The sequence below is a fragment of the Mycoavidus cysteinexigens genome (assembly GCF_003966915.1).
In the GTDB taxonomy this organism is placed as follows: domain Bacteria; phylum Pseudomonadota; class Gammaproteobacteria; order Burkholderiales; family Burkholderiaceae; genus Mycoavidus; species Mycoavidus cysteinexigens.
This window is the reverse complement of sequence record NZ_AP018150.1, coordinates 922,745-980,415: the sequence shown is the minus strand read 5'-3', so window position 1 is coordinate 980,415 and position 57,671 is coordinate 922,745. Positions and strand designations below refer to the sequence as shown.

The 57,671-nt window shown below is 48.1% G+C and carries 32 protein-coding genes, 1 tRNA gene, 1 other RNA gene and 4 pseudogenes (1 of these 38 cut by a window edge); 15 read left to right on the top strand and 23 right to left on the bottom strand.

The features are described from left to right. The 3 genes from MCB1EB_RS04220 to MCB1EB_RS04210 form a co-directional block, all read right to left on the bottom strand. Window positions 1-2,482 carry the 5' portion of a WD40 domain-containing protein gene (locus MCB1EB_RS04220; RefSeq protein ID WP_052393727.1) on the bottom strand. Its footprint begins 3,194 nt before the window's first position, so the window shows 2,482 of its 5,676 coding nt (coding positions 1-2,482); the start codon lies at window positions 2,480-2,482; its stop codon lies off the left edge, out of view. 714 nt (window positions 2,483-3,196) lie between these two features. Next, the gene (locus tag MCB1EB_RS04215; protein ID WP_045362750.1) at window positions 3,197-4,366 is read right to left on the bottom strand and encodes a Fic family protein; all 1,170 of its coding nucleotides are present in this window, start codon (window positions 4,364-4,366) and stop codon (window positions 3,197-3,199) included. Window positions 4,367-4,843: 477 nt separating this feature from the next. Further along, window positions 4,844-4,928, bottom strand: a tRNA-Leu gene (locus tag MCB1EB_RS04210). Between the two features lie 114 nt (window positions 4,929-5,042). Between MCB1EB_RS04210 and mltB the strand changes: the two genes are divergently transcribed. Beyond that, window positions 5,043-6,215 (top strand): lytic murein transglycosylase B, encoded by a 1,173-nt coding sequence (gene mltB, locus MCB1EB_RS04205; RefSeq protein ID WP_126353880.1) that lies wholly within the window; start codon window positions 5,043-5,045, stop codon window positions 6,213-6,215. Between the two features lie 39 nt (window positions 6,216-6,254). On the opposite strand, the gene MCB1EB_RS04200 is transcribed toward mltB, so the two are convergent. Continuing rightward, the gene (locus MCB1EB_RS04200) at window positions 6,255-7,241 is read right to left on the bottom strand and encodes an RpnC/YadD family protein (RefSeq protein ID WP_126353879.1); all 987 of its coding nucleotides are present in this window, start codon (window positions 7,239-7,241) and stop codon (window positions 6,255-6,257) included. Window positions 7,242-7,709: 468 nt separating this feature from the next. Between MCB1EB_RS04200 and MCB1EB_RS04195 the strand changes: the two genes are divergently transcribed. Then, a complete protein-coding gene (locus MCB1EB_RS04195) occupies window positions 7,710-8,441 on the top strand; it encodes a transporter (protein WP_045362752.1) in 732 nt (243 codons plus the stop codon). An 83-nt stretch (window positions 8,442-8,524) separates the two neighbouring features. Here the strand turns inward: MCB1EB_RS04195 and recD are convergent, their stop codons facing one another. From recD to MCB1EB_RS04175, 4 genes are all read right to left on the bottom strand, one after another. Next, window positions 8,525-10,276, bottom strand: a complete 1,752-nt coding sequence (gene recD, locus MCB1EB_RS04190; protein WP_052393729.1) for an exodeoxyribonuclease V subunit alpha — start codon at window positions 10,274-10,276, stop codon at window positions 8,525-8,527. Further along, window positions 10,273-14,043, bottom strand: a complete 3,771-nt coding sequence (locus MCB1EB_RS04185; RefSeq protein WP_045365732.1) for a UvrD-helicase domain-containing protein — start codon at window positions 14,041-14,043, stop codon at window positions 10,273-10,275. The genes recD and MCB1EB_RS04185 overlap by 4 nt, the downstream gene beginning before the upstream one ends. 163 nt (window positions 14,044-14,206) lie before the next feature. Then, complete coding sequence (gene recC / locus MCB1EB_RS04180; RefSeq protein ID WP_045362754.1) at window positions 14,207-17,701, bottom strand: exodeoxyribonuclease V subunit gamma; 3,495 nt, start codon at window positions 17,699-17,701, stop codon at window positions 14,207-14,209. Further along, window positions 17,694-17,939 (bottom strand): ChaB family protein, encoded by a 246-nt coding sequence (locus tag MCB1EB_RS04175; protein ID WP_026920815.1) that lies wholly within the window; start codon window positions 17,937-17,939, stop codon window positions 17,694-17,696. Before MCB1EB_RS04175 ends, recC begins: the two co-directional genes overlap by 8 nt. A gap of 105 nt (window positions 17,940-18,044) precedes the next feature. Here MCB1EB_RS04175 and MCB1EB_RS04170 point away from each other — a divergent pair, with 105 nt between their 5' ends. Further along, window positions 18,045-20,273, top strand: a complete 2,229-nt coding sequence (locus MCB1EB_RS04170) for an FUSC family protein (protein ID WP_045362756.1) — start codon at window positions 18,045-18,047, stop codon at window positions 20,271-20,273. A gap of 30 nt (window positions 20,274-20,303) precedes the next feature. On the opposite strand, the gene MCB1EB_RS04165 is transcribed toward MCB1EB_RS04170, so the two are convergent. The 3 genes and pseudogenes from MCB1EB_RS04165 to MCB1EB_RS12510 form a co-directional block, all read right to left on the bottom strand. Next, window positions 20,304-20,528 carry an Rpn/YhgA-type helix-turn-helix domain-containing protein gene (locus MCB1EB_RS04165; protein ID WP_126353878.1) on the bottom strand — a complete coding sequence of 75 codons (225 nt, stop codon included), beginning with the start codon at window positions 20,526-20,528 and terminating at the stop codon, window positions 20,304-20,306. Between the two features lie 33 nt (window positions 20,529-20,561). After that, window positions 20,562-21,071, bottom strand: a pseudogene (locus MCB1EB_RS04160) (Rpn family recombination-promoting nuclease/putative transposase). A 457-nt stretch (window positions 21,072-21,528) separates the two neighbouring features. After that, window positions 21,529-22,137, bottom strand: coding sequence for an ankyrin repeat domain-containing protein (locus MCB1EB_RS12510; protein ID WP_045362762.1), 609 nt, complete (start codon window positions 22,135-22,137; stop codon window positions 21,529-21,531). A 428-nt stretch (window positions 22,138-22,565) separates the two neighbouring features. Between MCB1EB_RS12510 and pepN the strand changes: the two genes are divergently transcribed. After that, on the top strand, window positions 22,566-25,265 hold the full coding sequence (gene pepN, locus MCB1EB_RS04145; RefSeq protein ID WP_045362764.1) for an aminopeptidase N: 2,700 nt from the start codon (window positions 22,566-22,568) through the stop codon (window positions 25,263-25,265). Here the strand turns inward: pepN and MCB1EB_RS04140 are convergent. The 3 genes from MCB1EB_RS04140 to metE form a co-directional block, all read right to left on the bottom strand. Further along, the gene (locus MCB1EB_RS04140) at window positions 25,228-26,433 is read right to left on the bottom strand and encodes a type II toxin-antitoxin system HipA family toxin (RefSeq protein WP_045362765.1); all 1,206 of its coding nucleotides are present in this window, start codon (window positions 26,431-26,433) and stop codon (window positions 25,228-25,230) included. The two genes, pepN and MCB1EB_RS04140, sit on opposite strands and share 38 nt — an antisense overlap. Beyond that, the gene (locus MCB1EB_RS04135) at window positions 26,430-26,756 is read right to left on the bottom strand and encodes a helix-turn-helix domain-containing protein (RefSeq protein ID WP_045362766.1); all 327 of its coding nucleotides are present in this window, start codon (window positions 26,754-26,756) and stop codon (window positions 26,430-26,432) included. Before MCB1EB_RS04135 ends, MCB1EB_RS04140 begins: the two co-directional genes overlap by 4 nt. 82 nt (window positions 26,757-26,838) lie before the next feature. Then, complete coding sequence (gene metE, locus MCB1EB_RS04130; protein WP_045362767.1) at window positions 26,839-29,151, bottom strand: 5-methyltetrahydropteroyltriglutamate--homocysteine S-methyltransferase; 2,313 nt, start codon at window positions 29,149-29,151, stop codon at window positions 26,839-26,841. 242 nt (window positions 29,152-29,393) lie between these two features. Here metE and MCB1EB_RS04125 point away from each other — a divergent pair, with 242 nt between their 5' ends. The 5 genes from MCB1EB_RS04125 (at window position 29,394) to MCB1EB_RS04105 (ending at window position 34,882) form a co-directional block, all read left to right on the top strand. Further along, window positions 29,394-30,326 (top strand): LysR family transcriptional regulator, encoded by a 933-nt coding sequence (locus tag MCB1EB_RS04125; protein WP_026920822.1) that lies wholly within the window; start codon window positions 29,394-29,396, stop codon window positions 30,324-30,326. A gap of 20 nt (window positions 30,327-30,346) precedes the next feature. Next, a complete protein-coding gene (locus tag MCB1EB_RS04120; protein WP_045362768.1) occupies window positions 30,347-31,720 on the top strand; it encodes an amidase in 1,374 nt (457 codons plus the stop codon). 2 nt (window positions 31,721-31,722) lie between these two features. Beyond that, complete coding sequence (crcB, locus tag MCB1EB_RS04115; protein WP_045365735.1) at window positions 31,723-32,106, top strand: fluoride efflux transporter CrcB; 384 nt, start codon at window positions 31,723-31,725, stop codon at window positions 32,104-32,106. 720 nt (window positions 32,107-32,826) lie between these two features. After that, window positions 32,827-33,699 (top strand): hypothetical protein, encoded by an 873-nt coding sequence (locus MCB1EB_RS04110; RefSeq protein ID WP_126353877.1) that lies wholly within the window; start codon window positions 32,827-32,829, stop codon window positions 33,697-33,699. Between the two features lie 298 nt (window positions 33,700-33,997). Beyond that, window positions 33,998-34,882 (top strand): hypothetical protein, encoded by an 885-nt coding sequence (locus MCB1EB_RS04105; RefSeq protein WP_045362770.1) that lies wholly within the window; start codon window positions 33,998-34,000, stop codon window positions 34,880-34,882. 96 nt (window positions 34,883-34,978) lie between these two features. On the opposite strand, the gene MCB1EB_RS04100 is transcribed toward MCB1EB_RS04105, so the two are convergent. After that, window positions 34,979-36,229 carry a hypothetical protein gene (locus MCB1EB_RS04100; RefSeq protein WP_126353876.1) on the bottom strand — a complete coding sequence of 417 codons (1,251 nt, stop codon included), beginning with the start codon at window positions 36,227-36,229 and terminating at the stop codon, window positions 34,979-34,981. 333 nt (window positions 36,230-36,562) lie between these two features. Between MCB1EB_RS04100 and MCB1EB_RS04095 the strand changes: the two are divergent. Continuing rightward, window positions 36,563-37,158: pseudogene (locus tag MCB1EB_RS04095) on the top strand (helix-turn-helix domain-containing protein); the annotation flags it as partial. Between the two features lie 37 nt (window positions 37,159-37,195). On the opposite strand, the gene MCB1EB_RS04090 reads toward MCB1EB_RS04095, so the two are convergent. From MCB1EB_RS04090 to MCB1EB_RS04080, 3 genes are all read right to left on the bottom strand, one after another. Then, complete coding sequence (locus tag MCB1EB_RS04090) at window positions 37,196-37,813, bottom strand: hypothetical protein (RefSeq protein ID WP_045362773.1); 618 nt, start codon at window positions 37,811-37,813, stop codon at window positions 37,196-37,198. A 41-nt stretch (window positions 37,814-37,854) separates the two neighbouring features. Further along, window positions 37,855-38,094, bottom strand: a complete 240-nt coding sequence (locus tag MCB1EB_RS04085; protein ID WP_045362774.1) for a hypothetical protein — start codon at window positions 38,092-38,094, stop codon at window positions 37,855-37,857. Between the two features lie 90 nt (window positions 38,095-38,184). Continuing rightward, entirely contained in the window at window positions 38,185-38,868 is a 684-nt protein-coding gene (locus MCB1EB_RS04080) for a hypothetical protein (protein WP_126353874.1), read from the bottom strand. A gap of 23 nt (window positions 38,869-38,891) precedes the next feature. Between MCB1EB_RS04080 and MCB1EB_RS12565 the strand changes: the two genes are divergently transcribed. The 3 genes and pseudogenes from MCB1EB_RS12565 to MCB1EB_RS12315 form a co-directional block, all read left to right on the top strand. Then, on the top strand, window positions 38,892-39,266 hold the full coding sequence (locus tag MCB1EB_RS12565) for an IS110 family transposase (protein WP_313790317.1): 375 nt from the start codon (window positions 38,892-38,894) through the stop codon (window positions 39,264-39,266). A gap of 80 nt (window positions 39,267-39,346) precedes the next feature. Beyond that, window positions 39,347-39,569: pseudogene (locus tag MCB1EB_RS04070) on the top strand (transposase); the annotation flags it as partial. Beyond that, a pseudogene (locus MCB1EB_RS12315) lies at window positions 39,562-39,759 on the top strand (IS481 family transposase); the annotation flags it as partial. The pseudogenes MCB1EB_RS04070 and MCB1EB_RS12315, both read left to right, overlap by 8 nt. A 73-nt stretch (window positions 39,760-39,832) precedes the next feature. Here the strand turns inward: MCB1EB_RS12315 and MCB1EB_RS04060 are convergent. The 3 genes from MCB1EB_RS04060 to ssrA all read right to left on the bottom strand — a co-directional run bounded on the left by MCB1EB_RS04060 (window position 39,833) and on the right by ssrA (window position 42,360). Then, window positions 39,833-41,269 carry a hypothetical protein gene (locus MCB1EB_RS04060; RefSeq protein ID WP_045362778.1) on the bottom strand — a complete coding sequence of 479 codons (1,437 nt, stop codon included), beginning with the start codon at window positions 41,267-41,269 and terminating at the stop codon, window positions 39,833-39,835. A 354-nt stretch (window positions 41,270-41,623) separates the two neighbouring features. Beyond that, entirely contained in the window at window positions 41,624-41,824 is a 201-nt protein-coding gene (locus MCB1EB_RS12620; protein WP_081953485.1) for an Arm DNA-binding domain-containing protein, read from the bottom strand. A gap of 177 nt (window positions 41,825-42,001) precedes the next feature. Then, window positions 42,002-42,360: a transfer-messenger RNA gene (gene ssrA, locus MCB1EB_RS04050) on the bottom strand. Window positions 42,361-42,399: 39 nt separating this feature from the next. Here ssrA and map point away from each other — a divergent pair. Together map and MCB1EB_RS04040 are read left to right on the top strand one after the other, a co-directional pair. Further along, window positions 42,400-43,338 carry a type I methionyl aminopeptidase gene (gene map, locus MCB1EB_RS04045; protein ID WP_081953486.1) on the top strand — a complete coding sequence of 313 codons (939 nt, stop codon included), beginning with the start codon at window positions 42,400-42,402 and terminating at the stop codon, window positions 43,336-43,338. 40 nt (window positions 43,339-43,378) lie between these two features. After that, complete coding sequence (locus MCB1EB_RS04040) at window positions 43,379-46,006, top strand: [protein-PII] uridylyltransferase (protein ID WP_045362782.1); 2,628 nt, start codon at window positions 43,379-43,381, stop codon at window positions 46,004-46,006. A 21-nt stretch (window positions 46,007-46,027) separates the two neighbouring features. Here MCB1EB_RS04040 and ligA read toward each other — a convergent pair whose 3' ends face one another. After that, a complete protein-coding gene (gene ligA / locus MCB1EB_RS04035; protein WP_045362784.1) occupies window positions 46,028-48,082 on the bottom strand; it encodes an NAD-dependent DNA ligase LigA in 2,055 nt (684 codons plus the stop codon). Between the two features lie 516 nt (window positions 48,083-48,598). Then, the gene (locus MCB1EB_RS04030) at window positions 48,599-49,276 is read right to left on the bottom strand and encodes a response regulator (protein WP_045362787.1); all 678 of its coding nucleotides are present in this window, start codon (window positions 49,274-49,276) and stop codon (window positions 48,599-48,601) included. Window positions 49,277-57,671 lie beyond the last annotated feature (8,395 nt).

The window sequence follows — 57,671 nt, the reverse complement described above, 5'->3', positions numbered from 1 at the left end:
GTTTGTTATCCGTATAAAATGCCTGAGCGTGATCCTTGATTTCATCAAACCCATCTAAAATAAAGATACACCGATTTTCTTTTCGAAGTACCTCAATTGCATTTTCCGAAAACCCTTGTTCGAGCAAATAACTCTCAATCAAATCCTCGCGAGAAGGTTTATGTTCGGCAAGTGCAATAAAAAGAGGAATAGGAGCATCAGGGAATTGTTGATATTTGTCCCAAAGCGTACGCGTTAAATGTCGATTAAAGGTAGTTTTACCCGCACCCGCCTCACCCAGCAGTAAAAGTACTTTTTTGTCGGACGATAAAAAATCGTATACCTTATCTATTAAAATAAAGGAGGTCTGTGCATACGCAGTTTCCTGCCCTTGAGCAGGAATATAAAAAGTGAGAGCATCTCTCACCGCATCCAATTCTTCCAGCGTATTCAAGTATCCAGCCCTTAATTCTTCAATATGCTTACCTAATTGCGCTAAAGGCTTATAACGTGCAGTCTCTGCATGGGCGTTTAATTTACCCAAGCCTTTTTCTAATTCGCTAACGCCTGTGACCAGTTCCTGGACATGGGCTTGAACCTGCACAAGCCCTCTCCCCATGGTTTGCGCGACACTTGAATGCTCCATGAAACCTGTTTCTACGGTTTGAACCAGATTTGCATAAGATTGATTCATCTCTTGCCTAAAATCCTTGATTTGAGGAAGGAATGTTCTGGCATAAGCACCGTGTTGAATCGTTTCTTGAACTTCCTTAAGAATCAAGCTGCTGGGCTTATCTTGCCAAAAAGGATGCCAGGCTGGGGGCGCGTAATCAAGGCGATCCATCGCTTCAAGCGTAAGAGGCGTCCATAGATTACCGATACGATCCAAGGTTTGTGCTGCGTATTGCTTCACGGCCTCATGGCGACCCCATCTTTCCCCACCCTGCTTTAAGCTCATCAAAAAACGTAACGCACTGTCTTTAGTCTCTTTATCATGATTTCTACACGCTATCCGCTCCAGGCGATCACACAAGCCTTGCAAGAAATATTGATCCTTTGCATAGTTCCCTTGACTTAAAAATTGATCTATACCTCTCAACCAACCTTTCTCTATCAAGAGATCGATATAGCACAATGCAATGTACCAATCTGTACCCGAGCGATGGAAACCGTATTTTTCTAAAATTAATCGAATACCTTTCTGAAATCGTTCGAACCCTTCCCAGAATTTATCGGGATCCAAGGTTTGAATCGCCCCCGCGAAGTAAGCTGCACTGCCTCCAAACTGAAGAGCCGCTTGTATGGCCACCTCTTTCCATTCTTGTTGGTTTTCTAACCGTTTCAAAGCTTGGCGGGCGTACCGCGCCTGAAACGCTAAGCAGACATCCTGGTGGCTATTCTTCTCTTTTTCATCCTGTAACTGCTTAAGCAGCGAATTCATTGATGTTTTCAGCGACTCATCACCTAACTTACCGATTTGAGCTTCGTACATCGTGTCAAGAAGCAACGTTAGGGCTTGCAGTAGCGAGGTGAGCTGAAGCTTGTTATTTTTGCGGTGGGCCAGATTTAGCAAACGCCCTAACTGTCCAAACAACCTCACACAGTCAGCAGCTAAGTGCTCATCTTGCGACAAATGCGAGCGATTTAAGATCATAAAAGCCAGACCTTGCAACGCGGCCACGTTAATAAAATTTTCAAGTTCGCTTTCGAGCCTATTTATAATCGTGCGATGATGTCCGACATGGTCCAGTGGGCTCAGTGCTACGACCTCTTGGACAATAGCTAAATTACAGAAATGACTATTGGCAAACCGGCGTATGACTTCATTAGCACCGTCTCTAAGCTCATACATCTCTAGATTGTGCCTCGGACCTTCTTGCAAACACCAAGCCAAGTGACGAGTTTCTTTAATCTCTTCGAGTTTGCTCATTAAAATATAAGGCTGACTCAACAGAGTTGGCACCAGGTCTTGACTAAAAAAAGAGGCAGTGGAAGAAAGTGGCATCGGATGCAAGGAAAGCCTTTCTAGCTCACGGGTAAAATCTATAGGCAATGGAACCTGGGCAGGTCGTTCGGTAGGAGCCGTATAGTTTTTTTTATTTAAGTGGACGCCACTTGACCCACGCTCGACCTCTCGCTTTCTCGAAGAAGTGCTACTGGCGGTATATCGTTCAAAAAGACTCCGCTCCTTTTGCTCCAGTATTTTGGCTTCTGCAGTCCGTCCTAGCGTCCTTAGTAACGCACTGTATTCTGAATAAATCGATCCAAACATTTTGACCGTTTGAAGATCAATAAAAATTTTTTCTAGTACTTCTTCCAGCAATTTTTGAGCTGCTTTATAGTGATTTTCTGCCTCAACGACTTGACCTTCTCTTTTATACCAATCCGCCGTATCTTTATCCAGTCGCACTTGCTCAAGCATCTGCTGAGGTGTTTGAAGAGCATGCTGACTTTGTGCAGCAGGATTGGATCTTGAAAACAGGCCACTGACAGGTGTAAACATTGCGTTCCTTGTACGGGTATTTTCTAATTCTCGTTCGGTTCAATGAACGAGTCGTGTAGAAAAGTCCAATTTCTTAAAACTTTTAACAATAGATGAAGTCTAAAAATAGGGAGTACGCCGCATATTTTGCGCGCTGAGCTCAAAGACCCTATCGTCCATATAGACAATTGGGCTGAATTGTAACGATAGACAAATGATTTTTGCAAAAAATTATGGCGTATGGGTCGACTGCCTATTTTGTGGGACGCACAAGGCCACCCTTTATCCATCGAGCGTACCGCGACAGCTAATTGAGCGGGAGTAAAAACCCGTTCAATGGACTTAGTTTATTTAACAAGGCAGCTCCCTGCTGATGGGCTGAAATTAAAAGAGCGAGATGTACGCCCATCATTAGGCAAAACAAAACCTGAGCACAAATTCGCATTGAAATTATCGGAGAACTTGCGATTACTCTAGAGAGCGTTAGATGCAGCAAACAAAAACTTCAGATGGTAGCAATGCGCTTTTTGGTTGATGAGAACGGTCAGCCATTAAACATCTACACTTTGGTACGAACTGAAAAGTCGTTTGAATTTCTGTCTTAAAGGAGACGGATAACCAGATAATTGCTCGGCGAACGCTCTGCGCACCGGCTGCCGCAACGCTTAGTGCATGCGGTTGCAGCAGGTATATTTGCAGTGCCTGGGGTGATGGCGTTGCTTAATTTTTAGCGCGTCATTTTTCCAATGGCCCTATGCCTCGATCTACTATTTTTATATACCTTGCATAACTGAACAGGCGGTTTCGCTTCTGGGAGGTGAGTGCTTGTACGATACCTAGTTTTTCCATGTGAGCCAATGCCTTATTGACAGTGGTTGGTGTTAGACCTGTTTTCTCTACTAACCGACCCGAAGTGGTAACAGGACGCTCTATGAGTACTCGGTGGATTTGCAAAGTAGAAGGTGCCGCTCTGCCCAGCCGATTCATTTTTTCTCGATCCTGAGCGAGCAATTCGAGAAGTTGTTGCGCCGTTTCTACTGCCTGGGTAGCGGTAACAGTAATGGCTTCAGTAAAAAAATCGAGCCAGGCTTCCCAGTCACCAGTCAAGCGGACATTATTGAGCAGCTCATAATAGTATTGGCGATGAGTTTTGAAATAGAGGCTTAGATAGAGCATGGGTTCTCGTAACACCTTCTGTTCATATAAGAGCAACGTGATCAGGAGGCGGCCCAAGCGACCATTACCATCGAGAAATGGGTGGATCGTTTCAAACTGCACATGCGCTAACGCTGCTTTAAGCAAGACTGGCGTTGGCTCTGGCTGATCATGGAGAAATAGCTCGAGCTTGCTCATACATGCTAGCACTTCCTCCGCAGGAGGTGGAACAAAAGCCGCATTGCCTGGCCGTGTACCCCCAATCCAGTTTTGGCTGCGTCGAAATTCCCCTGGTGTTAGCTTACAACCACGGCCCTCTGCTAACAAAACGCTGTGCACTTCTCGAATCAGCCGCAACGACAATGGTAGCCCTTCTTTGAGCAGGCGCAAACCATGTTCGAGTGCTGCGACATAATGACTCACTTCACGTACATCATCTAATGGGACGCCCGGCATTTGATCTAGCTCGAACATCAACAAATCGGAGAGTGAAGATTGCGTTCCTTCGATCATGGACGAGAGCACCGCCTCCTTACGAACATACATGTAGAGAAAAAGCGAGGTGTCAGGTAGCAACGTTGATACGCTATCCAACTGTCCTAGCGCAAGTAACGCTTGGTCGAATTTTCTGCGCAATTCAGCAGTCCAAGCGATAGGTGGGCAAGGCGGAAGCGGCGCAGGTACGAAGGCCCGCGCTTTTTCGCCCGTTGTCGATATCGTGACATAGCGGCCTTGGAGCGTTCGTTTCATTGAGCGTAACCTAAAATAAGAAAGTCTATTATTTTACGATATCAATCAAAGATAAAATATGTTTTTGTCAAGGCAAAGAGTTGCTCTTATGAAAAGTTCGGTAATTCACCTTGAGCTTCGGGGGGAACCTCTCGCTATTGCGCCAAATAACCGATTAGTCCGAACTGAAGTTAACCCGCTCTGCATGCTGGATAGGTGCTTTTAAGCGATCCTCACCGTGCGCCTATTTTTTATTTCCAGTTGGATTCTAGCAAGAGTTTAATAGATGGTCCCCTCACTGTCTAAACTGCTAAGCCAGCTACAGTGAATTGTGCCAAATTTTGTAATGCATTGAGTAAGTTCGCGCTGCTGCAAATTGCCTAAAGTCAATTCATCGATAACCAAAAGGGTGAATTAGCGCCTACTGGCCTAACCCAGGATTTTTAAGGAAAAGTCAAAAAATATTCGTTTATATTCTAATTCTATCGAAAAGCTGGATGGTGCCCAGGGCCGGAATCGAACCGGCACGCCTTGCGGCGGGGGATTTTGAGTCCCCTGCGTCTACCTATTTCACCACCTGGGCTATCTGCTGTTAAAGCTAGGCGTTTCTTAGCGCCTATGCTTAGCAAGAAGCGGATTATAGCGAAAACCGCGCGTTCGTGCTATATATTGATGCAATTGATTACTTTATTTATTCATGATGACTGCGATGCGCATCTTAGCTCTTCTCGCTAACCGCTATGTATTTTTCCCTGGCATGTTTCTAAGCGGGATGTTTGTGGCGGGCAGCGCGCTCATAGCGGGCTGTACGCCAGCCCAATCTCAAGCTGAAACATCCGCGCAACAAACTCCCGCAGCAAAACGCTATCAAAACAATCCGGCAGTCGAGGCTTTTATCAGTGATCTGGCAGCACGCCATCAGTTTGAGCCGAGCGCGCTGCGCGCGCTTTTTGAGCAGGCTAAATATTCAGACGCGGTGATCAAACTTGAACAGCCCTCGCCCACCCCAGCACCGCGTAACTGGCATGCCTATCAGTCACGCTTTCTTAACGCAGAGCGCATCAATGCTGGCGTGCACTTCTGGCGTACTCATCAAGCCGCTTTGCAACGCGCGTACCAAGAATTTGGGGTGCCGCCTGAAATTATTGTGGGGATTATTGGCGTTGAGACTTTCTATGGCCGCAATATGGGCAATTACCCTGTATTGGATGTTTTAACAACTCTGACTTTTGACTATCCAGCGCGGCCAAATCAGTTAGAGCGCGGAGCCCTATTTCGTAAAAATTTAGAGGCTTTTTTACTTTGGACACGCGCGGCAGGCCTTGACCCGACTCGAATTTTAGGCTCTTACAATGGAGCGGTAGGAATTGCGCAATTTATGCCCAGCAGTGTTATGCAATATGCAATTGATTATGATGGCGACCAGAAGGTGGATTTATATACGAGTGTCGTTGATGCCATTGGCAGCATTGCTAATTACTTGCGCCAACACGGCTGGGAAGCCGGTCGGCCCGTGATCTGGGAAATTGCCTCTGATAACGGTAGTCTAGGCATTGCGCAGGCAGGCGCGGATGGAAAAATTGAACCCCGCCGGAAGCTACGCGAATTAATTAAAGCAGGCCTATTATTGAATGAAAAAATCGATATAGAAGCTGAATCAGACACTTTGGTCAATATTATTGATCTGCCCATTCCTCAGCAGCCAACCGAATATAAGCTCGGCCTACGTAATTTTGCCGTGATCACTAACTATAATCGCAGCTTTTTTTATGCCCTAAGCGTTTACCAGCTTGGTCAGCAAGTTAAGCAGCGTTTACAAATGAACGAAACCTCTCGTGCTATGGCGATCTTTCCTCCGCTTGCTCTTTAGATAAAGAGCCAGAGCCCCACAGACAATGCTGAACCAGTTTTAAAAAACCTCATCAAGTGTTTGCGCCATAAAAATCCGTTCGCCCCATTGACGCAAAGTATCTACATCGGCTTCATTCAATTTCTGCAGATAAGGTTCGGCTAAGTTTTTAAACTTACACTGTAGTTGGGCTATCAACAAATTACTCAATATCTGCCTGTTTTCTTGTCGGCCTTTTTCAAGTCCTTCTTTAACCCCTTCTTTAAGTCCTTGCTCCATACCAATACGCTCAGCACTCGTAATATATTCATATTCCATTTCAGACTCCTTCTCAAGTTGTTTAATTGAACTATTATAGATAATTTCAAACTCTTTGGGCAAGGTTAAGACGGCGTCAATAAACCGATAAAGGTTGAGTATGCTTTCGCGCGCCATGCCTTTTTCGTAAAGAAAGCGCGTTAACCGATATTTATGCCGGTAACGCGCGTTCGGGTCAGTCCGCGTTTGCAACGCAGCAAGGTGCGCTGCAACCATCATGCCAAAAGGATTTGCCTGCGCTAACAACCCTTTTTCTTGACCGCGATAATCGAGTAGCTTGCTCGTCAGAAACTGAAAGCGGTTCACTTGATAGCCGCACGCTTGGATCGAAAAATCCTGAGGTCGCCATCCAGTGCGATCATCGGCCAAAATCACCAGTGTCAATGCCCACTGACCATAACGTTCATGCAGACGATAAAAGTACTCAAATAATCTTTGCGCAAAGCCTGTTTCATAATTGCCTTGCACTTCAATATGCAGCAGCAAATAACACTCCACGCCATTTTTTAAACGTACTTTGATCAGTTTATCGACCAGCCGTTTGCCGATTTGGCTCTTTTCAGTGAAGCGTTGTAATTCTTGGTCGAGCATTTCGTATTTCGCTTCCCAAGCAATTTTTTGCGCCAGTTCTTGATAGAAAAATTGCATAAATTCTGGGAAATACGCATTTAGTGCATTCTTCCATGCTGCATCCGCATGAAAGGGTGGATTAGCAAGTTGGGCCGTCATGGCAATCCTTTAAATTGAAATTGACTTACGTATAAATTCGCAAAAACATAGAGAGCTTCATTCGTCATTTAGCGATTTTTAGATCGGCGTTAACCCTTTTTGCATAAGGTCTCAGCCCTTATATTTCACTTATTCTTATACTCTTGAGATTGCATTGATGTTCTGTACTATATGCGGTTTGCGTTGAATTTAATATATGTCAAAAGGTATAGCGCGCAGCAAAGTTTCCCTATAAAAAATGCCCTTGCAGCCACACCTTGCCTCCTTTTTCGGTTTATCACGCCCCGGTTCGCAAATCAAAGAAATAGATTTTTCTTGGGCGCTTATCGTTGCCATACCACTTCTTTTAGATTAGGACGTGTCCTTTGTTCAATTTAACCCTTTCTCCAGTGTCGGTTTGCAAAAATAGGTTGCCAGCAACCGTTAAGCACCCCGTTCGTTCGCTCTGGAATCTTTTTTAATTTAACTATGATTAAAGCACTTTCCTTCTTTGGATTACTTTTGCCTACTGTTTGTTTTGCCGCCCATCCATTGACCACGGATGACACGGGTACGCAAGGCACAGGTCAATGGCAATATGAATTTAATTCAGAATTTGCAACGCTAGATACGGCCCGCGAGCAAACTTGGAACTCTCAACTGACCTATGGTTTGCGAGATACGCTTGATGTTTTTATCAGTACGCCCTATCAACGGTTGCGTTCTGATCTACCCGATTCATCCGCACGTGGCTTTAATGATCCGACGATTGGCCTCAAATGGCGACTTTATGAGAGCAATGGCTTGTCATTCGGGCTGCTGCCGTCAGTGTCATTGCCGCTGGCCAATGATCGCAACGGACTGGGCAATGGCCGCGCCACCTACAGTACACGAGGCTTGATGCAATATACAGTCGGCTCATTCACTTGGTTGACGAATGTCGGATATACGCGCAATAACAACGTCTATGGCGACCGCCGGAATCTATTTAGCGCCTCGACCGCAGGACTCTACCGCCTCAATGAAAAAATCACCTTACTGGCTGATTATGGCTATAGCAGCAATGAAGATCCCGACACGAGCAAGCCAGAGGGCTTTGCGCTGGTAGGCGCAATCTATAGCTTGAATAAAAAAGTCGATCTTGATTTTGGCTATAAACGTGGGCTCAACCAACAGGCGCTTAACCATTCTTGGATGGCCGGCGCCACGCTACGTTGGTGATCGCTGATCCAGGTATCTGGAGCTCCAGGATATGCAATTCAACTTTTGTTTATCGCTAAAGTGGATACATTAATATAAAGGGTTCAATCTCGTTGCAGCAAAACCGCTTCCTCTAGACGTGCAGACAATCCCGCTGCACGTCTAGTTGGCGTTAAAATGGCTTGCTCAAATACACTGGGACTCCCCAAGATTGCCAAAGTTTGCCGCGCACGCGTGATCGCGGTATAGACTAGCTCACGCGTCAATCCGCTATGAGCCGTAGCAGGTAAGACAAAAGCAAGCTGGTTAAATTCCGAGCCCTGGGCTTTATGCACGGTCAACGCAAACGCCGTTTCATGAGGCGGCAATACCGCCGGAGATACCGCGCGCCAGCCCCCATCTGTGGTTGGAAAGACAACCCGGAATTTATTTCCCGCCGCGGGCAAAGCAATCCCCGTATCGCCATTAAAAAGACCCAGCGCATAATCGTTGCGTGTAATCATAACGGGCCGGCCGGCAAACCATACTGCCCCCTGCGCCACGGTTATATTCGCCATCGCGCAGATACGGGCCGCTAACACCGCATTGAGCGCTTCAATTCCGCGCCGCCCGGCGCGCACAGCACTTAATACTCGGTAGTGGTTTAATGCCTCAAATAGGGCTCCTAGGTCACATTTCGCCTGCGGCTTAGCCAGTCCATGCAATAAATCTTTGAGTGCTGTGGCATAAGGGCCAAAACCCTGCGCCACACAATCCAATGAACGCGCGGTCAACGCCTCGCTGTCATCGTCGATTAATACGGCAGCGGCGCTGCTGGAGCCTAAGCTAAACGGTACATGCGCAGGTGATTCAAGGATTAACGATGCTAATGCCTCGCTTGGCGAGCCAGCGCGAATCGCTAGCGATAACCGTCCGATGGCTGATTCAAGCCCAAAACGATAATTATGCTCGAGTCGACTCACGCAATCGGTCAATGCTTTGCTAACACTAAGCTCAGCAAATACTGCCCCGGCTTCAACTGCCGCGAGCTGATCTTTGTCGCCTAACAAAATCAGCCGACTATGCGAAGCCAGCGCATCGACCAGTTGAGCCGCCAGCGCAACATCAATCATTGATGCCTCATCCACCACGATTACGTCATAGGGCAACGCAGCAGTAGACTGGGCGTTAGGTTGCCGGTTAGCACCAAGCAATCGATGCAAGGTGAACGACTGCTCAGGTAAATGCTGCTTAATCGCTGCGGGGAGATGGCTAGCGCGCTCGCTAAGTGCCGCCAGCATACGCTGGGCGGCTTTGCCCGTAGGCGCAGCCAGCACAATCCGCAGCGCGGAGTTGGTCTCGAGGAGGCTCACCAGTTGACTCACCATTGCCGTTGTCTTACCAGTGCCTGGTCCGCCACTCACTACCGTAAGCCGGCCCGCACTGGCGAGCGCCGCCAGCACGTGTGCAATGCGCCGCTCGTAAGCATAGTAACGCGCCAGATATAGTCGCCCCCCACTATCCAGCACGAGCGGCAGCAATTCAATATCGGCGACTTGGCCGGCGCTGACCAAGCCACTTGAGAACAACCACCGCTGCACAGCAGACGGGGGTTCGCCTAAGCGTTCAGCGAGCGCATCGAGTGCAATGCAAACATGTCCATGCGCATTCGCACGGCTTATTTCAGCCGCCGCCAGCGCCGTGACGCGTGCCGCCTGAGCACTGGCCCCAAGCTGCTGCGCCAACAGCTTGATGCGTTGCGCAAAACCCTCCGCTAACAATTGCACCGCCTCAAGCGGCGCGGGCTCTAAGACAACCGTATCAGCCACCTGATTGGGCTCGCCTAACAGGTCAGGGATTAGCTCAACCGATGTCATGCGCGCTCTCCATGCATCAAACGATCAAGTGCATCAATCACTTCTAATGGCGGTTTATGATGGTGCACACCTGCCGCCTGCCCTTCTGTTTGCCAGTCTGGACGCACCCCTCGTACAAATAAATATGCATACCCGCCATAATGCGTTGCATAGTCATAAGCAGGCTGTTTAATGCGTAAGTAACGATGCACCGCAAGCGAATAGAGAAGCGCCTGCAAATGATAGCCATGGACGCTCATCGCAGCATGCAATGAGGCCTGATTATAGTGTGCCGGGGTAGCGCCTAAATAGTTTGATTTCCAGTCTACGATCCAAAACTGGCCTGCATGCTCAAAGACAAAATCGATCGCGCCCTTTATATAGCCGGTGAGCGCTTTTACTTCAAATGTAACGTCCAGATAACCATGCTTTTTGAGGAGTTCGCGCACCGCGGATAAATCAAGGGCGTCAGCGCTAAAGGTAAATTCTAATTCACGAAAAACCCGCTTTGAATTTACCATAATAAGCTTCAAACCAGGCGTCAGTTCCGTGTTCGCCAAATTGTTTAATAAACCTGTCAACATACTGCGCAATACAGGGGGTTCACCTCCTGCCGGCAGCGGACGCTCCTGCAACACGCGTTCAACCGCGGCAGGCCAACTCGCTGGTTGAGTGAAATCCGTCAGTTCAAATAACCGATGCAGGTACTCGCCTGCGACGATGCCGCGCGGAAAATGCAGAATGTCGTCAGCCCGATAAGCTAGACTAGTATCTGAGGATTCTATCGGCGCCGCAAAACCGGTGTGGCTAAAAAGCGAGCTAAAACTTGCGAAGCGCCAGCTTGCAAACAAGGATCGTTGCCCAACGCGTGCGCGTAAAAGCGCCTGCTGCTTTAGCAGCAAGGGCGCTTGCAAAGGCTGAGTTGGCCTAGGCAAGGGTTCTATCGTAATTAACTCCCGCTGCATAAGTGCTTGCGGATGTATCGCCTCCAGTACGATAGGGGCGAGTTCAGGAGGCGGCTTAGCCAGCGCCTGCCAGCCAGCGAAGATCTCTTCATCCGTGGGTGTTTTGGCCAACCAGCTTGAAAAATCGTAACCCGCTCCCGCCACCAGCCAGTTCAGCATACTTTGCCGGGCTTGCTTAGTCGACCGTTGCGGCCCACTTAAATACGATCCCGCCACTAAATAGCAGCGATAAATTGCGCGTGTCAACGCGACATAGATTAAGCGTACGCGTTCAGCCGCTTGCTCATAGCGCGCAGCTTCCTTGGCTCGCTCTGCGTCAGCTTGCTCGGCGCCATAATGGATAACCGCATGCCCCTGCTCGTCATGGTACTCACACACGCCAGGCAATGCGCCGGAAGGTGCTGTACGGGTTGCGCCATCATGCAAAAATGGACAAAACACAACTGCATATTCCAACCCTTTCGCCTTATGCACCGTCACAATTTGCACCAGATCTCGATCGGATTCGAGCCGAAGCTGGGCTTCATCGCCGCCGCCCCACTCGGCGCGCTGAATGGCAAGCCAGCGCAGCACCGGCTCAATGCCCGGTTGTTTAGCAGCATAAGCTTGCGCCAGTTCCGCCAAGTGGCCTAAATCCGTTAAACGCCGCTCGCCGTCGGATTGCACCGCAAGTCGTTGAGCAATCCGCAAATTACGCAATAGCGTACGCCACATAAAGGCAAAACCCCGTTCATGCCATAACCTGCGGTAATCCACAAAGCGCTCAATCCAGTCCGCCCAGCCCTCACTTTGCGCTGGCTCTAAACCCAAGCTAGGCGCCAGCAACGCCTGCTCATTCGCATCCATTGCATGCAGCACGCGCGCCTCGATGCCAATCCAATCGGTGGCCAGCGCCGCGCGCAAACGACGTAAATCACCCGGTGCATCAATCGCCAGCAGTATATGCTCAAAATGAGCCGCGTCCTGAGTCTCAAACACGGATATTTGCGCGAGCTCAACGCTGCCGATGCCCCACTCGGCCAGCACCTGCTTCATTAAACTTCCTTGCCGGTGGGTTTGTACTAATACGGCGATTTGGCCCGCGCTCAACGGAATCGCGCCGATCTGGGCCGCCGCTTCTGAGCTTGGCGCTGCCGTGCCAATCGCCAGCAGACGCGCAATCTCAGCCGCGCATGCCTGGGCCGCCGCCCGCAGCGCTTGCGGTTTAGTCAATACCGCGTCACCCTGCGGCAGTAACCAAACCCGGCAATCTGCTGCCTTTGCCTCAGTCTCTTGCTGATACGCTGCAGCGGAAACTGGCCTTGACCCTGAGGGTTCAATCAAAGGCGCGCGCGCACGCGGGGATGCATGTACCTGCCGGTACTCAAGCCCAGGCAATACAAAAGCCGCCGCATTCGCACTAAAAAGCCGATTGCCCGCGGCAATTAAAGAGGCACTTGAACGTTGATTTACAGTCAATGTATAACGTGCATACGCTTGTTTACGCGCCATTAGATAGGTGTGCAGATCAGCCGCCCGAAAACTATAAATCGCTTGCTTAGGATCGCCAACCAGAAAAAGGGGACCGTGTGGCGCAAAAATCCGACTTAGAATATCGAATTGCAAGGGATCGGTATCTTGAAATTCATCGATTAGCGCCGCTGCATAACGTTGCCTAAGCGCACCTGCAAGTGCTTGATGTTGCTTGAGCGCAGTATGTAAATGCATCAACAAATCATTAAAGGACATCTGACGTTGCGCGCGTTTTTTCTCGCGTAAAGCACCTTTGGCCCAGTTTAACCAGGTCGCCAACAAGGATAACCAATGCGCACGGTTAATCGCATCAACGGCGCTTAATGCGTTAACGAGTTCATTCGCTAACTCAAAAAATGCATGGTGCGGCACCTCGCAGCCTTTTTTAGTGCGCTTTTCGAGTATGGCAGTGGTGAGGAGCTCAGCTTTTTCGCCTAGCGCAATCAATGGATTGCCCACCGCGAAATAGTGCTCCCAGGCGTCTAAAGCCACAGCGATCGTAGCCGGTTTGTAGGTATTTGCATTCAGTGCTGGTAACGCCTCAGCCAACTGGTGCGCAATCTCACTTTGGTGCATTTGCCATACGCTGCGCGCAGCTTCAAATAAAGCCGCGAGCGGCGGCGGATGCGCTTGATCTATTGGGTCAAGCTGATTTGCGCCAAAGATAAGCCGCGCGAGCGGTTTTTGGGCGTAACGCGCAAATTCTTGAGACAGCGTTGCGGGCGCGGCTCCATGCTCAACCAGCCAGGCAGCAAAATACGGATGAGCGGCAGCAGTAGGCTCAACTTGGGTTCGCCAAAATTCAATGGCGAGTTCTAAACGCGTTGCGGCATCATCCGTTTGTAGCTCGCATTCAAATGGCATGCCAGCGGCAAACGGCGCTTCTTGAAGCGCCCGCTGACAAAATGCATGGACGGTATAAATTGCCGCTTGGTCAAAACCATGCAACGCCGATTCAAGCCGCAGTTTTGCTTGGGCGCGCGTTACCTTAAGCTGTTCTAGCAAAGCCAGGAGGCCAACGATAAAAGGATCATCAACCGCCTCTGCGCTGGCCAATGCATGGACCAGCTCCGCCAAACGAGCGCGAATCCGCTCATGCAATTCTGCCGTCGCTGCTTTAGTAAACGTAACGACAAGAATTTGTTCAACCTTAAGCGCTTTCTCAACTAATAGGCGCACATATAAGGCACAGATATTCCAAGTTTTACCGGTGCCAGCCGAAGCTTCAATCAGACTCACGCCCTCAAGCGGACATTGAAACGGAGCGAATTCGCTATCCGCGCTCTGCTCGAGCTTTTCTATACTGCTCACCGTATTGGCTCCAACCTGCCTGCTCTCAAACGCATTGCTGTCCACTGCCCTGCCGTCTCTCGTACATATGTCCGTTCCAAAACGATTTTAAAATATCCGCGCATTTCCTCAAAAAAATCCGCGCTCGATGCTATCTACTTAAGAAAATTCGAAGGGTTATTTATTATGGGCTGCGCGTCAGCTCAAGATGCTCGAGCAATGGCGCGAACACGGTTTGTGCCAGCGCTCTAAAACGCGCATCTAACATCTGTTCAAGCGGTTCGCCGCGCAGCATAAGTTGAAACCATGCATCCTCCATCTCAGCCAGGCTGTGCGATGCGGTTGGTTGATTGCCGACCCATGTTCTACGCGCAGCTTCCTCTCCCTCATTCATCAAAGCCCAGGCGCTTTTAGGGAAAAAATGCAGGGGTGCACAACGACCCGCGCGATACAGCGCGATTAATTCGTTTAGATACCGGCGCGCATCTTGGACCCGAATTAAAGTAAAGTTAGTGGCGTCGCCTAGCCATACTGTACGCAGCTTAACGCCCTCTGGCGCCAACTCGCATAAAACCAAATGACGCAGCCATGCGCTCAGGTAGTCGCGCGCGTTGGGTCGCCCATGACGGTACAGCAGTAATCCTTCCTGACTGACGTTCTCTAATACACCGGCAAACTGAATCCGCGCGCCGAGAGCCGCCAGCGCCGTGAGCTCGCTGAATATAGGTGGCGCGTCCGGCCATTTTGGCTCCAATTCAAATGTGAATGGATAACTTGCCACGCCCGCCGCGCGGGCCATCCGAATGCGCGCAGCAAGTGCTGCTAGGGCCTTCAATTCGCGCGTCCCCTCAAATACGCCAGTCGCCCCATCCGGCAGCTCAGGACTGGCAAGCGCAATACGGCTGGCGCGTTCAAATAAACTCTTCGGTACGCCCAGAGTTTGATTCGCCTGGCCGTCTTCAGCTTGCGCATCCCCCGCCAACAATCCTGGCAACAAACGTTTCGCCAGCGCATCCCGCCCAGCATATTCAAGTGCAAACGGCGCAAAGTCGGATAGCTCACGCTGCGCGCGGGCCAGCTCAATACCTAACCTATCGCGCAATAACGCCCGCCCAGGATGTTGCCAAAACCGCTCAAAATCATCCAAGAAAATTTCCCGGCTTTCCTCTAGCGGCAACGGCACACTAAAAAACGGCGCCGCGTTATCTTCAACCGAAGACGGATTCGAACGCAGCGCGCTGGCAATCTCAGCGCGCTCTGGGTCATACGTAAACAGCGGACCCTCATGACTTAAATATTCAGCCGCGAAGGCTTGCAACGGATGCTCAATCACCAACCGCGCGCGCGCCGCCGCCATTTCGGTTTGGGTAGCATTCGGCCCAGCCAACGCCTGGCTTAAATAATCCAATAATTCACTGACCACAGCAGCGCTGGGCAGTGGCGTGTTGTCACGAATACTGCGGCCAGTATAGGCAAGCAATAGATAATTACGCGCAGCAAGCACTAGGTCAAGAAACACCGCGCGCTCATCATCGCGCCTTTGGCGGTCTCCTATCTGGCTAAAAGCCGCCATTAAGTCAAATTCGTCAGTGCGCGCCTTACCGGGTAATACGCCATCCCCAACCTCTAAGACGCATACCACACGGTAGGGCAAACCCCGCAAGCTCGTCAGCGCAGAAAATGTCACACCGCCGGTTGGCACCCCTCCCCGCGCGGGTTCATTCAGGACACGCCCAAATGCCATACGTAGTACGGCTGCCGGTATCGCTTGCTGGGTTGCATCGCCGGCTGCGATGACGTCCGTGAGCTCGATAATCATCTCGCGTAGTTCAGCGATTGGCTGCGCTGATTCAGCATCGGTTGCAAAAAAGCGTTCAAGCGCATTCAGCAAAATTGCGCGCCAGGCGGGTGCTGAGTGCGCCCGCTCACATTCATCCGCAAATTCAGCCAAATCATCGATAAAGCGGGACAAAGAACCTAACAGACTAGCTTGAGCACCGCTTAGAGATAACATGGGTAGATACTCTGCTAGCGGCAGCGCCCCGGCCGGCAATGCATAGCCAAGATAAAGACGCATTAGTGCGTCCGCAAAAGTATGACGCTCCGGCGCACTCAAGTTTTCGGGCGCCGTCAAAACCTCATGCGCTGACGCAAGACCACGCCGCGCTAGCGCGCTGGCAAGCCAGAGCCGGATTGTTTCAAAAACGGCGTCACCTCCCCCCTTTTGGCGCTGCGTAGAGGCAGCGGCGGCGTCCATTTGAGTCTGATCCTCAGCGCGAATTGCGTAACGCGCAGCTAATGCGTCGGTGCGTAGCCATTCGATTAAAGCCACCACGCCAATGCTACGGGCAGGTAACTCAAGCATTTCATATAAAACACGCGCAATCGGATTGGTCTGCAAGCGCGGCAATCCGGTGATGCTATAAGGAATATGGCGCTTGCTATCGGTCGCGCCAAACACTGCATCAATCAATGGAGCGGCTGCCGCCAAGTTAGGTAAAACCACTAATACATCGGCTGGGGTCCAAGCCGGATTTGCATCAAATAACGCCAGCAGCCGATCATGCAACACCTCAAGTTGACGCATGAGGCTATGGCACACATGCACTTCGACTCCGGTCTCAGCATCTTTGCCTGTTGCTGGCGGCACCGGCCAGCGCTGCAAATTGAGGATGGCATTTTGCAGTGCCGCTAGCCACGTCGGCGCCTCATTCTCAATATACAGCGCGGTCTCGGTACTGAGCGCGCTGTCACTCAACTCTTGCAGTAAATGCAACTGCGCTTGGGTTTGCTTGCCCCATTCAGCTAACAACAGATTGCCAGTTTCATGATAATCAACCTTATTGTCTAACGCCAAGGCGCTCACTCGGGCCGCATCAACAATGTCATGCCAGTATTCACGGCAAGGGTTCATCAGATATACGCGCACCTCGATCCAGCGCGCAAGTTCACGCAATAGCGCTAAATGCAATGGCGGTATTGCAGGTAAAGCAAAGACCCGCACGCATTTAGGCCAAGCTGCGCGCGCCACCGTCTCTGATTTTAACGTAGCTGCTTCAGTTAAAAAGCGATAGGCAGCAGGCGCAGTCTCGCCTGGCGCCGCAAGCTCAGCAAACAGCAAGCGCCATAATTGGGCTTGCCAAGCCTCATCACTGCGCCAGGCTGCATGGGTGCCGATATCGTTTAACATTGGGCTTGGCGCCGTAATGTGCAGCGCGCTAGGTGAATGCCCAGCATACCAAGCATTAAGCCAGTCCGGGCGATAGGTTAAATATTGCTCAAAGAGTAACGCAACCCGCTGGGCCAATTCATACCGCATGGTAGCGTCAGCCGCCTGCAAATAGGCGCTGAGTCGCGCGTTATGCTGAGCCGGCCAGGTACGCGCGTCCAACCAACGGTAACAATGCCATACCAACTGTTCTGACGCAAAAGGGGAATGCTTGGGAACCTCATATATGCGGCCAAGCTGAGTCCATAGCCACTGCGCCAAGTACGCAAAATCAATATTCATGCATACGCCAAAGCGGGTTGCAATATCCAATTCAAGCCGGCGACGTAGGGCCACGCTTGGCACAATAATCGAGGGGGTAGACCAAGGATCCGGTTGATCCGCGGCCAGATCATCCAGCAAAGCATCCGCTAGCGCTTCATAGCGATTTGAATAAAACAGCTTAAACATCCGATTTTTTCTTCAGCACCCAGTTACCGCTGTGGCTTTCTTTTTGATATACATGTTTAACCGCCGCCCACGCTACCTTGTGCGCAGTTTCCTCTTGCGAGGCGTCATCTCTGCGTGCTTGTTTATCACGGTATTCGTCCCACGCATGATTGAATGCTGCTTTATAAATTTCCTGCGCGTGCTGCGGAAGATGTGCTCGTACTTTCTCAGGTAAATCCTTGATGTCTGTATAAGGCATGGCGCTCTCCAAACAATAAGCTGAATCACAGAATACCACTTTCGCAAAAATACGCTAGACTCTTACCCACCGCCTGATGGAAGCGGGTCTGCTTTTTTATCTCCCATGCGCTACTCAATACAAATTAAAAAGTTTTTATATAGCCAATATTTTTATGGAGGGCTACGCATCGCATTCGGCGTTTCGTTGCCAGCGGTGTTAATGCTTGCGCTGTTTCACGATCGGGCCTTGGGTTTTACGATCGCAACCGGTGCGCTGGGCGTGTGCGCCGTAGATAAACCCGGACCGCTTAAGCATAAACATAACGATATGCTGGCCTGCTCGTTAATTGGTTTTTTAGCGGCCTTCGCTACCGGCGTCGCCACCAGCGCTCCGTTCCCGTTGTGGGTCACGATTGCGCCGTTAAGCTTTGCCCTATCCATGTTAGTCGTTTACGGAGATAAATGGCTACAAATCAGTTTTGCGACGCTCTTTATGATGATTGCCACCCTCGGCAATCATTTCACTGTCTTAGAAGCTTTGATTAATGCCGCCTGGTTGCTGCTTGGCGGGCTTTGGTACACCTATTGGAGTACTTTAGTGAGCCGCTGGCAAGCAGAGCGCATCGAGCAGCAAGCCATCGCCGAAAGCATGTTTGCGACCGCTGAATATTTACGCGCCCGCGCAGATTTCTATAAATTAGAGAATGACCTTGACGAATGCCATCGGCAACTCGTGCTGAAACAAATCACCGCCATCGATAAACATGACGTCGCGCGCGGCATTGTGCTGCGCAATTTGCCGGTCCTGCGCGCCGGACATCTCGATGTACGACGCACAGTGCTGTTTAATCTTTTCATCAATATTGTTGATTTGCATGAAACCGTGGTTGCCGCCCATATGGATTACACTTTAATGCGCACGGTGTTTGCTGAGTCAGATGTGCTGATTTTTTTCCACGATTTTTTGCGCAAAAGCGCCCGCGACCTGGAAAATATTGGACTTGCCGTCTTGCAAAACAGTGCTTCACAGCAACTTGTCACACTCAAAACGGAACTACGCGCCCTTGAGTTTGAAATTGAAGTTAAGCGCAAAAAAGCCTTCCCCGCGCAAGAGCCAGAGGCATATGCGATGCTCGTGGCGGCTTTTCGGCGCGTCTGGAGCGTCTCCAGGTCACTCAATAAAATGCATCGCAATACGCGCAGCGATACGCCTCAGCCCACAACTGAATTACAACTTGATAAAGCCTTACAACATTTTTTGCAGCGCCAGCATGTTCCGCTCCGGCAAATTTTTTCAAATTTTAAAATCGCCTCCCCCAGCTTTAGACATGCGCTACGCCTAAGTATTGCGGTGGCGCTCGGGCTGTGGATCGGCACACTATTACCGCTAACCAATGCTTATTGGATTGCTCTAACCATCGTAATTATTTTGAAACCGGGGTTTTCGCTTACCAAACAACGCAATATGCAACGGTTAATCGGCACAACGATTGGCTGTGCGGCGAGTGTAGCTCTGATTTTGCTAGTCAAATCTCCAATCACACTATTGCTTGTGATGTTCGCATGCATGGTCATGAGCTATAGCCTGCTGCTTTTTAATTATACTGCTAGCGTAGTTTTTACCTCTTCTTACGTCTTGATTTTGTACCACCTACTTGCGCCCGAAGGCATGCGGCTAATTGGCGAACGCGCACTCGATACAGCCATCGGCGGCGGGATTGCACTTGGCGTAAGCCACCTTTTTCCCTACTGGGAATATCGTGTGATGAAACCGCTCGTCAAAGAAATGATTACTTCAATGCGGCAATATTTCGACGCCATCTGCGCGGCTGCCGGAAAAACCGTAGCGGCTAGCGCTTCACCCACCATCAGCCATGACTTCCACTGCCGTTTAGCACGTAAAAACACCCAGATCGCCTTTGCCAATTTAGGGAATGCATTTTCTCGCATGATGTTAGAACCCAAGGCGCAACAAAAATTCGTCGCCGAATTAAATGACTTATTGATCCAAAGTCATACCCTTGCTTCACAAATGACCGCGGCGACACCCATGTTAGCGGCAGACAGCGCTACGGATGAACCTGCGCTAACCCGTGCCCTTAGCGCCATCCGCGAAAACCTGATGCAAGCGGAAGCAGGCACACAGGTAGAAAGCGATTTTGCGCAGATTAGAAAAGAGCTAACACGCAAATTGGATGCAATGGTTATCGCAGCCGAGCAAGCGAATACCGAGTCGAATGAAGCCACGCAAGAATTAAAATTGCTTGCGCTTCAATGCAAACAGATGATCACAGTATCGCAATTAATTTGCAAAGATGCAGGTGCAATCCAATTACCTGTTGCAGCAAATTAAAAAGCGCAAACAGAAAGTCTAACAATTTGATTACTTTAATTCTGAGGTTGCGATTTTCTCATCGGAAAGCCGGGTCACTTGCTTAATAAAATTTAAAGCAACACCCGCTTCCAACATATTTTTCGCAATCGTGAGCGCCATTTGACGCTCACCTTTTTGCGCCCCTTCTTGCAAACCTTTTTGCCGTCCCTCTTCAATTAAATCTTGCGCAGCAGACATAATATCTTCCTGATAGTGTGGTGCGATGTTAAGCATAAATTGGACAAACTCTTCGTCCAAGCCTTGGCCCTATTTTGCAAGATAATATAGTAAAAATTTCCTCTTTTCAATGTCTAGAGAATACCGCTCAAAAAGCTCAAACACCTTAGGCGCGAGATGCGTCAAATCCCAGCTGAATGTATTTTGTGCTAGTTCTAATAAAGCATAACGCTTATGTATCAGCAAAATATCATCTGACAAAGCAGATAATGCAATCAGTTGAACCGGTTTAATTAATGCAAACATTTCTTGTGTAAACCCATGATCTCGGAGACACGCCAAAAAACTCAGAGGGCCTCGGTAAGGACTCGTATCTTGATAAAAAAGTAGTGACAAGACAACGGGCAAGAGAATGTGGCCCTGATTAAGGTGCTATTTCATGTTGGCGCTTTGGTAGCGCCATAGCTTAAAAGGAGTCAGCCTGCCAGCAACGCTTTCATGCTCAAGCAAAATATAGGCTGCGCCTTGCCCTTTCAGCACACGAATTGAATAAACGATGCCGCAATAATGCTGGCTTAAATCAACCTCGACAAAGGCCACCGAAGCAAAGATTTATCTGACGACGCCCCTTACTTTGCCTAACTTAACTCAGTCAAGGTGAGCTAAATGCATCGCATACGGTACGAAAGCAACTGGAGTATATAAGTCTTACGGTGACAAAGCATTATGTACGTAACCGCCGATATGAGAAAACGATAAAGCCGCCAATAAGGGAAAGTCAACTTTTTATGCAGCTGGGAAAACTCTGCATAACCCCACTACAATAGCGATTTTGAATGAAGCATCAGATACATTGTTTGACACGCTTACTAAGTTAAGTGAGTTATCTAATTTCACCTTAAAAAACCCCGAAATTTGCTTGCAAAAAAGTGGGGGGATGTGCGTACCGGGTACAAATAAAGTATTGAAAAATGGCACAGTGCTTTTGTTTTTTTATATAAAATTAACTCACGCCATTAAATTTTTTAGTGCATTAACGGAATTAGTCTTCAAAATTTCAGTTATTATTTCCTCTATAAAAGTCTTTTTCTCCGGTAACGTGCGGCTCGTAGATTGCTTGCATATCAATTAAGCGGTTATCGTAATCAGGGGAAAGGTCATCATCGTTTGAGCGACTATTGTTAGGCCTATAAATTGGCAGTTGCATTTCAGTAAATGCCTCTGGATTGGCTCTTACTACGGCGGTTAGCAAACTAGGAAATGTACCGTTCATATGTGCTAGAACTTCAGAGCTTGTACCCCTTATATCAGCAATAGTCGAATCTGCATGATGTTCAGTTATTAATAGCGCGGCCATCTCCGTATTTCGGGTTCGGATGGCGACATGTAAAGCCGTATTCCAATTTACTCTACTCCTAAGATTTGGGTTGGCCCCGTTTGCTAATAGTTGCCTGGCACGGTCGTTCTCCCCATTCCTTAGTGCTTTGCGTAATGCTCGGCTTTTTAGCACCTCGCCGGGTTTGAAAGCGTCTGTTAGCGTGCTCAATCCATTCTGTACCAATCTTCTGACATTTGTCCAACGTGAGGGAGTCTCTATCGTATTTTCTTGAGAGCCGCGTCCAGATGCAGGGAGGCTTGAAGAACGGGGGGGAAAATTAACTGGCATAAATTTGCTCTTAATGCATCAATCGTGCTTATTCTGCTTATAAATTTATATAAAGTGCCCTCAATATATGAAAAGTTGATCATAAATTTTCTGGCGCAGCGAAAGATATGAGCGCTAGGCGAATATATAGGGAGGGTTGCCGAGTAGGAGAAATTTGATTGAGATGGTCAGGATACCGACACACACCAGGGCAAAATGTGCGGCGAGCAAACACCTATTCAAACTTTAATTTAGGGAAAAAGCATCGCCAGATAAAATTTCGATATTGAAAAGCTGAATTTGAACTGACAACTTCTTCTCGTCAAATCGAAGGGCTGCCAGATTGGATCGGGACTAGTACCACCTCATTGATTTATAGTGTATCCAACCGCCAGGCTTTTGTACAATCATGAGCCAACCCACTTTTTGCTAAGCTCACTTCAACAACCATGCCAAATCTCGCCGCCGCCAACACCATCTATCGCACTGACTACACTTCACCGCCCTTTTTGATCGATACGATCGAATTGGATTTTGAACTGGAGCCTCAACGCACAACTGTCATCAACAAGATGCAAGTGCGCCGCAATCCAGAGGCCAAATATAGCCCTAAATTTCAATTGGACGGCGAGGTGCTGCAACTCATCAGCCTTCATTTAGATGGCATGCCTTATAAAAATGTGCAAATAGATGAGACTGGGCTCACCCTTTACGAGGTTCCTGACGCGTTTGAGCTCACCATCACGAGTGCTTGCGAACCGGCCAACAATACATCACTGATGGGCTTATACTTATCGAACGGCCATTTTTTTACTCAATGCGAGGCGCAAGGGTTCCGAAAAATCACTTATTTCCTTGACCGTCCAGATGTGATGGCGCGTTATACCGTCACTTTGCGCGCCAATAAAACGGCTTATCCTATCTTGTTATCCAATGGCAATTTAATTGAGTCGGGTGACCTAGCTGACGGCAAACATTATGCAAAATGGCACGACCCGTTTGCTAAACCGAGCTATTTATTCGCGCTCGTTGCCGCGCAATTAGTGGCGCTTGAAGAGCGCATCACAACCCGCTCAGGCGCTCAGAAGCTGCTGCAAGTTTGGGTCGAAGCGCATGACCTTGATAAAACCCGCCATGCGATGGATTCCCTCATACATGCGATTCAATGGGATGAGGCGCGCTTTGGCCTGGAGCTTGATCTTGAACGATTTATGCTGGTTGCGGTAAGCGACTTCAATATGGGGGCGATGGAAAACAAAGGGCTGAATATTTTCAATACTCAATACGTATTGGCGAACCCTCAAACAGCGACGGATATAGATTACACGAATATCGAGGCGGTTGTGGGCCACGAATATTTTCATAATTGGACGGGTAACCGCGTAACTTGCCGTGATTGGTTCCAACTCAGCTTAAAAGAAGGGCTTACGGTCTTTCGTGATCAAGAGTTCTCCGCGGATATGGCGGCGGCAGATGCAGTCAATGCCGCCGCTGCGCGCGCCAATCAACGCATCGAGAACGTGCGTATTTTGCAGCAAACGCAATTTACAGAGGATGCAGGCCCTATGGCACATCCTGTGCGTCCAGAAAGTTACGTTGAAATCAATAATTTTTATACGGCTACAGTCTATGAGAAAGGGGCCGAAGTTGTCCGTATGTATCAAACACTTCTCGGACGCGAGGGTTTTCGTCAGGGCATGGATTTGTACTTTCAGCGCCATGATGGACAGGCAGTAACCTGCGATGATTTTCGCCAAGCAATGGCCGACGCTAATCAGCGCGATCTGACGCAATTTGAAGGTTGGTATAGTCAGCTTGGCACGCCTTATGTCTCAGTGCGGACCCGCTATGACGAAGCCGCACAAACTTATGCCGTCACGCTCGCCCAGCACCATAAACCTGCGCCGAATGCGCTTCAAGTAGTCCGCGCGCCACTCCTGATTCCATTCGCGCTTGGGCTAGTTGATACAAATGGGCAAGATCTTGCCTTACAACTTGATAACGAAAACGCGCCAGGCGCTGCAACGCGCATGCTTGAATTGAGCGCGGCTGAACAAACCTTTTGCTTTATCAATGTGCGCCGCCGCCCTGTGCCCTCGCTGCTGCGCGATTTTTCTGCGCCCGTGATTGTTGAATATGATTACACTGATGATGAATTGATTTTTTTACTGGCGCATGACAGCGATCCGTTTAATCGCTGGGCGGCTGGCCAACAGCTTGCAACCCGCACTTTGCTGACGCATGCGCGCCAAGCCGAGAATACTCAGCTCAACACGCATGAGACTAACCCTGCGCTTATCGAAGCCTTTGGCAGTGTCTTGCGCAACCCCACCTTGACGCCGGCCTTTCGAGCGCAAGTGCTGACCCTACCGACTGAAGCCTACCTAGCCGAGCACATGGACGAAGCAAACCCAGCGGCAGTTCATGCTGCACGACAAAACCTGCGCGTCCAGCTCGCCAACGCCCTCAGTGACGACTGGTTTGCCATTTATGCGCAACACCAAACCCCTGGCCCGTACCAGCCCACTCCTGCCGCGATGGGACAGCGCGCTTTAAAAAACTTAGCGCTGAGCTATTTAACCGATAGCGAGCATACCGAGCGCACACTCCATCTAGCGCAAACGCAGTACGATACGGCCAATAATATGAGCGATCGTGGCGCTGCACTCAGCGCTCTTATCCACCTAGGCGGCGAACTTGCGCAGGCGGCGCTGACTGATTTTTATCAACGTTTTGAAAACGAGCCGCTGGCGATTGATAAGTGGTTTGCATTCCAGGCCAGGCAAACCCGCGCCGAAATGGATGTTATCAATGTGGTGCGCACTTTGCTGCGCCACCCTGCATTTACCTCAAAAAACCCAAACCGGGTGCGCGCACTGATTTTTAGTTTTATCAGCGGCAATCCCGCGCAATTTCATGCGCCACACGGCGCAGGCTATACGCTCTGGGCTGAACAGGTGCTTGCGCTAGATACCCTTAACCCGCAACTTGCGGCACGCCTAGCGCGCCTACTTGAACGCTGGCGTAAATTTATCCCACCCTTGCGTGAGCAAATGCATAAGGCGCTTGAAACCGTGCTGGCTTCGGCACAATCAAAAGACGTGCGCGAAATCATTCACAAAGCGCTGCTATCTGCTCCGCAAGAATGAAACGCTGACACAGCTCAATCTGGTTTTCCGGTACATGATAGCGAGCAAAAACTTGTGGCCAGCACGCTAACTTAGCCGCTAACTGTTTAAGCGCCGCGCTGGCTTCAGCCGGCGTGAGCATAAAGCGGCCGCAATCCGCCATTAAATTAGAAAGCGTGGGTTCATGGCTGCCTGCGCCAACGATTAACTGCTGATACCTCACTGCTTGCAACTGAGGCTGAAGATCGTACGCTGGCGCAAGCGACCAATGCCCATCTTGGTACAAAAAGGCATGATTTTTTTCATGGTCATCCGTGTTTTCCATGAACACATTAAAAGCCATTCTAAGAAAAATCTGCAAGCAATCCGCTTGGGGGCGAACTGAAAACCGACGCGCTACTTCAGCTATATCGGCATATGCCATTTGTCCTTCTTTAATGCCTTGCGCTAATAGCAAAGTACGCGCACTCGCAAAGTGATAACGACTGCCATCACTGGCCCGGTCAAAACGCTCCACTAATAAAACGTTCTTGCCATTAACGGAAATGAGTTTTGCCGCTGGTACTGCAATCCCGCAGCCAGCGGCTAGCTGCAACGAAGCATATTCAAGCGCGCACACATCGCATTCATCTCCATTTGCTGGGAACTTAGCTAACCACTTTCTTCCCCCTTCTTGCAAAATGGCTTTGGGACGAGCGCCACCGGCACTTGCGCCAGGCTGTAAGAGTTGGCGTAAGTGCGCACTCAATGGCAACTGACACTCAACCGCATATGCAGCTTGCAATAACTCAGCCAGATCAGCACACCCCCAAACCTGCTGCTGACTAACTTGGTATACCGCCTCTGACTGCGAAAAGCCAAGCGCACCAATTCGGTCCTCGCCCGCCAGCGCCAGATAATCTATCGGTGAGCGCCGCTGTGGCTGAAAAATTTTTTCAATAATTTGACGGCCCCAACGATCTGGACCTGCATCCTCAAAAATTGGATGCAAATCCTGCCCCGCAGAAGGCTCTAGCCAACCCCGCCGTAATGGCAAATCGGGCGCCAGCGCAAACGCATTCGATCTAGCTAAATAAGCGGGCAGGTACTGAAACAAACAGCGACGTCCACCCAGCAATTCCAGTTCACCGCACGGTATCGGAGTGCGCGCGCCCGCAGCGTATAGCCAGACAAAGAGTTGATTATTCATCGCAGATTTCGCGTAGCTTTAGGGTCTAATCTACGCAACTCAAGCAATAAAGCTGTTTCATCATTAAATGGATCAGCAATTTCACTCAGAAAGGCAAGTCGCCCAATCAGCCATAGCGCCATTGCGTAAATTGCGATAGAAACGCTTGGGTCACCTTGCTCCATTTTGCGCAAGGTTGGGATTGACACCTGCATTCTCTCGGCAAACGAAGCCAGCGTCTCTTTACGACGTTTGCGCGCGACACGCAAATTTTGGCCCAATTCACTCAGACTGCGTGCAACCGGCGCAGGAAGCATGGAAGAAGCGGTAGATCGTCTAGACATGAAACAATAGTTACTTTTTTTTTAAGAAAAAGCAACTATTGTTTATTTAATGAGCCAATCAACGACTGGCTCGTCAGTACGCCTACGCCGCGCGCGCCAAAGCGCCGCGCACCTGCTGCGCCGCCTTCACCATGCGCGTTAAAGCCTCGTCCACCTGCGTCCAATCACGCGTTTTCAGCCCACAATCCGGATTCACCCATAAGCGCTCAGCAGGAATATGCTCAAGCGCAAGCTGAATTAACCTGGCCATTTCCTCACTCGTGGGCACACGCGGCGAATGAATATCATAAACGCCTGGCCCAATCTCATTCGGATAAGCAAAAGCTGCAAACGAGGTTAATAACTCCATATTTGAACGAGTGGTCTCAATCGACAATACATCTGCATCCAACGCAGCAATCGCCGGCAAAATATCGCCAAATTCTGAATAACACATATGCGTATGGATTTGCGTATGATTGGCGACACCGCTAGAGGCCACCTTAAAGGCCTGGATCGCCCAGGCCAGATAGGTGGCGTGATCATCCACTTTTAACGGTAGCCCTTCGCGTAACGCCGGCTCATCGATTTGAATCATGCCAATACCCGCTTCTTCGAGCGCACAGACTTCATCGCGCAAAGCCAGCGCAATCTGTAAAGCTGTGGTTGCTCGGGGTTGGTCATCCCGCACAAACGCCCATTGCAACATCGTCACCGGCCCAGTCAACATGCCTTTGACAGGCTTATCTGTTTGCTGCTGCGCATAGGTGGTCCACCCTACCGTCATTGGCTCAGGAGCATATACATCGCCATAGATCAGCGGCGGCTTCACGCAACGCGAGCCATAGCTTTGCACCCAACCATGGGTTGTGATTGCGAATCCGGCGAGCAGTTCACCAAAATACTCAACCATATCATTGCGCTCCGCTTCACCGTGCACCAGTACATCTAGACCATATTCGTTTTGCCGCGCAAGCGCATCTCGAATATGCGCGCGCATCGCTTCTAGATAGGCTAAATGACCAATCCGACCTTGCTTAAAATCGGCGCGCGCCTGCCGAATTTCGGGTGTCTGAGGAAACGAGCCAATCGTAGTTGTAGGCAAGAGTGGCAATTTAAAGCGCTCACGTTGCAACCACGCGCGTTGCTCGTAGGGCGCATTGCGCTGTGCATCGCCTTCAGTCAATTCAGCCAGACGCCGCGCCACAAAGGCATGGTGGATGCGCGTGGAGGTACGACGCGTGGAGCAAGCTTGAGCGGCAGCATCAAATACCTTAGACACCTTGTGCCGGCCTGCAACTAAAGCGCAGCGTAAAGCCACAATCTCATCGAGCTTTTGCGTTGCAAATGCAAGCCAACTGCGCAATTCAGGATCGAGCGCGGCGGGCGCGGACCGAGTATTTTCTAATTCACTCTGCAGATCGACCGGCACATGCAACAAGGAGCAACTTGACGCCACCCATAAACGATCTCCTAATCTAGAGTGGGCTTTTTGTAGATGAGTCAAAGATGCATCCAGATCATGCCGCCAAACATTGCGGCCATCAACCATACCGGCAGACAGAATTTTATCTTCCGGCCAGTCTTCTATAAACGCTTCAAGTTGCTCCGGCGCACGCGCCAGATCCAAATGTAAACCCGCCACCGGAAGCGCTTTCAGCAACGCCATATGTTCTGTAACTGCACCAAAATATGTCGTTAGCAGCAATTGGGGCGCAACCAGCGCAAGTTGCTCATAAGTTGAGTGCGCCACGGCGCGCCACGCATGAGGTAAATCCAAGGCAAAAATCGGCTCATCAAGCTGCACCCAGTCCACCCCTGCTGCGCGTAGCTTAGCCAGCAGTTGACAATATACCGGCAATAAACGCGGGAGCAAGGTGAGCCGATCTTGTAGGCCATCCCGCTCCTTGCCCAGCCATAACAGCGTCAGTGGACCAAGCAACACTGGCTTGGCACGGTGCCCCGCCGCCTGTGCTTCAGTCAGTGCATCAAACAACCCAGTCACACCCGCGCCAAACTGTGTATCAGGCGTATATTCCGGTACGATATAATGATAATTAGTATCAAACCACTTGGTCATTTCCATCGCCGGCTGCGTAGCATGGCCGCGGGCCATCTGAAAATATTGTGCCAACGTAAGAGTCTGCGCATCAAACCCAAAGCGCGCCGGCACAGCCCCCACATGTGCCAGTGTGTCTAATACGTGGTCATACCCAGCAAAATCACCCACCGTCACATAATCTAAGCCAGCATCACGCTGCAAGGCCCAATGCCGAGCGCGCAATGTGCGCGCAACCTGATGCAAGGCCGCTTCATCCTCCGGAGTCTGAGCGCTGCGCCAAAAATCTTCTAACGCAAATTTCCATTCGCGGCGCGCACCGATGCGGGGAAATCCTAAAATATGAGCAACTGACATGAAATTCTCCTAGGGCAGATAAAAAAGCTGCCACAAAACTTCTGCATGCTCACCAGATGACGCCTAAAATCTTTATTGATCGTAAAGACAGATTTTTATGCGTCAATTTTCCCCGCCCGGCGCCCGCTTATACGGTTTTGCCACAGCCTTGAATATGATGAAGATTGTCGACGATCTGAATCTATTAATAAAACGAATTTTTTTAATAATTAACTTTAATTTATTTCATATAAGATGCCGCTATGATCCGTACCCCGCTTGAATTTCGCCATCTGCAAACCCTGCTCGCATTGCGCGATACCGGCAATCTATCGCGTGCTGCACAGTGGCTTTATTTAACCCAATCCGCCCTCTCGCACCAGCTTAAAGCGCTCGAAAACCATTTTGAGGCGCCGCTTTTTATTCGCAAATCATCACCTTTGACCTTCACCGCAGCAGGCAAACGCCTGCTCAAACTGGCTGAGACCATTGTGCCCGCGGTTGAGGAAGCGCACCGGGATCTCACCCGGCTCGCGGCTGGAACCGGCGGCAGCTTACGGATCGCGGTTGAATGCCACACTTGTTTCGATTGGCTCATGCCAGCGATGGATATATTCAGGCAACACTGGCCCGAAGTTGAGCTGGATATTGTGTCCGGCTTTCACACTGACCCGATTGGCCTGCTGCACCAAGATCGCGCAGATCTGGCGATTGTGGCTGAAGCGGACCCGACAGAGGCCATGCATTATTCACCTCTGTTTCGCTTTCAGATTGTTGGTTTGCTCGCCAACCACCACCCTCTGACTGAACGCAATGTGCTTGAAGCTAATGATTTTCGGGATGAAACTTTAATCAGCTACCCTGTGCCAGACGATATGCTTGATATCGTAAGGCAGGTCCTAAAACCAGCCGGCATTGCACCTAAACGGCGTACTTCGGAATTGACCGTTGCTATCTTGCAACTGGTTGCTAGCCGCCGTGGCATTGCTGCGCTACCCTGGTGGGCAGTAGCCGCTTATCTTGAAAGGCGCTACGTTAGCGCGCGGCCAATCGTCGCCCAGCAAGGGACTTTTTTGGCTGGGGAGCTGTATGCTGCAGTGTCGCCCACACTCTCAACGCAGCCTTATATGCGTGAATTTGTGTCGATCATGCGCGAAACCAGCCTGGTTCATTTACCTGCGATTGAATTGCTTTAATTTACGGTTAAACTGTATAAATGAAGACCGTTCGGGGTATGGCGCTGGCCTTGCAAAACCAGCAGATAACAAGCGTACGCCTGATCGAGGAAGCACTCGCACGCATCGACGCTCATCGTCGCGCAGGCGGCTGCGCCTGGATCAGCGTTGACGCAGAACATGCGTTAGTCGCCGCGCATGCTTCCGATGTTGCGCGGGCTGCTGGTTATGCGCCTTCGCTCTTGGCCGGACTACCGATTTCGATTAAAGATTTGTTCGATATAGCTGGGCAAGTGACCCGCGCCGGTTCGCGCATTTTAGCGAATGCGCCGCCAGCAACCACCGATGCCCTAGCAGTGGCGCGCCTACGCGCGGCAGGCGCGATTCTGCTAGGCCGTACAAATATGAGCGAATTTGCTTATACTGGGCTTGGCCTTAATCCACATTACGGCAACCCCTGCACTCCGCTGGACCCTAGCCGGGTGGCGGGAGGATCAAGCTCCGGCGCCGCCGTTTCAGTAGCGGGTGAAATGGCCATTGCCGCACTCGGCACGGATACCGGCGGCTCAATTCGAGTACCCGCAGCGTTCTGCGGATTAACAGGCTTTAAGCCAACCGCCAAGCGCGTCCCTCTGACCGGCGCGATCCCCCTGTCGGCTTCGCTTGACTCGGCTGGACCGCTCGCCCCTTCAGTTGACTGCTGCGCCATCTTAGATGCGGTACTAGTCGGCCAATCCCCCTCTTCGATTGAAACCAGCGCAGCCAATATTAAAGGCTTGCGCCTTTATGTCACGCACGATTACGTAGGCGCAGAGCTGGACCGAACAGTACACTCAGCTTTTGAGGCGGCACTCGAGGCGCTAAGCCGAGCAGGTGCGCACATCGTCCATTTTTCTTTCCCTGAATTATTTGAACTTAACTCAATCAATCAGCAAGGCGGTCTGGTTGCCGCCGAAGCCTGGACTTGGCACCGATCACTTATACAGCGCGCTGGCGCAAATTATGACCCTCACGTCGTCGCTAACCTTCGCAAGGGCGCAACCCTCACCGCCGCTGATTATCTGGATATACTAGCCGGACACAAACGCCTACAAGCCTACGCCCGCCAGCGCTTATATGATGCGGATGCGTGGCTCATGCCCACTGCAGCCATTACGCCGCCACCACTTGCGCCTCTGATCCGCGACGATGCTTTATTTGTTTCAACCAATAAACTGGCCTTGCGCAATGCGCGCATCACGAATATTTTGAATGGCTGCGCGCTCACGCTACCTTGCCAATTGCCCGGTGAACTACCGGTCGGATTATCGATTTGCGGTTTTGCCTATAGCGATGCGCGCATCATCCGCATCGCGCGCGCGATCGAAGCCGTACTGGCCACCCGCCAGCACTCAACTCACCTTAGCACGCATTGATGATGTGGAAAGCAGTTGCCGCGCTTGCCCTTGGCTCTACGCTTGGCGCACTCCTACGCTGGGGCCTTGGGCTTAAGCTCAATAGTATCCTCCCCACCTTACCGTTGGGTACGCTCTCAGCTAATTGGATCGCAGGCTATGTCGTTGGCATAGCGCTGGCCTACTTCGCCCAAGCGCCAAACCTTGCGCCTGAATGGCGGTTATTGATTATCACTGGATTCTGCGGCGGTCTTTCCACTTTCTCAACCTTCTCCGCTGAAGTCGTCACGCTACTGCAACAAGGGCGACTAGGATGGGCCATTAGTTCCATTGGCGTTCATGTTGCGGGATCCCTCATCATGACGCTAGCAGGGATTGCGTCATGGCATTGGGTTAAATCATATTGAGGGAGAGTAACTATGAATCACGCGGCGCGCAGAAATGAATGCTTAATATTGCAAGATAGTGGTTAAATCCACCTGGGGCAGCGCAGTTGAAAAGCGACCAGAACCCTGGTCTTAATTAAAGGATAGGATCAACTTCATGCAGCCACTACAATATTTACTATTCATATATTTCCAGTAGAATACCCAAAATATCCACATTGCCTGCTCTATATCTCGTCAAAAAAAATTTGAACTAAAAAACCTACTTATAAGTCGATGTGAAGAAATCTCTCTATATTTTTTCCAAGCTCAGTGCCAAGTGTGGGGACTGATGATAAAGAGTTATTTATGTACGAAGACAATCATTTATTGACCGACAAAACGGTATCTCTAGTACTATTTTTTTCCGAATCCTGCCTCTGCCCCTATAAGCGCAAAACCGTGGGATGTTCCCAGGTGCCTTTAGGCCCTGGCTATTGCAGTACTGTAAGCTAAATATGGGTTACCATCTAGCTTAATCAACTCGGTCACAATCCAATAGATGCTCGAGTGATATTGAATAATTTTTTTGTAGCTTTGGGCGCTAGCTCTTTTTCCCATCCGTGGGACATTTCTGCGGTTTTGTGCTTACAACCAACCCTATAAAGAAATAAAAGAGAAAAAATATTTGGCTGCGCAGTATTATTGGGCTCAATAATGAGATTTATATTTTAATTTTTATTATCGTTCGGAGAGAATCTAATGCCAGCAAAAAATGTAAACCTTGCATATTGCCGAAAGCTCGCCTCGGAAAAACAAGTTGAGTTTTCTATACCCATTCTACAACATCTCAAGTTAGATAAAAATAATTTGGTAGCGGATATGCTAAGAGAGACTGGTGGCGGTGTTTGCTATGCGGTTTCCACAACTTGGCTCTCGAAGGAAATATACCAAATGAAGGAATACAATAAAATATGGGAATTATATACACAGGAACTTTCTGACGATAAGGAGGATAGCTGGGGGCCAACAATGAATCTTTTTTTATTAGAAAATGGCTCATATATAGCTAGATCTGATAACTGTGAACAAGAGCAAAAAGCATACTCAGAAGAAATGGAAAAATTAAAAAATTCATTAAAAACAAAAGAAAAAGAATCTGGTTTTTTAGATTCTTTTTCTAATTTATTTAATCTTAAGGGATCCGCAGATATAGATAATATATGGAATAAATTAAATGAATTAAAAAATAAACATTATTTAGCATATAAAAATTCTCAAATTTTATCCGTCAAGGGAGCTAATCAGGTATGTTTTGATAATTATTTATTTAGGTCAGTCCTTAGTCAAAATCAAACTGAAAATTATTATGAACAAGTACAATTTTTTGATTTTATAAAATCTATAAAACCTGAAAAACCCTGCTTAGTCAAAATAAGCTTTGCTAATGGTGGGGGACACGCAATTGCGTGTCTTAATAAGGGTGAAGAGAATAGCTCTTTTCTAGTGGATGCAAATACTGGTGTGTGGAAGGGTAAGTGGATAAATTTAGCTGAAGTCATTGAAATTTATTGGTACGAACTTTACGGAGCAGACAGAGAATTGAAAAGATGTGAGTTTGTCTATTACACTTGAATAAACGAACGTTTTTGTTACATACAGCTTGCACGATTGATGCCTTTCTTAAAAAAGAACTCTAAGTCAGTGTACATAAATAACTCTTTACCATCAGTCCCCATACTTGGCACTGAGCCTGAAGAAAAATATAGAGAAATTTCTTCGTACCGACTTACCACTATCGTGAAACCCCGATTTTAGATAGATTGATTTTGGTAGTCTCTACACACGAAACATATAAACATTATAAATCCAGCCCTGATACAATCAATACCATCAGATTACTCCATGACCTTAAAATGCATAGCGATACAACATGAAAAAGGAAATTTTAATTGTCTTATTAATCGTGAAGAGCTGGGTCACTGGGTGCGGTGGTGGTAGCAGTAGCGAAAGTACAACTAAATGTGAGACTTTTCATCCCCTATCATGCAATGAATCACAATTTGATCATGCAGACCTACTTTCTAGGTTTAAAAATTTTCCAACAGAAGAAAAAATACCTTCTTTTACTCTTGGAAATGGGCAAGCCATAATCGGCTTCCGCAAAGACGATGCAGAAATTAAAGATATATTAATTTTACCTATCTCATACTCCTCTAAAGAAGCCGTTCAATACATAAAATCTCACTCCAACTGGTTAGGCGAAAATTTAATAGAAATTAAAATATTAGATAACAAAACTAGGGACAATATTAAATTTAAATTTCTAGCTATAGAAAAAGGAAATCGTCCAATTGAGCCAACTATAGATCGGGCTGCACTGATAGCAATATTTTCTCTAATATCGAAGAGAAATGGATTAATCAACTGGCTAAGCCCAGAAATAATTGAGGACTCAAACGGTAACTATTGGCTTGAATACAGTTTGAGTGAAGCTAGCGTATATTCGCCCCCATTGAATCTAAGCGACCTAAGCAGTAACAAAGTCGACGCCGACCATGCCGTTAGAACAGATTTTTCACTCAGCGAGCGCCAAGCCGTTTCACCTATGGATGATTCAACATCGCTTGAAGACGATAGGCTGATCGCTTTTACAGTGGTGAGGATCAGCTACAAAGGGAGCGGCACAACCCCGCCCTCCAATGGAGGAGAGCCACTCAGCATACACGAGCTATATGCAAGATGGGATCAAGCCAGATCTGCACGCCTCAAAATTATAAATGACAATGGCAGTGATAGCGATAGTGATGATTTTTAAGAAAATTACACACTTAAATTAGTTAACACGCCAATCAGATACCTACTCTAACCTGTTAGTCTCATAGGCGCTCTCAAATTTAGATTATCTTCTCATTTAATTCTCTATCACGCTAGCTGACTTCTTCATTTTTTCTATAAAAGTACGAAAGTTTTTCAATGTGGGCGGGGTTTTTGATGAATAGTTTTCCTCTATTTCTTTCATAAATTTTTTATATTGCCTTCTATAACCAAGCTTAGGATATTTGTTAATTACACTGTGAGTCACAGCTATCAATTCAAGCGGCCATTTAAAATGTTTATAGCTCCTCTCTAGGTAATTTCTATTAAAGCAGTCATAAGTAGGGCATGTTAATGGGGGGGTTTGATCATTACACCATGCTTTCAATCGAGCGTGCAGTTTTATCCCACTCAGTTTAGAGTTTACATTTGTATTAGCTTTAACAATATTGCTAGCTATCTCTTCAAATTTATCTGCCCATTTCACATGCTTGGCCTTCTTCAATTTTGCTTGCTGACCTGTATTTTTTTCTACCGCCTGAAAATCATTAACGGAAGGCACAGCGTGATTCGCTTCTGACTCTCCCTCCGAATTTATTGCTGCATTTTGATTTCCTGACACAGCATTTTCATTATCTAAATTCCATTCGTCCAAAAAATCCAAAAAAGAATCCTCTTCACCTAAAGCATTCAATACATCTGACTGCCGGCAAAAATCTATTGGGTGATTTAATGCTCGTAGTTGCTGGTCATAAAAAGATAACGAACTGCCTGCTTCGTCCTGATTATCACTTGTGCCTATTCCAACTCCCAATTCTATAGCCTGAAAATCATTATCAGAAAGCGCAGCATGATTCGCTTCTGGCTCTCCTGCCAAATTCATTTCTGCATTCTGACTTTTAGGATCATCATCTTCATCAAACTGCAGGTAAGTCAAAAACTCCAAAGAAATATCCTCTCCATCTGAAGCATTAGATACCTCTGGCTGACTGAAAAAAGCTTCTATTGGTTGATAAAATGCTTGATATTGCATGTCAGAATAACTTAGCTGGCTGCTTACCTTCTCCGGATTATCACTCGTGACTATTTCAACTCCCAATCCATGATCAGGCGCGGCCCCACTTTGTATCGTTTCTTTTTGAGGGGTAGGTCGCACGCCTCTTCTTTTTCTTTCCCTCTGAGGCTCTGGATTTAAATTTTTTGTATCAACCCTGAAATTTTTTAAGGCCTCTAAATAGACCGTTCTTTTTCTCGGAATAGTTTGCTCTATCGTGTTTGAACCCAAATCATTTGATTCTGTACTCGGCTTTTGAGATTGCCGTCTTGATATAGGGGATAGAGGAGGCATAATAACCTTTCATTTAAAAAAATTTTCATGCCATCACCTTACATCCTGCTGCTTTTCTTTACAGCCTTCCCACGAAATGATCCAAATTTCTCCGAAGCCTCTTTCTTTAACAGGATTCAAACCCTCTCATTGCCTCATACTCTGCTTAAGTTCGCTTTTTATAAAAGGCTTTTGTTTTGCTTCTCAATCCCTCTTCTGAGCCCTTGTTTAGCCCCATCGCACCACACGATGCGCCGATTTTTTGCTTCGGATGGGGTATTTCGCCGGCTTTGTTGTTGGGCTTATCGCAGCGCTCAATACTAAGAAAAACCTTTGAGTTGGGTCGAGCTGGAGATGATTTCCTGGACAGCCTGTGCTGTTAATCAAAATATCATCAAACACAAGGTCGGTCTGCTCAATTTGGCAACAGAACTTGGCAACGTGTCTCGCGCCTGTAAGGTGACAGGATTTTCGCGCGACACATTTTATCGCTATCAAACGGCGCTAGAAACCGGCGGAGTGGATGCGTTGATCGATGCCAATCGTAAAAGCCCAATCTTAGAAATCGTGTTGAAGAAACCACCGAAATAGCGGTAGCTGAATTTGCTTTGGAACAGCCTGCTTTTGGCCAAGTCTGCGTCTCCAACGACCTGCGTAAGCGGGGTATTTTTGTTTCCCCATCAGGAGTGCGGTCCGTTTGGCTACGGCGCGATTTAGATTCATTTAAAAAGCGCCTTTCAGCGCCAGAGAAACACGTTGCTGCAACGGGTGGGGTTCTAACTGAAGCACAAGTTGTTGCGCTCGAAAAAAAGCAGGAGGACGACGTAGCGCACGGTGAGATCGAAACAGCGCATCCTGGTTATCTTGGCAGCCAGGATGCATTTTATGTTGGCACGATCAAGGGTGTAGGCCGAATCTACCAGCAAACCTTCGTGGATACCTACTCGAAGTGGTTTGCGGCTAGGACAACTGAGAGTTTAGCGACTCTTAATTTCTAGACTTTGGATACAAATTATCCTTCAATTCAGGTCTCTTCGCTATTAGCTCTTGCTTCATTCGATTTAAGTAACTACTAAAAGTAAATTGACGAGGGCATAGCTCATTGGGATAGACAGTTTCAAATTCTATTTGTAGTTCTGCCTCAGACATCAAGACGCTATTGGCCTCGATTAAAGCTCGGATCTTATCTCCTTGATAGTTCCTCAGCTTACTTTCCAATTCTGGATTCTTCTTTTTTTGCTCTTTTCTTATCAAATTGAGGTAATTAGAAAAAGTCCTTATATGAAAATATGGCCCATTGGGATGGGCTGTTTCAAATCTTTCTTTTAACTCTGCTGCAGTTATCAAGTGGCTATCATCCTCGATTACAGCTTGGATGTTATCTCCATGATCGTTTCTTAGCCTAATTTCCAATTCTGGATTCTGCTTTCTTTGCTCTTTTCTCGCCCACGTTAAGTGTTTACTACAAGTGGCTATATGAGGGTATGACTCATTGGGATGGGCTTTTATAAATTCTCTTTGTAGCATCCCCTTAGTTATCCGGAAGCCATGGACTGCGATAAGAGCTCGGATCTTATCTGCCTGACTCTCCACACCCTCCTTCATCCTATTTTCCAACTCTGGATCTTTCGCTCTTTGCCCTTGCTCTACCTGGTTCGATTTTTTTCAAAAAAAGGATTAGAATTGTCTAAAAAATCCAGAGAAAGATCACCTTGACTTAAATAAGTCAATAATTTTTCTGAAGCATTAGGATCAAGTGGCGTATTTAAAAAATCTACGAATGAACGTTCATCTAATGGAATATTCGATATTTCTTTTGATGAACTTGCCAAGCTCATTTCGGCATCTTGATTTTCTAATAAAGCACTTGCATTGCCAAAATTCAATTCATCTACAAAATTAAAGAAATCACTATATTGGTTTGGAGTACCCGATAAATGCTCCGGATTTTCTGGATCTTTCGCTCTTTGCTCTACCTAGTTCGCATTTTTTTCTAAAGAAGGGTTAGAATCGCCTAAAAAATTCAGGGAAAAATCACCTTGGCTTAAATCATTCAATAACTTTTCTGAAGCATTAGGATCAAGTGGCGTATTTAAAAAATATACGAGTGAAAATTTATCTAATGGAATATTCGATATTTCTTTTGGCGAACTTGCCAAGCCCATTTCAGCATCTGTATTTTTTAATGAAACACTTGCATTGCCAAAATCCAATTCACCGGGAAAATTAAAGAAATCACTATCTTGATTTGGTGCGTCCGACAAATGTTCCAAATTCTCAGAATTCACTCGATTAGCTAATGAATCTTCCTGCGGAACAAGATCATCTTCTGGATATTGTATAAACTCGTCTTCCCAAGCCTCTCTTGGCGCGCTTCCTATTAGACTATTCCTGTCAGTTTCAATGCCCTGCCCATCAGCAAGCCCCACCCTTTGCTCATCTGCTTTTGTAGATTCAGGCAGTTCCCGACGCAGCCTTTTGGGATTCCCCTGAGGAGCTCCACTTAAACGTTTATTATTATTTGGAATATTTGGCAAGCTGGATTGAGAGAGCCTTCTTCCTAGAGCACTACTTCGATCATTTGCGTTCCCATCTAGACTCGGTATCGCTGAACTCGGCGCTTGATAAGACAACCCATTTGAAGGTTTAAAAGGAGACATGGCATGCTCTTTTTAGGCAAAAAATAATACAATGCCTTAACCTTAAACTCACCCTCTCTTTTCCACTTGCCACCTTTGCGAAAGGATTCAATAAAACCCGAATACACCCATCTCTACCACTGTTATTTCGTCAGCTCTATCGGCTCACCACGGCGATAGTTAAACTTGCTGATCTTCCCGTCACAATGGAAGCCACAGGGGTCTATCACGAGCAAGCTGCGCAGACCTTATACGATGCTGGCGTCACTGTTTCCATCGCGAATCCGGCTCAAGTCAAGTCTCTTGAAAATACCCTAGCTACCCGCACCAAAACCGATGGCGCTGACAGTTTTTTGATTGCGCGTTTTGGTCTGATGTGTAAGCCATGGTGCATGGGTTCCACCTGCACCAGAAGCTAGAGTGATCCTGCCCCAAAATTTCGATGCATTTAAAAGTAGAAAAAGCGGCCCAATTTTGAAGTTGATCAGGAGATTGTGCGGTGAAGAAATCGAGATATACGGAAGAGCAAATAGCGTTTGGTTTAAAACAGGCAGAAGTCGAGATATCAGTTGATGAAGTATGCCGAAAGATGGGGATATCTCAAGCGACATTCTATAGCTGGCGCAAAAAAATATGGAGGGTTAGGCCCTTCGGAATTACGCCGCCTGAAACAATTAGAGGAGGAGAATAGTAAGCTCAAACGTTTAGTAGACCTATCAATATACAGCGGTGGGCGACTGCTCTCGATTTCGAGTATTAGGAGTTTACCCACGCCGTGATGCCCGCTAAACTTTACTTTTCTTTGAACGAGTAATAGAAGAAATGCCCTTTCCTATCCGGCAGATCCAAACCGATCGCGGGACTAAATTTTTCGCTGAAAGTGTGCAAAGATATTTGATGAATTTTGCGATTTACAGACATCGTTTCACTTTTCTGCAAATCGCTCATCTAATCTTTTAGCCTTATGGGCTCTCTCTAATTTAGATTATCTTCTCGTTTCATTCTCTATCACACTCGCTTGCTTCATCATTTTTTCTTTAAAAGTACGAAAATTTTTCAATGTGGGCTGTTTTTTTGATGGATAATTTTCTTTTATTTCTTCCATCAATTTATTATATTGAATTTTATAACCGTGCTTAGAATATTTGTTGATTACACCGCGAGCCATATCTCCTAATTCAGACGGCCATGCAAAATGTTTAAAGTTTCTCCCTAGGAAATTTTTATTAAAAGATTCATAACTAGGGAATGCTGATTGCGACTCGGGAGCACCACACTTCTTTTTCAATATAGCGTACAGCTTCAGCTTACTCAGCTTAGGAACAGCATTTGCATTAGCTTTAATAAGTTCCCGAGCGATATCTTTCCATTCAGGCATCCACTGCACCCTGGTTTCATCGCTTCGCTTTGCACATTTTTTCACAACGGATGGATAACTAGGACATGTTAATGGTGGTTCTTGATTTTTACACCAATCTTGCAATTGAGCGTGCAGTTGTTTCACAGTCAGCTCAGCATTAGCTTGAACCATATCGCGAACCTTACCTTCCATTTCAGGCGTCCATTTCATAGGCGGGCCGATTTTCTTTTTCAAACTTGTATTTTCTTCTACCTCCTGGAAATCATTAACGGAAAGCCCAGCATGATTCGCATCTAGCTCTTCCTCCGAACTCATTTCTGCATTTTGATTTCCTGGCACAGCATTTTCATCATGAAAATCCAATTCGTCTAAAAAATCCAAAGAAAAATCCTTTTCACTTAGAGCACTCAATACTTCTGGATGACTGCAAAAATCTATTGGGTGATTTAATGCATCTTGTTGCCGTTTAGAATAATCTGCCGAGCTGCTGGCCTCTTCCTGATTATCACTTGTGCCTGTTACAACTCCCAATCCTACCGCCTGAAAAGCATTATCGGAAAGCGCAGCATAATTCGCTTCTGGCTCTCTCTCCAAATCCATTTCCGCATTCTGACTTTCAGGCTGATCATCTTCATCAAGGTGCAGGTAATCCGATATCTCGAAAGATAAATCCTCTTCATCTGGAGCATTAAATACATCCGGCTGGCTACCAACGTCTATTGGAGGATCCAATACTGGTGATGGCGCTTTAGGATAAAGTAACGAATTGATTGCCGTCTCCAGATTATCAATTGTGACTATTCCAACTCCCAATCCATGATCAGGCCCGACCTCGCTCTGTATTTTTTCTTTTTGCGCGTTAAAAGGTTGCCCGCTCCTTCTTTTTACTTCTCTTTGAGATGCTTTATTTAAACTGTCGTTATAAGCGTTGATATTGTCTAACGCCACTAAAGCAGCTTTTCTTTTTATCCTATTATTTTGCCTCGCTTGCTTTGAACCCGAATCATTTCGTTCTGTATCCAGTGTTTGAGGCTGCTGTCTTGATATAGGGGATGGACGCATAACAACCTTTCATTTGAAAAAATTCTCATGCCATCACCCTACATCCTGCTGCCTTTCTTTACAGTCTTCCCACGAAATGATTCAAATTTCCCCGAAGCCCCCTTCTTTAATAAGATTCAAACCCACCCATTGCCTCATACTCTGCCTGAGTTCGTTTTTTATAAAAGCAGCCTGTTTTCTGAGCACTTGTTTGGCCCCATCGCACCATACGATGCGCCGGTTTTAATAATTTAACGTTAGCGTTACTGTCAAAACCTCGCGGCTCGTCAGCCTGAGCCGGCTGCGCAGCAACTTTAAGTTTTTGTACCTGCTTTACTGACCTTGCCTTGATTTCACATACAGTAGGGTTCCTTATCAATCCGCTAAAGATACATCCGGATAACGCCCGAAACTGATTGTCTGCGGCTTTCCTATAATCCGATAGGCCATACGCCACACCTTGCTACCTTTGGGCGACACCCACAAATGAAGTCCGCCACCATCAAATATTTTGAAGGGTTTGTCAGTAGGTTTTGCCGATTTGCACTTAGAGTCAGAAAGCGTATTTGTAGGCATCTTATATGTCCCCCTAATTCCATACCTACATAGATACCTACAGATTGCCTGTGTAACTGTGTTCGGCTACGCTGTTTTGCGTTGGAAATTGAGGGGAGAAATCCCCGTGAAAGCCTTATTTTACAAGGCTTTTCGGTTTATTTTAAGGGGATTATGTTAGAGATAATTTAAGATAACTGGTGGAGCCGGCGGGAATCGAACCCGCGTCCGCAAGCACTCTACAAGCAGTTCTACATACTTAGTTCAATCCTTTAATTTAACTACAGCAACGCGGATGAACACGCTTTACCGTAGCGATTCACTAGATTTAATAGTAGACGCCGTGACATCACCTACTACGATCTGACGTAAATGACCTCGCATGGTCTTGCGACCCTAACCCGTCAGAGAGCGAGTGCGAGGCGAGCCGGTATTAAGCGGCTACAGCGAACGTTTTGTCGTTTGCGGTTACTTTTTTTCCCATTGATTAACGAGGTAACGGGTCCTCGGTATGCCCTACATTGCTTTGCTACCCACGTCGAAACCAGGTCGGCCCCGTGGTATTTAGATTATTCCACAAATCAACCTGGAAAGGAATGTTTTTTAATGCCCCCAATCTTCAAATTGGTTCAACGCCAGGCGCGACTTTGCTTCTCTACGCTTGCGCTCGATACTCTCATGAAGTCATAATACAAACTAAGCGCAGCTTAGCGAATTGGATAAAAAATATGACTATTACGATTAAAAATGATAATGACATTGCGCAAATGCGCGTTGCCTGCCGACTAGCAAGTGAAGTTCTGGATTACATCACCCCGTCTATCGCCGCCGGCATCACGACAGCCGAACTGGATCGCTTATGCCACGAATATATGCTGAATGAGCAAAAAACCATTCCAGCTCCATTAAATTATCAACCACCCGGTTATTCCCCATACCCCAAAGCTACCTGTATTTCAGTAAATGATGTAGTTTGCCATGGCATTCCTGGCGATAAAACGCTCAAAAATGGTGATATTTTAAATATTGATATTACGGTGATTAAAAATGGCTATTTTGGCGATACCAGCCGCATGTTCATCGTAGGCGAAGGTTCAATTCTCGCCAAGCGGCTCGTGCAAACAACCTATGAATGCATGTGGCGAGGGATTGATCAAGTGCGCCCTGGTGCGCAACTGGGCGATGTTGGCTATGCGATTCAGCAGCATGCACATGCCCAAGGCTATAGCATTGTGCGTGAATACTGTGGGCATGGGATTGGGCAAACTTTTCATGAAGAGCCGCAAGTACTTCACTACGGTCAGCCAGGCACCGGGCTTAAGCTTACACCTGGCATGATTTTTACGATTGAACCCATGATTAACGCTGGACGCCGCGAGATTCGCACCATGCCGGATGGTTGGACTGTCAAAACGCGAGATCGCAGCCTTTCCGCCCAGTGGGAGCATACCGTCCTCGTCACAGAAACCGGGCATGAAGTGCTAACCCTATCGGTCGGAGCCCCGGCGCGCCCTGCAAACAGCGTTGCCGCGTAAGCCTAGAATTTATTTTTGACAATCTTGCGCTAGGCTTGCGATGCCAATCCAGCGTTTAACGGGCGTAAATATCAAGCCAGAAGCCGGCTTTAAAGCCGTCAAAGCAGCGCTGGTTGAAAAATTTAAGGTTACCGGCAAAGTTGATCCATTCATGCGTGCGCTGGCGCGTGCTGCTGATCATGCGCTGTTAAACGTCTGGCGTCTATGTCAATTGCCGCCCTCTTTGGTGCTCGCGGCAGTGGGCGGTTTTGGCCGCGGCGAGCTCGCACCTCATTCTGATCTTGATATTCTGATTTTGCTGCCGGCCGACCCCGATGCCAGCCTAACCGCCAAACTTGAAGCGTTTATTGGCATGGCATGGGATTTTGGCCTTGAAATTAGCAGTAGCGTACGCACTATCGCACAATGTGTAGAGGCAGCAAGTCAAGATATTACGGTGCAAACGGCATTACTCGAAGCGCGTCGCATCGGCGGAGACGCAGCGCTTTTTAAGCAATTTACCAAAGGTTTTAATGAGGTGCTGGACACCCATGCCTTCTTTCAGGCGAAGCAGCTTGAAATGCAGCAGCGCCATGCGAAGTTTCAAGAATCTCCTTACAGTCTTGAACCAAATTGCAAAGAAAGTCCGGGCGGCTTACGCGATTTGCAACTCATTTTATGGCTGACCCGCACCGCCGGCTTTGGCCAGAACTGGCACGAGCTTGAAATACGCAGCCAGCTCACAGCAAGAGAAGCGCGTGAATTGCGCCGCAACGAACTATTTTTAAAAACCTTACGCGCCCGCCTCCATATCTTGGCCGGCCGGCGGCAAGATGTGCTGGCTTTTGATTTTCAGACACAATTGGCGGAAAGCTTTGACTATCGCGCAACCCCCGCTAAACGGGCTAGCGAGCAAATGATGCGCCGCTATTATTGGGCGGCTAAAGCGGTCACCCAGCTCACGCCTATTTTATTGCAAAATATCGAAGCCCACCTTTTCCCGAAGACCAGCGGCATTTCGCATAGATTGTCTGAGCGCTTCGCAGAAAAGCAAGGGTTGATCGAAATCACGCAAGATGACCTTTATCAACGTGAACCTGATGCAATTCTTGAAACCTTTTTGCTGTGCGAGCGCACGCCCGGCGTGACGGGCTTAGCGACGCGTACGTTACGCGCCTTATATAACGCTCGCAACGTGATGAACCAAGAGTGGCGCCGCGCGCCACAAAACCGCCAATGCTTTCTTGAGATTTTGCAACTGTCGCATAACTCTATCGAGCATGCCAGCACCGCCCATGCCTTGGCACTGATGAACCAAACCAGTGTGCTGGGGCGTTATTTATTAAGCTTTTGGCGGATCGTTGGGCAAATGCAGCATGATCTTTATCATGTCTATACAGTTGACCAACATATTTTAATGGTCTTACGCAATTTGCACCGCTTTGGCGTGGCGGAACATGCGCATGAATATCCGTCTTGCAGCCAGTTGATGATGAATTTTGAGCGGCCCTGGGTCCTGATGATTGCCGCGCTATTTCATGATATTGCTAAAGGACAAGGAGGCGATCACTCAATCCTTGGTATGGCCGAAGCGCAGCGCTTTTGCCGCGAGCACAAGCTAGCGGCGGAAGATGCTAAGCTGATTATTTGGCTGGTCGAGCACCACCTGACCATGAGCCGCGTAGCCCAGAAACAAGATACAAGCGATCCACAAGTGGTCAAGCGATTTGCGGATCAAGTGCAAACCGAGCGGCAGCTCACCGCGCTTTATCTCCTCACGGTAGCCGATATTCGCGGCACCAGCCCAAAGGTCTGGAATGCTTGGAAAGGCAAGCTCCTTGAAGATTTATACCGCGTCACCCTAAACACGCTTGGCGGCGTACAACCCAATACCCATTCGGCGCTTGCGCTACGCAAAGAGCAAGCGCTCACACTCTTGCAACAACACTTGATCCCACAGGGCGCCTTCCAAGCGTTTTGGGAGCAGTTAGACATTGCCTACTTTTTGCGCCACGATGCCCCGGATATTGCCTGGCAAACACATGCTCTTTATTTATATCTTGAAACCCCTCGGCCGATTGTTCGAGCGCGCCGTTCACCGCTTGGTGAAGGGGTACAAGTTCTCGTCTACATGAAAGATCAAACTGATCTATTTGCCGGCATTTGTAGTTATTTCGATAGTCACGCCCTTTCTGTACTCGATGCACGCATCCATACCACCCGCCATGGCTATGCGCTGGATAGTTTTTTTGTAACGCACGCGTATACCGAGTTAGACGAAAATACGCACAAAGCAACCCAAGACGAGCTGCATGATTATGACCAAATCACCGCGCGCATTGAACAGCAACTAACGCGCCATTTAGCTAGCGCCAAACCCCTTCCGCTCCCCTCGCCAGGCCGACTTGCGAGACAATCGCGAACTTTCCCGAGCACTCCGCGGATTCATTTACGTGCCGATGAAAACGGACAATATTACATTCTGTCGCTTTCAACCAATGACCGGCCGGGTCTACTCTACGCGATTGCTCATATCTTAGCCTCTCACCAAATCAGCCTGCACGCAGCGCGCATCAATACGTTAGGAGAACGCGTTGAAGACTTTTTTTTGCTCGCCGGCGCAAAGCTCGCTGACAACCGACAACAGATTCAGCTTGAAACCGAATTACTCCGCGCGATTGCAGTTTGAGCTTTTTACCCACGGACACGATCATTCTGGCGACGACTCTACGCTTGCCAATAACTGACGTAGACCATCTTCATCCAACACTTCAATGCCCAGTGTCTCGGCTTTCGCAAGTTTGCTACCCGCCTCGGCCCCAGCAATCACATAATCGGTTTTTTTTGAAACTGAAGCCGCTACTTTTGCCCCCGCGGCCTCCAGTTGCGCCTTTGCTTGCTCGCGCGTGAAATTCAGTAAACTTCCTGTCAGAACTACCGTTTTACCGGCCAAGGGTCCTGCGCTAGGCCGCGCAGCAGGTGGTCTCTCAGGCCAGGTCACGCCTGCGGCGCGTAATTCTTCAATCACCTCAAGATTATGCGCTTGAGCAAAAAATTGGAGGATCGCTTCCGCCACGACTGGCCCTACGTCATTGACTTCGAGCAGCACTTCACGCGATGCCTGTATCAGAGGATCAAGCGCGCCGAAATAACGGGCTAGATCAAGCGCGGTTGTTTCACCCACATGACGTATGCCAAGCGCATAGATAAAGCGCGCCAATGTAGTCTGCTTAGCCTGATGTAACGCGGCCAGTAAATTTTGCGCAGATTTATCAGCAAAACGCTCGAGTTCCACCAGCGTTGCAAAGTCTAGTTTAAACAAATCAGCAGGCGTGCGCACCAGATTTTTTGCGACGAGTTGTTCGATAATTTTTTCTCCCAGGCCATCAATATCTAGCGCGCGCCGCTGCGCAAAGTGCCACAGCGCTTGCTTACGCTGTGCGGCACACGCTAAAGCGCCGGTACAGCGAGCAATCGCCTCGCCCGGTAAGCGCTCAATCGCAGATCCGCATACTGGGCATTCGGTTGGCATCTCAAAACCATATGCATCAGCGGGCCGACGTTCAGTTAAGACGCTGACCACTTCTGGAATCACATCGCCAGCGCGCCGCACAATCACCGTATCGCCAATCAAAATATCCTTGCGCCGCACTTCATCTTCATTGTGCAAGGTGGCATTGGTCACCATTGCCCCCCCTACAAACACCGGCTCAAGCCGCGCGATTGGGGTGATAGCGCCAGTGCGGCCCACATTAACCTCAATTGCAATCAACTTAGTTAACGCCTCTTGCGCAGGAAATTTATGCGCCAGCGCAAAGCGCGGCGCGCGCGCAACAAAACCAAGCTGCTGCTGCTCTTCCAGCCGGTTCAGTTTATAGACTACGCCATCAATCTCATAAGGCAATGTATTGCGTTGCTCGCTCATCGCCTTAAAAAAGCCAAGCAACCCCGCCACTCCCTGTACGACCGCACGCTTCTCACAAACCGGGATGCCTAGCTCTAGATACCAATCAAGCAAAGCTTGATGTGTTGGCGGCATTGCCATCCCAACAAGCGCGCCGATCCCATAAGCAAAAAATGACAACGACCGGCTGGCGGTGATTTTGGGGTTGAGCTGGCGCAAGCTACCTGCTGCCGCATTACGTGGATTAGCAAACTCTTTCTGGCCGGCGGCCCGCTGGCGCTGGTTTAAATTTTCAAAAGCGCTTTTCAGCATAAACACCTCTCCCCTTACCTCAAGCAACTCAGGGATAGAGGCGCCTTTCAAGCGCAGTGGAATCGAATGCACAGTCCGAATATTGGCGGTAATATCTTCCCCGCGCACACCATCGCCCCGGGTTGCCGCTTGCACGAACACCCCATCAACATAGCGCAACGCCACCGCAAGACCATCAAACTTAAGCTCACATGCATAATTTAAACTTGCTGCTGGCTCGGTCTTATACAGCCCTTGGGTACAGCGTTTATCAAATGCTTCAATTTCTTCGTCGCTAAAACCATTATTTAGTGACAACATTGGCAGCGTATGCATAACTGGCTGAAAGCCTTCGGCGACCTGGCCGTTTACGCGTTGCGTAGGAGAATCGGGGGTCAGCAAGTGAGGGTTTTCAGTTTCAATGGCCGCTAACTCGGCAAACAATCGGTCGTATTCGGCATCGGGAATTGCCGGAGCATCCTGTACGTAATAAGCGTAATTGTGCTTCTCGATTTGCGCGCGCAACCTGGCCGCGCGCTCAGCTTTGTCATTGTCTACTGGGTTATGCATGAATTAAGTTTGATGGGAAGAACGCTATGAAGCCAATAGGATACCGGCAAATACCCCAGGCGGCCATTGTGCCAGAAAGCTAACCTTGATTCGCTGGTGCTTTCAAAAAACTTTATTTTAAAGAGCTAGGCATTATTTTAGTGCGCCATGCGCAATCTGCAACCCGCTTTTGAGTGCTGATGGCTTTATATACCAAGCTCTACGCGCGCCATATAGCAAGCTTCTCAATATCATCCATAATACGTATTTCCTAATTGAATGCGAAATATTGTTTTGCTGCGCGCAATCTAGTTTTAGGTTATTGATTTGACAAGTTGATTCGGTGATTCAAAACTACATAGATTAATCAAGAACAGAGGGAAATTAAATTGACTCAAAGCTCAAAATTTTATCAATTTAAATCACGCTGCAGGGTCTAACAATCGTACCAGGCCAGCGCCTGAATTGAGCCAAGAAAGCCTTTGTTAAACGACAAATATCCTAGGCAACCACTTTGCCAAATGGGCTAGCCTTAATTTATTCTTGCTTTAAAAATGGGCCTATTTTGAAGAGCTGGTAATCGTTTTGAATACCCAGCTTGCGATAAGCAGCTCGCTTTTGAGCGCTAATCGTTTTAATACTGCGTGAAAATTTCTCTGTGATTTGCGTCAATGTCAGGCCATCAAGACAGCAACGTAAAACTTCACGCTCACGAGGAGATAGATTGTCGTAATCTGTCCTTAATTCGTGCCCCGTTCCTGATGCAGCCGCTTCGCCCAGCATAAAAGATGGAACGGATAGCTGCTCAGCTAACTGAGAGCCTAAATAAGCTTGCCCCGAAGCAACCGTGCGGATCGCATTCGGCAGCTCGGCTAAATTCTGGCGCTTACTGAAAAAACCGCGCGCACCCGCGCGCATCACTAACATCATAGTGGCCGGATCATGATGTGCTGAGGCCACTAGAATTTTAATCCCCTCATAGCGCACGCTCAGATAGCGAACCAAATTCACGCCATCGAGATCGTGTTCCCCCAATGAATAATCAATTAGCAAAACATCACAAGTATGGTTTCTAAGCGCGGCCAGCAGAGACCGGCTGGTCATGAAAGTACCAACGATCTGAATATCCTGTGCGGCATGCAATTGTGTCTTAAATCCATCCAAAACTACCGGATGGTCGTCAAGCAACATAACGGTTAAAGCGGGAATAGCCATAGCATCTAGCTAGAGTAGGCAGTACAGCCCAAACATAAAGTAGCAAAGAAAAGAAAGAGAAAACAGCACAATTATATACTGACTCATCTTAGCAACCTTGATATCGTCTCATATCGAGCAGCTATCTCAACATAAGACAAACTAAAATTCAAGGTCTTTTGAACGGGAGGTAGCGGAATGTCGGATCTTGCACTAGCTACTCTGTTTGAAACCCTCAAAGGGTAATGTAGCCCCCCTCTGAGTTAGCAGCTTTTGATTCATCTCGCTTAATCCTACCACCCCTTCCAATAACGCTTCCTTCACCATCAGCTTATTAACTGGGGACATCCAACTCAGGTGCGCATGAACTCCATCCGCCTCTCCTATGAGCTCCCACTGACGAACAAACTCGCCACTGCCTGTCAACAGATTGGATCCCTCACGCGTCGCTTTCCAGGCTATGCTAATGACCGGCTCGGTAAGTTCTTGAATCACTCTTAGACAGTCACCCGATGCGACATCCCACAGACGCACCGTACTGTCATCACTCCCCGAGGCGAGCTGCGATCCGCTCGGCGAATACACCACGCTATTAACAGAGGAGGTATGTCCTTCTAAGGTGTGCACAGACGCGCCGCTTTCCGACTCCCACACACGCACCGTACTGTCATAATGCCCCGAGGCAAGCTGCGATCCGCTCGGCGAATACACCACGCTATTAACAGCGGAGGGATGTCCTTCTATGGTGTGCACAGACGCACCGCTTTCTGCGTCCCACACTCGCACCATACCGTCTAAACTCCCCGAGGCGAGCTGCATTCCGTTCGGCGAATACGCCACGCTGCTAACATAGGTAATATGTCCTTCTAAGGTGTGTACAGACGCACCGCTTTCTGCGTCCCACACTCGCACCGTACTGTCAAAACTCCCCGAGGCGAGCTGCCTTCCGCTCGGCGAATACACCACGCTAGTAACAACCCAGGTATGTCCTTCTAAGGTGTGCACAGACGCGCCGCTTTCTGCGTCCCACACTCGCACCGTACTGTCATCACCCCCCGAGGCGAGCTGCGCTCCGTTCGGCGAATACACCACGCTACTAACCCTGTTGGTATGTCCTTCTAAGGTGTGCACAGACGCGCCGCTTTCCGCCTCCCACACATGCACCGTATTGTCATGGCTCCCAGAAGCGATCTGCGATCCGTTCGGCGAATACACCACGCTCCTAACAGAGTCGGCATGTCCTTCTAAGGTGCGCACAGACGCGCCGCTTTCCGCTTCCCACACACGCACCGTCTTGTCCCAACTCCCCGAGGCGAGCTGCGTTTCGCTCGGCGAATACACCACGCTATAAACAGCCCAGGTATGTCCTTCTAAGGTGTGCACAGACGCGCCACTTTCCGCTTCCCACACACGCACCGTCTTGTCATAACTCCCCGAGGCGAGCTGCGTTCCGCTCGGCGAATACACCACGCTAGTAACAGACTGGGTATGTCCTTTTAAGGTGTGCACAGACGCACCGCTTTCCACGTCCCATACACGCACCGTCTTGTCAAAACTCCCCGAGGCGAGCTGCGTTCCGGTCGGCGAATACACCACGCTAAAAACCCTGTCGGTATGCCCTTCTAAGGTGTGCACAAGCGCCCCGCCTTCCGCCTCCCACACACGCACCGTATTGTCAGAACTGCCAGAAGCGATCTGATTACCACTCGGCGAATACGCAACACTCCAAACAGCCCAGGTATGTCCTTCTAAGGTGAGCACAGACGCCTCGCTTTCCGCCTCCCACACACGCACCGTATTGTCACTACTCCCAGAGGCAAGCTGCGTTCCGTTCGGCGAATACACCACGCTAGTAACAGAGGAGGTATGTCCTTCTAAGGTGTGCAAAGCCGCTCCGCTTTTCGCGTCCCACACACGCACCGTACTGTCATCACTCCCCGAGGCGAGCTGCGAACCGCTCGGCGAATACACCACGCTATTAACCCTGCCGGTATGTCCGCGTAAAGTGTAGGTTTTTTCCCAACTCGAGGCCTTATACACACTGATCTTACCGTTATCAAGCCCTACTGCACAGTTTTTCCCATCCGGGGAATACGCGCAGGAATTCACGCCGCTTTTCTCTTGGAGATAAGCCCATTCGCCAAACTGCACCCCAGCCAACTCCGCACCGCTTAAATTCGCCTGCCGCAGCCAACTCGCTCTAAGATTAGCATTACTCAAATCCGAACCTTGCAACTGCGATGAATCAAATACGCCATTACTCAGGTCCGATCCAGGTACCTGAACTCCTCTTAAATCACATCCAATAAACTGCACCCCCGCTTTCACCAATACCGTCAATGCATTCGACGCTCCTCTTTTTACATCTCCTCGAGTCTTCGACGCTTTCACCCACGATAAAAGTGCCTTCAGAAATACTCTATCCTCTTGCACTCGCTCTACTAAAAAACTCTGCACTGCTGGGTCTTCTACTACATTCACTGCGTTGAAGCGCACCGATGGCTCAATTTCAAATCCATCTCCTAGACCTTCCCATAATGGGCGTACATTTCTTATCGCTCCGAGTTTCTTCGTGTGCTCTACATCAGCACTCTTAGCCCCTCCTCTCAACTCCTCCCACAACGCTCTCGCCACAAAATAATCTTGAATCGATTTATGAACAAACTCATATTGATCGTCTCGGCAGATCAGCGGCGCATTAAAGCGTAATAATTTAATCTTTTCATTACTATCACTGAAAAATTTATCTCGCCAATCTTGTGTCGTCGTATTAAATTCATCATAGGAAAGCAGCTCCGAATATGTCACACGTACCAATCCAGCCTGATACATCTCTATTGCTAAATCTTGGCCGAATTTTGTGCCATGCTTAATAAAAGCTTTATTTAGAAAATGAAAGGCCTTCTGTTCTGCGTCAGTTAAGCGAATACCGCTCAAACGATCTTGCGAGCGCTCAAACCAACTCTCTACAAATTGATCATATAATACAAGCCGAGTAATACGCTGGCTGCTATTCTTGTATCTCTCAGCCAAAGTTGGCAACTCGCTCAAGGCCAATTTCAGTAAAAAAGGATTGCGTATCAACTCTTTGACTTCTGAGCGCTCTAAAATTTCTCTATGCTTCGTGACACTTTTTTCTAATTCTGGGTGCGTTTTTTTATATTTGTTTACATATTCCCCAATTGTTAAATCAGAGAATTGCGCAAGCTGGTATGTTTGAAGTAAGTACGCCTGACCTTTCGGATGGAACTGCCGCTCATATCGATCTCCCAAATACTCTGGTCTACTGCTAACGATGACTTTGGCTTGCCACTCATCCAGTTCATTTTCTATATAGAAGAGGCGGGTTCGGTCTTTAATTTCATCATAGCCATCTAAAATAAAGATAAAACGATAATTTACTTTTAGATCAGCTATCTGGTCCTTTGTAAACCCTTCTTTTTTTAGGTACTCTGAAATTAAATTAGTATTCGGCTCTTTCAAACTCGATAGCGAAATAAATAATGGGATGGGTGTCTGGCCAGACTTATTAGCTTCTTTGTCATAGGCTTCCCATAGGCTACGCGCCAGATACCGATTAAAGGTTGATTTCCCAGAACCTGCTTCCCCCAACAAAAGCAACACTTTCTTTTCTTCTGAAGCCAAGAAATCTCTAACCTTCTCTTCCAGGCTAAGACGCTCTCTTATATTCGTAATTGAGGTACACTCCGGCGCGACGTACATTGCCAATGCATCTTTGATCTCTTTGTCTTTTTGCAGGCTTTCTAAATATTTTTTCTGCAACCCCTCAATACCTAAACTAGCTAGCGGAGCATTATCCGGTTGCATAGCCATGCTTTGCAGTGGTCTCAGGATTTCTCGCAATAATTGAGCATCTGAGCCTGTTGAGTGGTAATGCACCGTAATTTCGTTATGCGAGCCAACAGTTGGGATATTTATCAAGCCATAATTAATTTGCATGACAGCCCCTGCTGTCTCATCAACCCTATCCATTGAATGGGTTTGTGTCGCATTAGAAAAAGCCGAAGCTATTTGAGGGAAATACGAAGCTAAGGAAGGTTGAGTATTTTGGCTTGGATTAATCGGCGACATGCTGGCTACCCCTTTTTAATAATTTGTATTTAACCTATATCTGAATGATCCATGCTCAGATAAAAAATTTAGTTCTTACTGAATAAAACTTATTTAACCTAAATTACGACAGCATAGGCCATCGGCAGTATCAGAAACTCTAAAAGTGATCTCGCTACTTTGACTTCTATTCTTGCATAACTACCCGCTTATACTATTTACGCTAATGCTGCTCCTCTCTGAGTTAACAGCTTTTGATCCACCTCGCTTAACCCCACAACCCCTTCCAATAACGTATCCCTCACCGTCAGTTCTCCATGCCCACTACTCCAGCACAACATCGCCTTATACTCCCCTTCATCATTTTTCAACTCCCACTCCCGCACTGATTTATCAGCATTTCCACTCGATAAATAGGCAGCGTTCTCACTCCATTTCCAGGCTACACTATTTACCCTCCCTGTAGCCCCTTCAATCAGCAAGAGACAAGCTCCCGAATATACCTCCCACAATCGGACTGTATTATCAAAACTCCCCGAGGCTAGATGATCTCCGAGCGGCGAATACACTACGCTACTAACACTATCTTCATGTCCGCGTAAGGTGTGAACAACCGCTCCGCTTACGGCGGACCACACTCGCACCGTTCTATCCAAACTCCCCGACGCTAGATGATCACCTCTCGGCGAATACACTACGCTAGTAACATAACTGTTATGCCCTTCTAAGGTATGAACAACCGCCCCGCTTGCCGCAGACCACACTCGCACCGTCCTATCCCCACTCCCCGAGGCTAGATAATCTCCTCTCGGCGAATACACTACGCTACTAACCGCTTCAGTATGCCCTTCTAAGGTATGAACAACCGCTCTGCTTGCCGCGGACCACACTCGCACCGTCTTATCACTACTCCCCGAGGCTAGATGATCTCCTCTCGGCGAATACACTACGCTACAAACAACGCCTGTATGCCCTTCTAAGGTATGAACAACCGCTCCGCTTGCCGCGGACCATACTCGCACCGTCTTATCATAACTCCCCGAGGCTAGATGATCACCTCTCGGCGAATACACTACGCTAGTAACATAACTTTTATGCCCTTCTAAGGCGTGAACAACCGCCCCGCTTGCCGCAGACCACACTCGCACCGTACTATCCCCACTCCCCGAGGCTAGATGATCCCCTCTCGGCGAATACACTACGCTAGAAACACCACCAGTATGGCCGTCTAAGGCGGGAACAACCGCTCCGCTTGCCACAGACCACACTCGCGTCGTCTTATCACTACTCCTCGAGACTAGATAACCTCCTCTCGGCGCATACATTACGCTAGTAACACGGCCTGTATGCCCTTCTAAGGTATGAATAACCGCTCCGCTTACCGCAGACCACACTCGCACCGTCTTATCACTACTCCCCGAGGCTAGATAATCTCCGCTCGGCGAATACACTACGCTAGTAACACGGCCTGTATGCCCTTCTAAGGTATGAACAACCGCTCCGCTTGCCGCGGACCATACTCGCACCGTCTTATCATTACTCCCCGAGGCTAGATGATCTCCTCTCGGCGAATACACTACGCTACTAACCCTGTCTGTATGCCCTTGTAAGGTGTAAACAACCGCTCCGCTTGCCGCAGACCACATTCGCACCGTACTATCCCAACTCCCCGAGGCTAGATAATCTCCGCTCGGCGAATACACTACGCTACTAACCGCTTCAGTATGCCCTTTTAAGTTGTGAACAACCGCTCCGCTTGCCGCGGACCACACTCGCACCGACTTATCCTCACTCCCCGAGGCTAGATAATCTCCTCTCGGCGCATACACTACGCTAGTAACAAACTTTGTATGCCCTTCTAAGGTGTGAACAACCGCCCCGCTTACCGCGGACCACACTCGCACCGTACTATCCCAACTCCCCGAGGCTAAATGATCTCCGAGTGGCGAATACACTATGCTAATAACAAACTCTGTATGCTCTTCTAAGGTGTGAACAACCGCTCCGCTTGCCGTAGCCCACACTCGCATCGTCCACCTACTCCCCGAGGCTAGATGATCTCCACTCGGCGAATACACTACGCTAGTAACTCTATCTTCATGTCCTTCTAAGGTGTGGATTTTTTCCCAATCCGAAGTCCTATACACGCTGATCTTACCGTTATCAAGGCCCATCGCGCAGGCTTTACCATCGGGCGAATACGCGCAGGACGTCACTTCGTCTTCTTCTTGCAGATAAGGCAATTCACCAAACTGCACTCCTGACATCTGCGACCCGCGTAAATTCGCCTGGCGCAACCAGATCGCACGAAGATTAGCTCTGCTCAAATCTGACCCTTGTAACTGCGCTGAGTCAAATACTCCAAAACTCAGATCCGATCCAGGCACCTGGATTCCTCTTAAATCACATCCAGTAAACTGCAATCCCGCTTTCACTAAGACCGTCAATGCATTCGACGCTCCTCTTTTTACATCATCTCGGCTCTTCGACGCTTTCACCCACGATAAAAGTGCCTTCAGTAAATCTCTATCCTCTTGCACGCGCTCTACTAAAAAACTCTGTACTGCGGCGTCTTCTACTACATTCACTTCGTTGAAGCGCACCGATGGCTCAATTTCAAATCCATCTCCTAGACTTTCCCATATCGGACGTATATTTCTTATCGCTCCCAGTTTCTCGGAGTGCTCTACGTCATGTCTATTAGCGCCCCTCCTCAACTCTTCCCACAATGCTCTCGCTACAAAATAATCCCGTAAGGATTTATGGATAAATCGATATTCCTTGCCTAAATTATTTGGCCTGTCCTGGCAGATTAAGGGCGCATTTAAGCGCATCAACACTGTCGTTGTATCTTCATTGCTTAGTAATCGCTTGTGCCAATCCGCCTCTGTAGAGGTGTCATTTTTTTTCCATCTCGCATGGGTGACTGCCTGATAATGCGTTATCACTTCTCCTGCTTTATACATTTCCAATGCCAGCTCCTTGCTAAAATCCACTCCGAAATCAGCAAAGCCTTCCCTCTCCAAATCTTTGAATTCTTTTCTTTCTTTTGAGCCAACCTCAAGTATCTGGTTTAGCCTCTGTTGCGAACGGTCAAACCAGCTTTTTACGAATTGATCATAAATTGCAATTCGAGTAATGCGCTGCTTCTCTACTTGCTGCCTCTGGCTCAATTCAGGCAACACGCTCAACGTTATTTTCAACAAAAACGGATTACTCACCAACTCTTTTAAGCTCGGCTCTTCCAACTCTTCTTTATATTTCTCAGCACTCCACAAAGCATGGGGATGCTTTTCACTATATCGATCAATATACCGCTTTATCGTTTCATCCGAAAAAGGCGCTAATCGATATTCCTGTAACGTGGTATGCTCGCCTGACGGATGAAATTTATATTGATAGTTTGACCCTAAGTATTCTGGACGGCTGGTGATTATGATTTTCGAGCCTATCCAGTTATCTAACTCATTATCTTTATAAAATACCTGCTGCCGATGCTCGATCTCATCAAATCCATCCAGTATTAATACAAATCGATGTTTGCTTTGCAATTCTTTGACATGCTCTTTCGAGAACCCCTGCTTCTCAAAAAAGGCACTCACCAGATTCCGATCCGGCCCTAACCAGCTCGATAATCCTATAAATATCGGAATTGGCATATTTTCTGACTTACTGCCTTGGATATAGGCTTCCCACAAGCTCACCGCGAGATCTCGATTAAAAGTCGACTTACCTGAACCCGCTTCACCTAGTAGGAGTAAGACTTTTTTGTTGGAGTTCAAAAAATCTTGAACCTTGCTTTTTAAATCGAAGCGGATTGAATCGTGAAGCTCCATCCCTTCTGGCGCTACATAGTTCGACAACGCGTCTTTAATTTCGTTGTCTTCTTTTAAACCTTTTAAATACCTTTTTCGCAAATCCTCAATAGCCGAATTTAAGTTGATCAACGGCTTAATATTCGGTTGCAAAGCAAAAATATGTTGCAACATCAGGGTTTCTATCAACTTCGAATCTGCCGCCGCTAAATGTATATGGTTATTCGCTGTATTGTTATTGCCAATGGTCAAGTTATTTAAAAAACCATTACCGATTTGCACGTTACTTTCACTTGGATCATCGGTTCGTTCTTGCGTATCAGAAAAAGCTGAAGCCAATTTCGGAATATATGATGCTAAAGAAGGTTGAGTGCTCTGATTCGGACTAATCGGCAACATGCTGGGCGCTCCTCTCTAATAATTTGTTGATCTTCTGAATACCTCATTACCCGCTACGAATCCAACTTTCGCTGAATAAAACCTCCGGCTTCAAAGCTGGCACATAGGCAACGCCAAAACTTTCGAAAATA

Excerpts from the sequence above, each read along its gene's own strand:
- MCB1EB_RS04040 (WP_045362782.1), top strand. The coding sequence starts at position 43,379 with ATGCCAATCCAGCGTTTAACGGGCGTAAATATCAAGCCAGAAGCCGGC.
- MCB1EB_RS04105 (WP_045362770.1), top strand. The coding sequence starts at position 33,998 with ATGAAAAAGGAAATTTTAATTGTCTTATTAATCGTGAAGAGCTGGGTC.
- MCB1EB_RS04215 (WP_045362750.1), bottom strand. The coding sequence starts at position 4,366 with ATGAAACGAACGCTCCAAGGCCGCTATGTCACGATATCGACAACGGGC.
- MCB1EB_RS04090 (WP_045362773.1), bottom strand. The coding sequence starts at position 37,813 with ATGAAGGAGGGTGTGGAGAGTCAGGCAGATAAGATCCGAGCTCTTATC.
- MCB1EB_RS04100 (WP_126353876.1), bottom strand. The coding sequence starts at position 36,229 with ATGCCTCCTCTATCCCCTATATCAAGACGGCAATCTCAAAAGCCGAGT.
- MCB1EB_RS04060 (WP_045362778.1), bottom strand. The coding sequence starts at position 41,269 with ATGCGTCCATCCCCTATATCAAGACAGCAGCCTCAAACACTGGATACA.
- MCB1EB_RS04110 (WP_126353877.1), top strand. The coding sequence starts at position 32,827 with ATGCCAGCAAAAAATGTAAACCTTGCATATTGCCGAAAGCTCGCCTCG.
- pepN (WP_045362764.1), top strand. The coding sequence starts at position 22,566 with ATGCCAAATCTCGCCGCCGCCAACACCATCTATCGCACTGACTACACT.
- ligA (WP_045362784.1), bottom strand. The coding sequence starts at position 48,082 with ATGCATAACCCAGTAGACAATGACAAAGCTGAGCGCGCGGCCAGGTTG.
- MCB1EB_RS04175 (WP_026920815.1), bottom strand. The coding sequence starts at position 17,939 with ATGCCTTATACAGACATCAAGGATTTACCTGAGAAAGTACGAGCACAT.
- MCB1EB_RS12510 (WP_045362762.1), bottom strand. The coding sequence starts at position 22,137 with ATGCCAGTTAATTTTCCCCCCCGTTCTTCAAGCCTCCCTGCATCTGGA.
- MCB1EB_RS04030 (WP_045362787.1), bottom strand. The coding sequence starts at position 49,276 with ATGGCTATTCCCGCTTTAACCGTTATGTTGCTTGACGACCATCCGGTA.
- crcB (WP_045365735.1), top strand. The coding sequence starts at position 31,723 with ATGTGGAAAGCAGTTGCCGCGCTTGCCCTTGGCTCTACGCTTGGCGCA.
- MCB1EB_RS12620 (WP_081953485.1), bottom strand. The coding sequence starts at position 41,824 with ATGCCTACAAATACGCTTTCTGACTCTAAGTGCAAATCGGCAAAACCT.
- recC (WP_045362754.1), bottom strand. The coding sequence starts at position 17,701 with ATGTTTAAGCTGTTTTATTCAAATCGCTATGAAGCGCTAGCGGATGCT.
- map (WP_081953486.1), top strand. The coding sequence starts at position 42,400 with ATGTTTTTTAATGCCCCCAATCTTCAAATTGGTTCAACGCCAGGCGCG.
- MCB1EB_RS04140 (WP_045362765.1), bottom strand. The coding sequence starts at position 26,433 with ATGAATAATCAACTCTTTGTCTGGCTATACGCTGCGGGCGCGCGCACT.
- MCB1EB_RS04120 (WP_045362768.1), top strand. The coding sequence starts at position 30,347 with ATGAAGACCGTTCGGGGTATGGCGCTGGCCTTGCAAAACCAGCAGATA.
- MCB1EB_RS04195 (WP_045362752.1), top strand. The coding sequence starts at position 7,710 with ATGATTAAAGCACTTTCCTTCTTTGGATTACTTTTGCCTACTGTTTGT.
- MCB1EB_RS04080 (WP_126353874.1), bottom strand. The coding sequence starts at position 38,868 with ATGTCTCCTTTTAAACCTTCAAATGGGTTGTCTTATCAAGCGCCGAGT.
- metE (WP_045362767.1), bottom strand. The coding sequence starts at position 29,151 with ATGTCAGTTGCTCATATTTTAGGATTTCCCCGCATCGGTGCGCGCCGC.
- MCB1EB_RS04125 (WP_026920822.1), top strand. The coding sequence starts at position 29,394 with ATGATCCGTACCCCGCTTGAATTTCGCCATCTGCAAACCCTGCTCGCA.
- MCB1EB_RS04170 (WP_045362756.1), top strand. The coding sequence starts at position 18,045 with ATGCGCTACTCAATACAAATTAAAAAGTTTTTATATAGCCAATATTTT.
- recD (WP_052393729.1), bottom strand. The coding sequence starts at position 10,276 with ATGACATCGGTTGAGCTAATCCCTGACCTGTTAGGCGAGCCCAATCAG.
- MCB1EB_RS04165 (WP_126353878.1), bottom strand. The coding sequence starts at position 20,528 with ATGCTTAACATCGCACCACACTATCAGGAAGATATTATGTCTGCTGCG.
- MCB1EB_RS04200 (WP_126353879.1), bottom strand. The coding sequence starts at position 7,241 with ATGACGGCCCAACTTGCTAATCCACCCTTTCATGCGGATGCAGCATGG.
- mltB (WP_126353880.1), top strand. The coding sequence starts at position 5,043 with ATGATGACTGCGATGCGCATCTTAGCTCTTCTCGCTAACCGCTATGTA.
- MCB1EB_RS04135 (WP_045362766.1), bottom strand. The coding sequence starts at position 26,756 with ATGTCTAGACGATCTACCGCTTCTTCCATGCTTCCTGCGCCGGTTGCA.